Origin of the sequence: Streptomyces sp. NPDC058697, assembly GCF_042715345.1 — a bacterium.
Taxonomy (GTDB): domain Bacteria; phylum Actinomycetota; class Actinomycetes; order Streptomycetales; family Streptomycetaceae; genus Streptomyces; species Streptomyces liliifuscus.
Genome location: NZ_JBHXSU010000011.1, coordinates 57411 through 113265, shown reverse-complemented (window position 1 = coordinate 113265; position 55855 = coordinate 57411). Strand labels below are relative to the sequence as shown.

52 protein-coding genes and 1 pseudogene (2 of these 53 only partly in view) are annotated in these 55855 nt (G+C 70.8%); 22 read left to right on the top strand and 31 right to left on the bottom strand.

What is annotated here, in order from left to right; all coding sequences use genetic code 11:
- The 5 genes from ACFWXQ_RS25615 to ACFWXQ_RS25595 all read left to right on the top strand — a co-directional run.
- Positions 1-293, top strand: partial view of an ATP-binding cassette domain-containing protein gene (locus ACFWXQ_RS25615; protein ID WP_386269243.1) — the 3' end only. 3088 nt of this gene lie to the left of the window's left edge; only the last 293 of its 3381 coding nucleotides appear in the window; its start codon lies off the left edge, out of view; the stop codon is at positions 291-293.
- A complete protein-coding gene (locus tag ACFWXQ_RS25610) occupies positions 290-1201 on the top strand; it encodes an ABC transporter ATP-binding protein (protein ID WP_383948391.1) in 912 nt (303 codons plus the stop codon). The genes ACFWXQ_RS25615 and ACFWXQ_RS25610 overlap by 4 nt, the downstream gene beginning before the upstream one ends.
- A gap of 87 nt (positions 1202-1288) precedes the next feature.
- On the top strand, positions 1289-1600 hold the full coding sequence (locus ACFWXQ_RS25605) for a CU044_2847 family protein (protein ID WP_383948393.1): 312 nt from the start codon (positions 1289-1291) through the stop codon (positions 1598-1600).
- Positions 1590-2459 (top strand): trypsin-like peptidase domain-containing protein, encoded by an 870-nt coding sequence (locus ACFWXQ_RS25600; protein ID WP_383948396.1) that lies wholly within the window; start codon positions 1590-1592, stop codon positions 2457-2459. The genes ACFWXQ_RS25605 and ACFWXQ_RS25600 overlap by 11 nt, the downstream gene beginning before the upstream one ends.
- A 1061-nt stretch (positions 2460-3520) precedes the next feature.
- A complete protein-coding gene (locus ACFWXQ_RS25595) occupies positions 3521-6700 on the top strand; it encodes a BTAD domain-containing putative transcriptional regulator (RefSeq protein WP_383948404.1) in 3180 nt (1059 codons plus the stop codon).
- Here the strand turns inward: ACFWXQ_RS25595 and ACFWXQ_RS25590 are convergent.
- Positions 6685-7473 (bottom strand): Tat pathway signal sequence domain protein, encoded by a 789-nt coding sequence (locus tag ACFWXQ_RS25590; protein ID WP_383948398.1) that lies wholly within the window; start codon positions 7471-7473, stop codon positions 6685-6687. The two genes, ACFWXQ_RS25595 and ACFWXQ_RS25590, sit on opposite strands and share 16 nt — an antisense overlap.
- A gap of 292 nt (positions 7474-7765) precedes the next feature.
- Here ACFWXQ_RS25590 and ACFWXQ_RS25585 point away from each other — a divergent pair, with 292 nt between their 5' ends.
- Both ACFWXQ_RS25585 and ACFWXQ_RS25580 read left to right on the top strand, forming a co-directional pair.
- Positions 7766-8554, top strand: coding sequence for an aldo/keto reductase (locus ACFWXQ_RS25585; RefSeq protein ID WP_383948407.1), 789 nt, complete (start codon positions 7766-7768; stop codon positions 8552-8554).
- Positions 8555-8923: 369 nt separating this feature from the next.
- On the top strand, positions 8924-9610 hold the full coding sequence (locus ACFWXQ_RS25580; protein WP_383948401.1) for a glycoside hydrolase family 75 protein: 687 nt from the start codon (positions 8924-8926) through the stop codon (positions 9608-9610).
- Positions 9611-9768: 158 nt separating this feature from the next.
- On the opposite strand, the gene ACFWXQ_RS25575 is transcribed toward ACFWXQ_RS25580, so the two are convergent.
- The 3 genes from ACFWXQ_RS25575 to ACFWXQ_RS25565 form a co-directional block, all read right to left on the bottom strand.
- Positions 9769-10470: an SDR family oxidoreductase gene (locus tag ACFWXQ_RS25575; protein WP_383953132.1), complete on the bottom strand. Its 702-nt coding sequence runs from the start codon at positions 10468-10470 to the stop codon at positions 9769-9771.
- Between the two features lie 197 nt (positions 10471-10667).
- Positions 10668-11564 carry a class I SAM-dependent methyltransferase gene (locus ACFWXQ_RS25570; protein WP_383953130.1) on the bottom strand — a complete coding sequence of 299 codons (897 nt, stop codon included), beginning with the start codon at positions 11562-11564 and terminating at the stop codon, positions 10668-10670.
- Between the two features lie 212 nt (positions 11565-11776).
- The gene (locus tag ACFWXQ_RS25565) at positions 11777-13489 is read right to left on the bottom strand and encodes a glycoside hydrolase family 6 protein (protein ID WP_383953128.1); all 1713 of its coding nucleotides are present in this window, start codon (positions 13487-13489) and stop codon (positions 11777-11779) included.
- Between the two features lie 483 nt (positions 13490-13972).
- On the opposite strand from ACFWXQ_RS25565, the gene ACFWXQ_RS25560 reads away from it, so the two are divergent.
- On the top strand, positions 13973-16888 hold the full coding sequence (locus ACFWXQ_RS25560; protein WP_383953126.1) for a glycoside hydrolase family 48 protein: 2916 nt from the start codon (positions 13973-13975) through the stop codon (positions 16886-16888).
- A 138-nt stretch (positions 16889-17026) separates the two neighbouring features.
- Positions 17027-19705, top strand: a complete 2679-nt coding sequence (locus tag ACFWXQ_RS25555) for a cellulose binding domain-containing protein (RefSeq protein WP_383953124.1) — start codon at positions 17027-17029, stop codon at positions 19703-19705.
- Positions 19706-19775: 70 nt separating this feature from the next.
- On the opposite strand, the gene ACFWXQ_RS25550 is transcribed toward ACFWXQ_RS25555, so the two are convergent.
- Both ACFWXQ_RS25550 and ACFWXQ_RS25545 read right to left on the bottom strand, forming a co-directional pair.
- Positions 19776-21650: a rhamnogalacturonan lyase gene (locus ACFWXQ_RS25550; protein ID WP_383953122.1), complete on the bottom strand. Its 1875-nt coding sequence runs from the start codon at positions 21648-21650 to the stop codon at positions 19776-19778.
- 91 nt (positions 21651-21741) lie between these two features.
- Positions 21742-22713: a helix-turn-helix transcriptional regulator gene (locus ACFWXQ_RS25545; protein WP_383953120.1), complete on the bottom strand. Its 972-nt coding sequence runs from the start codon at positions 22711-22713 to the stop codon at positions 21742-21744.
- Positions 22714-22775: 62 nt separating this feature from the next.
- Here ACFWXQ_RS25545 and ACFWXQ_RS25540 point away from each other — a divergent pair, with 62 nt between their 5' ends.
- Together ACFWXQ_RS25540 and ACFWXQ_RS25535 are read left to right on the top strand one after the other, a co-directional pair.
- The gene (locus ACFWXQ_RS25540; RefSeq protein ID WP_383953118.1) at positions 22776-23309 is read left to right on the top strand and encodes a hypothetical protein; all 534 of its coding nucleotides are present in this window, start codon (positions 22776-22778) and stop codon (positions 23307-23309) included.
- Positions 23306-23806, top strand: coding sequence for a hypothetical protein (locus tag ACFWXQ_RS25535; RefSeq protein ID WP_383953116.1), 501 nt, complete (start codon positions 23306-23308; stop codon positions 23804-23806). The genes ACFWXQ_RS25540 and ACFWXQ_RS25535 overlap by 4 nt, the downstream gene beginning before the upstream one ends.
- Here ACFWXQ_RS25535 and ACFWXQ_RS25530 read toward each other — a convergent pair.
- Entirely contained in the window at positions 23760-24518 is a 759-nt protein-coding gene (locus ACFWXQ_RS25530) for a class I SAM-dependent methyltransferase (RefSeq protein ID WP_386269235.1), read from the bottom strand. The two genes, ACFWXQ_RS25535 and ACFWXQ_RS25530, sit on opposite strands and share 47 nt — an antisense overlap.
- 8 nt (positions 24519-24526) lie before the next feature.
- On the bottom strand, positions 24527-24832 hold the full coding sequence (locus ACFWXQ_RS25525; RefSeq protein ID WP_383951694.1) for a 4a-hydroxytetrahydrobiopterin dehydratase: 306 nt from the start codon (positions 24830-24832) through the stop codon (positions 24527-24529).
- Positions 24833-24988: 156 nt separating this feature from the next.
- Between ACFWXQ_RS25525 and ACFWXQ_RS25520 the strand changes: the two genes are divergently transcribed.
- The gene (locus ACFWXQ_RS25520) at positions 24989-25978 is read left to right on the top strand and encodes a helix-turn-helix domain-containing protein (protein ID WP_383951698.1); all 990 of its coding nucleotides are present in this window, start codon (positions 24989-24991) and stop codon (positions 25976-25978) included.
- On the opposite strand, the gene ACFWXQ_RS25515 is transcribed toward ACFWXQ_RS25520, so the two are convergent.
- Positions 25960-26394 carry a hypothetical protein gene (locus tag ACFWXQ_RS25515; protein ID WP_383951701.1) on the bottom strand — a complete coding sequence of 145 codons (435 nt, stop codon included), beginning with the start codon at positions 26392-26394 and terminating at the stop codon, positions 25960-25962. The genes ACFWXQ_RS25520 and ACFWXQ_RS25515 overlap by 19 nt on opposite strands.
- A gap of 213 nt (positions 26395-26607) precedes the next feature.
- Between ACFWXQ_RS25515 and ACFWXQ_RS25510 the strand changes: the two genes are divergently transcribed.
- A complete protein-coding gene (locus ACFWXQ_RS25510) occupies positions 26608-27471 on the top strand; it encodes a helix-turn-helix domain-containing protein (protein ID WP_383951703.1) in 864 nt (287 codons plus the stop codon).
- Between the two features lie 187 nt (positions 27472-27658).
- On the opposite strand, the gene dnaK is transcribed toward ACFWXQ_RS25510, so the two are convergent.
- From dnaK to ACFWXQ_RS25475, 7 genes are all read right to left on the bottom strand, one after another.
- The gene (gene dnaK / locus ACFWXQ_RS25505) at positions 27659-29563 is read right to left on the bottom strand and encodes a molecular chaperone DnaK (RefSeq protein WP_383951706.1); all 1905 of its coding nucleotides are present in this window, start codon (positions 29561-29563) and stop codon (positions 27659-27661) included.
- Positions 29564-29756: 193 nt separating this feature from the next.
- Positions 29757-30971: an esterase-like activity of phytase family protein gene (locus ACFWXQ_RS25500; protein WP_383951710.1), complete on the bottom strand. Its 1215-nt coding sequence runs from the start codon at positions 30969-30971 to the stop codon at positions 29757-29759.
- 191 nt (positions 30972-31162) lie between these two features.
- Positions 31163-31591 carry an OsmC family protein gene (locus ACFWXQ_RS25495; protein WP_359721382.1) on the bottom strand — a complete coding sequence of 143 codons (429 nt, stop codon included), beginning with the start codon at positions 31589-31591 and terminating at the stop codon, positions 31163-31165.
- Positions 31592-31655: 64 nt separating this feature from the next.
- Positions 31656-33461 (bottom strand): hypothetical protein, encoded by a 1806-nt coding sequence (locus tag ACFWXQ_RS25490; protein WP_383951714.1) that lies wholly within the window; start codon positions 33459-33461, stop codon positions 31656-31658.
- 211 nt (positions 33462-33672) lie between these two features.
- Positions 33673-34734 carry an ATP-binding protein gene (locus tag ACFWXQ_RS25485; protein WP_383951717.1) on the bottom strand — a complete coding sequence of 354 codons (1062 nt, stop codon included), beginning with the start codon at positions 34732-34734 and terminating at the stop codon, positions 33673-33675.
- 124 nt (positions 34735-34858) lie between these two features.
- Positions 34859-36940, bottom strand: coding sequence for a phage holin family protein (locus ACFWXQ_RS25480; protein WP_383951720.1), 2082 nt, complete (start codon positions 36938-36940; stop codon positions 34859-34861).
- A gap of 174 nt (positions 36941-37114) precedes the next feature.
- The gene (locus ACFWXQ_RS25475; RefSeq protein WP_383951723.1) at positions 37115-37540 is read right to left on the bottom strand and encodes a hypothetical protein; all 426 of its coding nucleotides are present in this window, start codon (positions 37538-37540) and stop codon (positions 37115-37117) included.
- Positions 37541-37625: 85 nt separating this feature from the next.
- Here ACFWXQ_RS25475 and ACFWXQ_RS25470 point away from each other — a divergent pair.
- Both ACFWXQ_RS25470 and ACFWXQ_RS25465 read left to right on the top strand, forming a co-directional pair.
- Positions 37626-38393, top strand: a pseudogene (locus ACFWXQ_RS25470) (MBL fold metallo-hydrolase); the annotation flags it as partial.
- A 68-nt stretch (positions 38394-38461) separates the two neighbouring features.
- Entirely contained in the window at positions 38462-39088 is a 627-nt protein-coding gene (locus ACFWXQ_RS25465; protein WP_383951726.1) for a DedA family protein, read from the top strand.
- 134 nt (positions 39089-39222) lie between these two features.
- On the opposite strand, the gene ACFWXQ_RS25460 is transcribed toward ACFWXQ_RS25465, so the two are convergent.
- The 4 genes from ACFWXQ_RS25460 to ACFWXQ_RS25445 all read right to left on the bottom strand — a co-directional run bounded on the left by ACFWXQ_RS25460 (position 39223) and on the right by ACFWXQ_RS25445 (position 43423).
- Positions 39223-40341 (bottom strand): MBL fold metallo-hydrolase, encoded by a 1119-nt coding sequence (locus ACFWXQ_RS25460; RefSeq protein ID WP_383951729.1) that lies wholly within the window; start codon positions 40339-40341, stop codon positions 39223-39225.
- Positions 40338-41579, bottom strand: a complete 1242-nt coding sequence (locus tag ACFWXQ_RS25455) for an aminotransferase class I/II-fold pyridoxal phosphate-dependent enzyme (protein WP_383951731.1) — start codon at positions 41577-41579, stop codon at positions 40338-40340. The genes ACFWXQ_RS25460 and ACFWXQ_RS25455 overlap by 4 nt, the downstream gene beginning before the upstream one ends.
- A gap of 174 nt (positions 41580-41753) precedes the next feature.
- A complete protein-coding gene (locus ACFWXQ_RS25450) occupies positions 41754-42488 on the bottom strand; it encodes a hypothetical protein (protein ID WP_384088271.1) in 735 nt (244 codons plus the stop codon).
- Between the two features lie 218 nt (positions 42489-42706).
- A complete protein-coding gene (locus tag ACFWXQ_RS25445) occupies positions 42707-43423 on the bottom strand; it encodes an ANTAR domain-containing response regulator (RefSeq protein ID WP_383951386.1) in 717 nt (238 codons plus the stop codon).
- Positions 43424-43534: 111 nt separating this feature from the next.
- On the opposite strand from ACFWXQ_RS25445, the gene ACFWXQ_RS25440 reads away from it, so the two are divergent.
- A complete protein-coding gene (locus ACFWXQ_RS25440; RefSeq protein WP_383951383.1) occupies positions 43535-44665 on the top strand; it encodes a GAF domain-containing protein in 1131 nt (376 codons plus the stop codon).
- A 125-nt stretch (positions 44666-44790) separates the two neighbouring features.
- On the opposite strand, the gene ACFWXQ_RS25435 is transcribed toward ACFWXQ_RS25440, so the two are convergent.
- The gene (locus ACFWXQ_RS25435) at positions 44791-45582 is read right to left on the bottom strand and encodes an RNA polymerase sigma factor SigF (protein WP_383951381.1); all 792 of its coding nucleotides are present in this window, start codon (positions 45580-45582) and stop codon (positions 44791-44793) included.
- 217 nt (positions 45583-45799) lie between these two features.
- Positions 45800-45961: a hypothetical protein gene (locus ACFWXQ_RS25430; protein WP_383951378.1), complete on the bottom strand. Its 162-nt coding sequence runs from the start codon at positions 45959-45961 to the stop codon at positions 45800-45802.
- A gap of 195 nt (positions 45962-46156) precedes the next feature.
- On the opposite strand from ACFWXQ_RS25430, the gene ACFWXQ_RS25425 reads away from it, so the two are divergent.
- From ACFWXQ_RS25425 to ACFWXQ_RS25415, 3 genes are all read left to right on the top strand, one after another.
- On the top strand, positions 46157-46576 hold the full coding sequence (locus ACFWXQ_RS25425) for a DUF2795 domain-containing protein (protein WP_383951376.1): 420 nt from the start codon (positions 46157-46159) through the stop codon (positions 46574-46576).
- Positions 46577-46661: 85 nt separating this feature from the next.
- A complete protein-coding gene (locus ACFWXQ_RS25420; RefSeq protein WP_384088265.1) occupies positions 46662-47102 on the top strand; it encodes a CBS domain-containing protein in 441 nt (146 codons plus the stop codon).
- A gap of 130 nt (positions 47103-47232) precedes the next feature.
- The gene (locus tag ACFWXQ_RS25415; RefSeq protein ID WP_383951370.1) at positions 47233-47772 is read left to right on the top strand and encodes a type 1 glutamine amidotransferase domain-containing protein; all 540 of its coding nucleotides are present in this window, start codon (positions 47233-47235) and stop codon (positions 47770-47772) included.
- 30 nt (positions 47773-47802) lie between these two features.
- Here ACFWXQ_RS25415 and ACFWXQ_RS25410 read toward each other — a convergent pair whose 3' ends face one another.
- Together ACFWXQ_RS25410 and ACFWXQ_RS25405 are read right to left on the bottom strand one after the other, a co-directional pair.
- Positions 47803-48039: a DUF6158 family protein gene (locus ACFWXQ_RS25410; RefSeq protein ID WP_200394963.1), complete on the bottom strand. Its 237-nt coding sequence runs from the start codon at positions 48037-48039 to the stop codon at positions 47803-47805.
- A 130-nt stretch (positions 48040-48169) separates the two neighbouring features.
- Positions 48170-49789 (bottom strand): ABC-F family ATP-binding cassette domain-containing protein, encoded by a 1620-nt coding sequence (locus tag ACFWXQ_RS25405; protein ID WP_383951367.1) that lies wholly within the window; start codon positions 49787-49789, stop codon positions 48170-48172.
- A 187-nt stretch (positions 49790-49976) separates the two neighbouring features.
- Here ACFWXQ_RS25405 and ACFWXQ_RS25400 point away from each other — a divergent pair, with 187 nt between their 5' ends.
- The 3 genes from ACFWXQ_RS25400 (at position 49977) to ACFWXQ_RS25390 (ending at position 52658) form a co-directional block, all read left to right on the top strand.
- Positions 49977-51470: a bifunctional phosphatase PAP2/diacylglycerol kinase family protein gene (locus ACFWXQ_RS25400; protein ID WP_383951364.1), complete on the top strand. Its 1494-nt coding sequence runs from the start codon at positions 49977-49979 to the stop codon at positions 51468-51470.
- Between the two features lie 158 nt (positions 51471-51628).
- Positions 51629-52444 (top strand): class I SAM-dependent methyltransferase, encoded by an 816-nt coding sequence (locus ACFWXQ_RS25395; RefSeq protein ID WP_383951361.1) that lies wholly within the window; start codon positions 51629-51631, stop codon positions 52442-52444.
- 43 nt (positions 52445-52487) lie between these two features.
- The gene (locus tag ACFWXQ_RS25390; protein WP_055615376.1) at positions 52488-52658 is read left to right on the top strand and encodes a hypothetical protein; all 171 of its coding nucleotides are present in this window, start codon (positions 52488-52490) and stop codon (positions 52656-52658) included.
- A gap of 174 nt (positions 52659-52832) precedes the next feature.
- Here the strand turns inward: ACFWXQ_RS25390 and ACFWXQ_RS25385 are convergent, their stop codons facing one another.
- The 7 genes from ACFWXQ_RS25385 to ACFWXQ_RS25355 form a co-directional block, all read right to left on the bottom strand.
- Complete coding sequence (locus ACFWXQ_RS25385; RefSeq protein WP_383951358.1) at positions 52833-53507, bottom strand: GvpL/GvpF family gas vesicle protein; 675 nt, start codon at positions 53505-53507, stop codon at positions 52833-52835.
- Between the two features lie 130 nt (positions 53508-53637).
- Positions 53638-53910: a gas vesicle protein K gene (locus ACFWXQ_RS25380; RefSeq protein ID WP_383951388.1), complete on the bottom strand. Its 273-nt coding sequence runs from the start codon at positions 53908-53910 to the stop codon at positions 53638-53640.
- An 86-nt stretch (positions 53911-53996) separates the two neighbouring features.
- On the bottom strand, positions 53997-54182 hold the full coding sequence (locus ACFWXQ_RS25375; RefSeq protein WP_383951356.1) for a gas vesicle protein: 186 nt from the start codon (positions 54180-54182) through the stop codon (positions 53997-53999).
- Positions 54179-55024, bottom strand: coding sequence for a GvpL/GvpF family gas vesicle protein (locus ACFWXQ_RS25370; RefSeq protein ID WP_383951354.1), 846 nt, complete (start codon positions 55022-55024; stop codon positions 54179-54181). The genes ACFWXQ_RS25375 and ACFWXQ_RS25370 overlap by 4 nt, the downstream gene beginning before the upstream one ends.
- Positions 55014-55379, bottom strand: coding sequence for a gas vesicle protein (locus ACFWXQ_RS25365; protein WP_383951351.1), 366 nt, complete (start codon positions 55377-55379; stop codon positions 55014-55016). Before ACFWXQ_RS25365 ends, ACFWXQ_RS25370 begins: the two co-directional genes overlap by 11 nt.
- The gene (locus tag ACFWXQ_RS25360; RefSeq protein WP_383951348.1) at positions 55376-55663 is read right to left on the bottom strand and encodes a gas vesicle protein GvpG; all 288 of its coding nucleotides are present in this window, start codon (positions 55661-55663) and stop codon (positions 55376-55378) included. Before ACFWXQ_RS25360 ends, ACFWXQ_RS25365 begins: the two co-directional genes overlap by 4 nt.
- 63 nt (positions 55664-55726) lie before the next feature.
- Positions 55727-55855, bottom strand: the end of a protein-coding gene (locus ACFWXQ_RS25355; protein ID WP_383951345.1) for a GvpL/GvpF family gas vesicle protein. 585 nt of this gene lie beyond the right edge of the window; 129 of the gene's 714 nt are visible here — the last part of the coding sequence; its start codon lies beyond the right edge, outside the window — the gene reads right to left on this strand; the stop codon is at positions 55727-55729.

Below are 55855 nucleotides of genomic sequence, written 5' to 3'. Positions count from 1 at the left end.
AGGAGGTGTTCCGCCTCCTCACCGAACTCCGCGACACCGGAACGGCGTTGCTCCTGGTCGAGGAGAAGGCGACCGAGGCGCTGGGCGTCGCGGACACGGTCGCGTACCTCGCGCAGGGGCGGGTGACGTGGTGCGGCCCCCGGGCATCCGTGGAGACGGCCCGGCTGACGGAGGCGTATCTGGGTTTGGGCGCGCGTGCGGCCGCCGCGGCCACGCCCGATTCCGATCCAGGCCTCGCGTCCCCCGTGAATCCGACCAGCCCGTCCCAGCCCCGGGGAGGGGTCCGGCCATGAGCATCACCCCCGAGCACCCCGAGCACCTCGAACACCCCGTGCCGCCCGCCCTCCAGGCCACCGGCATCGGCGTCCGCTTCGGTGGCATCCGGGCGCTCGACGACGTGAGCCTCACGCTCCGTCCCGGGGAGATCTGCGGGCTCATCGGCCCCAACGGTGCCGGAAAGACGACCCTCTTCGACGTGCTCTCCGGCATCCGGCGCCCGGACGAGGGCCGCGTCAGCCTCGACGGAACGGATGTCACCCGCCGCTCCCCCGTCTGGCGCGCCCGCCACGGTATGCGCCGCACCTTCCAGCGGCAGCAGCTGTTCGGCCAGCTCACCGTGGCCGACAACCTGGTCGTGGCCCAGGAATGGCGCGGCGGCGGAGGCGGCCTCGCGGCAGATCTGCTGGCGTCCCCGACACGGCGTACGTACGAGCGGGACCGTCGTGCCCGGGCGGCCGCCGTCCTGCGCACCTGCGGGCTCGACGACCTCGGTGGGACGTACGCCGGCGCACTGCCGGTGGGCCGGGCCCGCATGGTCGAGCTGGCGCGGGCGGTCGCGGACCCGCCCAGGGTGCTGCTGCTGGACGAGCCCGCGTCCGGGATGACGGCCGACGAACGCCGTCAACTGTCGTCCGTCATACGCCGGCTCTCCGACGAGGAAGGCTGTGCCGTCCTCCTCGTCGAGCACAACGTCGCCTTCGTCATGGAACTGTCGGCCCGGATCGTCGTACTGGACCTGGGCCACGTCCTCGCCGAGGGCACCCCCGCCGAGGTCCACGCCGACCGGCGGGTGAGGGACGCGTACCTGGGCACGACCTCGGCCCAGAACGAGCCGGGCACCGGACCTGTCGCCAGGACGGACATCAGCCCAGCACCAACCAACCACCATGTTCGCACGGTGACTTGTCACGAGAAGCGGTAACACGTGCGCGACCGCGCGGCTAGGCTTCCGCGGAGATCGGATGCCATCGTCGACGGCGGCGGGCAGGCGTACGGGGGAAGAGCAGCCATGGCGGACGTCAGGGTCGAGACGGTCGCGCTCGACGCGGCCGGCAACCGGCAGATCGCGAGCAGAACGCGGGCGACGTCGTCCCTGGGGGAGCGCGCCGCCGAGATCGAAGAGGCGATCGTCCAGGCCTCGGCCATCGCCCAGCAGTCCCTTGAACAGGTACCGCAGCGCGAGGGGTGGCAGGTCACCAGCCTGGACGTCACGTTCGGGCTGACGCTCGCAGCCGAGGCCGGTGTCATCCTCTCCAAGGCGTCGGCGGAGGCTTCGTTCGAGGTCACGCTCACTGTGGAGCGGACACCGGGTGCGCGGTGACCAACCCAGGGTCGTAGAAGGCGACGACGGGGACTCGATGACCGGCGCGGGCTACTGGGTCGAGCTCTATCAGGCTCGACAGCGGCTTGGCGGTGGGTTCCTGCTCACGCGCCGCTTCGTTCTCACTGCCCTGCACTGTCTGAGCGGGCTGCCTTCCGACTCGCAGGTGGGCATCGTTCTCGCCGACGGTCAGCGGATCGGGGGGCGGGTGTGCAGACAGGACAAGGACGCGGATCTGGCCCTGGTGGAGATCCACGCGGAGCACCAGGTGACGTTGCCGATCCCGGCGGCCGACGTCGCCCGCGGCGGGGACCGCTGGCGTGGCCCCTATCGGCCGGCCGCTCACGAGGTACACCTCAGCGGCAACGTCAGCAACGGCTCCGCCCTGCACCAGTGCGTCGGCGGCGCGACCATCGAGGCGCTGCAACTGACGGCGGACCAGGTCCTCGGTGACTACTCGGGCTATTCCGGGGGGCCGGTCGAAGGCGTCCTCGACGGAGGCAGTCGACAGCCCGCGGTCGTGGGCATCCTCATCGAACAGGCGCAGGACAGGGCCGACGGCACCCGCGCGGCCAACGTCCTGTTCGCGGCCACGATCGGTGAGGCGATGCGGCGCTTCGACCACCTCGACGTCGCCCATCTCATCGATGTGATCCGGCCGCCCCGGCAGGAGCCGGAGACTCCGGCCGACGACGAACCGCCGTCCCGGGCCCCGAGGTTCGCGGGGACGGAGGCACTCCTCCTACAACTCGACGAGTGGGGACAGCGCCAGATCATGGACTCGGCCCAGATCGCCGAGCTCAAGTTCATGGCCGTCAAGGCGCTCATCGAGAACGAGGCCACAGGCGGGAGCGTATGACGGACCTCTGGCAGTACGCCATCTCCAGTGCCGAGAAGGCGCTGCGCGGCGACGTCTCGGCGCGGGCACGGGCGGCGGAACGCGCCGCCGCACTCCGGGACGATCCACGCCCGCTTGACCGGCCGACGGTCGTCCAGGACATCGCCCGGCTCACCGCGCTGCTCGACGCACTCGATCTGCACGACGTCTCACGCGACCTGCTGGAACACGTGGTGTCCCGGATCATGTGGGACCCGCGAGGGCTCGCCCTCGACCTCTCCGTCCGCAACCGGCTCGCGGTTGTCCTGGCGGACCGGGGACACGTGGCCGCCGCGGCCAGTCTGCTGGCCACGGTGGGCCGGTTCGGCGAGCGGCGTGTCGACCGCACGGCCGCGGCGGGTGCGTACGCGAACCTCGCGGCGCTCCGGTTTCGGCTCGGGGATGTCCAGGGCGCCGTGACGGCGGCGCAACGGGCCGAGACCCGTCTGGAGCCACTCGGCAGCGCCGCGACGGACCCGGACGACCGGCGTCATGTCCTCCGCCGGTCCGGCGGCACGGAAGCGGACCTGGACGACCTGGACGACCGGGACGACCGGGATGCACAACGTCCGCGTGAGGGCCCGGAATCCCCGCACCCACGCCCCAGGCTCCCACCGCCCAGGTACATCCTGGACGGCGGCAACCCGGCGGTGACCCGTGCGGCCAGGCGCCCCACCGAAGCCGTCCCGCCCGGCCTCGGTGCCCAGGACTCGCGCGGGTCCACCCCGGCCGACAGCACCACGCCACCCGCGTCGGGCAACACCCTCGCGCACCTCGACATCCGCCTCCTCGCGGCCTCCGTCCTGACCGCGGCGGCCCGGCGCGAGAACCGGCACGCCGAGGCGGACCGGTGTCTGGACGACCTCGAAGTGATCGTCCGACGCCTCGTGGACCTGCTGGGCAGCGGCCATCCGAAGTCGCTGTCGGCACTGGTCACGCTGGCCTCCGCCGAGTTCGAGTCGGCCGGTGCGGCACGCGACGGGAGGCGGATGGATCGGGCCGCAGACGTGCTGGCGGTGGCGGCGCAGCGCGCCGCGGCGACCATGGGGGCCCATCACCCCCAGGCGATCGCCGCCCTGGTGAGCGTCGCCACCGCCGAGGGTGAAGCGGCCCGCCTCACCCGCGACAGCCGCCGTCTCGGTGGGGCCAGGTCCCTGCTCGCCGCCGCCGAGCAACGGGCCGCCGTTCACCAACGCAGCACCCCGCCGCCCCGTGAGCGGGACGCCGCGCAGACGCCCCCGGGCGTCCAGTTCCCGCCGCCCGCCGCGGGTACGCCACGCCGCCCCGAGCAGAGGGGGGCGCGCGAGGGTTCGGCGTGGCTGCGCCTCAGCGTGCTCGGCCCGGTCCGTGCCTGGCGCGGCAGCGAGCCGCTGCCCGCCGGCTCCCCCCAGCAACGTGCCCTCCTCGCCGCCCTGGTGCTGCGCGAGGGCCGCATCGCCACGGTCGCCGAGCTGATCGACTCGATGTGGGGGGAGGACCCGCCCTCCCAGGCACTCGCGGCTGTACGCACCTACGCGTCCCGGCTTCGCAAGATCCTCGGTTCCGACGTGCTGGTCAGCGGGTCCGGGGGGTACGCGTTGCAGACGGCTCCCGACGAGATCGATCTCTGCCTGGCGCGGGAACTCGCCGCGGACGCCGAGCGGTCGCGCGAGATGGGCGAGGACCGGCGGGCCAGCGAACTCCTGGACAGGGCACTGGCGTTGTGGGACGGCGAGCCGCTGGCCGGCGTGCCGGGCCCGTTCGCCGAAAGGCATCGCGCCCGGTTGGCGGAGTGGCGTCTCCACCTCCTCGAAATCCGCCTGGAGCTGGACCTGGACCTGGGCAGCCACGCGGAGGTCGTCTCCGAGCTCACTGCGCTCACCGCCGCCCACCCCCTGCGCGAGCGCCTCCGCGAACTCCTCATGCTCGCCCTGTACCGCAGCGGCCGTAAGTCGGAGGCCATCGCCGTCTACGACGACACGCAAAGGCTGCTCGCGGACGCGGTCGGCGTCGAACCGGGGCCGGGCCTGAGGCAGTTGCAGGAGCGCATCCTCCACACGGATCCCGCCCTGGCCGCTCCCCACGAGCGCCCTGTCACACCGCAGACCGATCTTCGCCCCTACCAACTCCCCTCGACCGTCTCCGACTTCACCGGCCGAGCCGCCTTCATGAGCGAACTCGACACGGTTCTGACCGACGAACCGGGCGCCGTCGCCGCCATCTCCGCGCTGGCCGGCATCGGCGGCGTCGGCAAGACGACCCTCGCCGTGCACGCCGCGCACCGGGCCCGCCGCTCCTTCCCCGACGGTCAGCTCTACGTCGATCTGCGCGGAGTCGGCCCGGACGCGGCCCTCCCGGAGGCCGTACTCGGTGCCTTCCTCAGGAGTCTGGGCACGCCCGAGTCCGCGATCCCCGACGCCCTGGACGACCGCGCCGCGCTGTACCGCTCCCTGCTCGACGGGCGGCGCGTCCTCGTCCTCCTGGACAACGCTCGTGACGCGGAGCAGGTGCGGCCTCTGCTGCCCGGTGCTCTGGGCTGCGCCACGCTCATCACCAGCCGGGTGCGGATGGTGGACCTGGCCGGAGCGCACCTCGTCGACCTCGACGTCATGAGCCCGGAGGAGGCACTTCAGTTCTTCACAAGAATCGTGGGGGAGGAACGGGTCACTCCCGAACGCGAAGCCGCTCTCGACGTGGTCACCGCCTGTGGCTTTCTGCCGCTCGCCATCCGTATCGCGGGCTCCCGGCTGGCCGCCCGTCGGACCTGGACGGTCTCGGTGCTGGCGGCCAAGCTCTCCGACGAGCGCAGTCGGCTCGACGAATTGCAGGCTGGCGACCTGGCGGTCAGGGCCACCTTCGCCATGGGCTACCGGCAGTTGGTGCCCGGGCAGGCGCGGGCGTTCCGACTCCTCGGCCTCGCCAACGGGCCGGACATCTCGCTCGCGGCTGCCGCGGCCATGCTCGACCAGCCGGTCCAGGACGCGGAGAAACTCCTGGAAACACTGGTCGACGCCGGCTTCCTGGAGTCGGCGGGACCCGGCCGCTACCGCTACCACGATCTCGTACGGCTCTATGCGCGGTCCTGCGCCACGGAGGACGAACAGGCCCCGGACGAACGGGAGTCGGCCCTCGCCAGACTGCTGGACTTCTATCTCGCCACGGCCGCAGAGGCGTACGCGGTAGAACACCCCGGTGACCGGAGTGTGGAGCACCTGGCGGCCACCCGGTATCACGACGCGGAGTTCTCGTATCTGGACGACGCCCGGCGGTGGCTGAACACGGAGGCGTCGTGCGTCCTGTCCTGCGTGCGTCAGCTCGCGCACGGCACGCTGCTGCGGCCGGCGATCGATCTGCTGTGGAGCGCCAAGGACCTTGCGGGGTCCGTCCACCACCGGCTGTACCAGGCCACCGCGGCCACGGCGAAGGAGGCCGCGCACGAGGCGCGCGACGCCCAGGCCATGGGGCGGGCGTGTGCCGCTCTGACCGCGGTCCATCTGACGGCGGGAAACCTGCGGGAAGCCGACGAGGAGGCCCAGCGGGCGCTGGCCCTGGCGATGGCCGTCGACGACCCGGTGACCATCGCCTGGGCACCGTACGACCGCGGTGTCATCGCCATCCAGGAGAGCCGCCACGCGGAGGCGGACCTTCGTCTCCGGGAGGCCCTGGCCCGGTTCCGGGCGGACGACAACCTGTTCGGAGTGGCCAGCGCGCTGTGCCAGCTGTCCCACGTCGAGACGAGCCTGGGCAATGCCCGTAGCGCGGTCGCCCTCGCCGAGGAGGCCATCGACCGCCTCGGCGACGAGACCGACACGCTGGCGCTGGCCGAGTGCCGATACGCACTCGGCCTCGCCCTGGTCGGCACGGGACAGATCCTCGGGGCCCTGGAGCAACTGGACCAAGCCCTGGTGATCTTCCAGGACGGGGGCCAGGCGCTCGGGGAGGGGACGGTGCACTTCCGGCGTGCCGAGATCCTGCTCGCCGCCCGCCGCCATGCCGAGGCCGCCGTGGAGGCCGAGCAGGCGCTGGCCGTGTTCCACAGGGTGGGCGGCGACCGGCGGCGGGCCGACGTCCTCGTCGTACTAGGTGACGTCCTGGACGGCGGAGGCGAGTCCGCCAGGGCCCGTTCCTGCTGGACGGAGGCGCTCGCCGTGGCCGAGCGCGTGCCGGGCCCGGAGGGAGCCGAACTGCGCGGTCGGCTGGAGACGCGGCTGCACGGCCGCGCCCCTTCTCACACCAACTGGTAACCCCGCATGTTCGAGAGCAGCAGATAGCAGTCCTGGAGGGAGCCGGAGGTGTCGCCGAGGGAGCGGTAGATACCCCACTTGGGGCGTACGCGGTCGGCCAGAAACGTGTCCACGCCCGTGCGTGACGCGTCGACGACCGTCGTGGAGCCGTTCTTCAGTATCCAACGGACGGAACCGGCCGAGCCGTTGCCGACCTTGATCTGGAAGTCGACGTCGATCCACTTGTTGTGCAGGGGTTCGAGATTCGTACGGCCGACGAGGATGTCCTCCTCGAACAGCTTCAGCTCGATGGTCTGCACGCCGTTCACCCGCCGGAGCGACTGCACGACGATCGGCGAACTGCCGGTGCCGGGCTGCTTCATCTGCATGATGTGGGTGAAGGTGGTGGTCGCCTTCAGGGAGCTGGGGATGTACATCGAGTACGTCACCCGCCAGGTCTGGCCCTCGGTCCACTTGAGGTAGTTGCTGCCGGAGCCGTTGCGCAGGCCCGTGACCTCGTGCCGCTGACGGTCCGTCGACGTGTCGCGGTCGACGGTGTGCATGTTGAACCGCCAGTTGTCGCCCGTGGCGAAGATGTGCGGGGAGGCCGCCGTGTGCGAGTCCGCGCGGTCGTCCTCCAGGGTCTCGAAGGCGCCGAGCCCGTTGGTGCGCGCCGACGGGGACCACTTCAGCTGCCAGGACGCGGCGGGGGCCGCGAGGGCGGGTGGACCGACGGCCGCTGCGGCCACGCCGCCCAGTGCCGCGCCGAGCAGGTTCCTTCGTGTGGGGGTCATGGGTCTCTCATTCTTCTCGTCGTCGAGTTTCTGAGTTCACATACGTGCACCCCGTTCACCAACATGAAGAAGAGTCCCCGTTCTGACAGGACGCGGTCAATGGTTCGGACCTGCGAACCCGGGTAGGTTTCCAGCCAATCTCCGATTCGCTCGGCGCTCGCACGGGGCCGGAAAGCGGGACAGGAATGCACGACGGCCCGTGATCGTTGACGATGGGAGTACCACCCGACGACTGAAGGATCGAGAGCTCGTGAGCAAGGTCCCCCCGATCATCCTGAACAACGGCGTCGAGATGCCTCAGCTGGGCTTCGGTGTCTGGCAGGTGCCGGACGACGAGGCGGAGCGGGCCGTCGCCACCGCGCTGGAGGCCGGGTACCGCAGCATCGACACTGCGGCGATCTACGGCAACGAAAAGGGCACCGGCAGGGGCCTCGCCGGCTCCGGCGTCGCCCGCAAGGACCTCTTCGTCACCACCAAGCTCTGGAACGCCGACCAGGGATACGACTCGACGCTGCGCGCCTTCGACGCGTCCCTGGAGAAGCTCGGCCTCGACTACGTCGACCTGTACCTCATCCACTGGCCGATGCCGGCCAAGGGGAAGTACATCGACTCGTACAAGGCCTTCGAGAAGCTCTACGCGGACGGCCGTGCCAAGTCGATCGGTGTCTCCAACTTCCTTCCGGAGCACCTGGAGAAGCTGATCGGCGCGACGTCCGTCATTCCGGCCGTCAATCAGATCGAGCTGCACCCGCACCTCCAGCAGCACGCGACCCGTGAGTACCACGCGGAGCAGGGCATCGCCACGGAGGCCTGGTCCCCCCTGGGTTCGGGCAAGGGCCTGCTTGAGGTCCCGGCGATCGTGGCCATCGCCCAGAAGCACAACCGCACGCCCGCCCAGATCGTCCTGCGCTGGCACATCCAGCTCGGGAACGTGGTGATCCCCAAGTCCGTGACCCCGTCCCGGATCAAGGAGAACATCAACGTCTTCGACTTCTCCCTCGACACCGAGGACATCGCCGCGATCAGCGCGCTCAACGAGGACCGCCGCGTCGGCTCCGACCCGGCGGACGTCAACGACTGACCGTACGGTCGCACCGCACGGCGTACGACACGCGGCACCGGAAGCCGTCGCCCGACTCGCTCGGGCGGCGGCTTCGTCCTGTGTTCGGGGCTTCCTGGCATCCAGGCTTCCCCGGCCCTCGGACCGCGGGCGGGCGAGGGCTCTGCCGACACGGTGTCGCGGATGCGGCGGGCGGGTGAGACAAGGCGCGGCATCCTCGCCGATGGGAGGGGGATCGGTCAGAGTCGCCCGAGTACCCGTTCAGCGAACACACATATGTCCCCGTCCATGTACCCCTTTTCCCCTTGTCCCCGTCGATGTCCCCCTACACGTCGGATGCACGTCGCCCCGCCGCGTGACGTCCCCAAGGCCCAGAAGGGTCCTCCCACAGTGCGCACTCGAACACTGACCCTCGCCGCCGCAGCCGCCGGCACCACGCTGCTCGCCGCCGCGGCCCTCCCGGCGGGCGCCGCCCCCGTACAGGCTCGGGAGAGCACGGTCACCGCCTCCGACCTGCTCGCCGAGATGACGTCCTGCGCGCAGATCTCGAACGGCAAGTACAGCCTCGACGTCGGGGCACCGGCCACCGTCCCCGTGTGCGGCATGAACGGCGCGGTCTTCTGGAAGGCCGACATGGACATCGACTGCGACGGCCAGGTCACCACCGAGTGCAACAAGCGCACCGATCCGTGGTTCCAGGACCAGACGGCCTTCCACCAGTCCGACGGCAGACCGCTGAACTCCGCGCATCTCCCCTACGTCGTGGTACCCGGCCCCAGCGGCATCTGGAACTACACGAGCTCCGGCATCAGGGGCGGCAGCGTGGCGGCGGTGATCCACGGCGACGAGGTCCAGTACGCGGTCGTCGGCGACACCGGCCCCACGAAGATCATCGGCGAGGCGTCGTACGCCGCCGCGCGGGCCCTCGGCATCAACCCCGACCCGGCGACGGGCGGCGCGGCCTCCGGTGTGACGTACATCGTCTTCACCGGCTCCCGGGTCTCCCCCATCGAGGACCAGGAAGCGACGACGTCCCTCGGCGAGGCACTTGCGGAGCAGCTCCTTGAGGACAACTGAGAAGCAGCACAACTGAGAAGCAGCGAACGAGCCGACGGACCGGCGAGCCGACGGAGACCGGAGACCGGTGAGCCGACAGAGGCCGGTCGGGCCGCGGATCTCACCGCGGCCCGACCGGCCTCTCATGTCCCCAACTCGGACCGGCTCGAAGTGGCTGCTCAGACCGGCTGGCCGATCGGCCGTATCACGACGGTGTTCACGTCCACGCCGCTCGGCTGCCGGATCGCCCAGACGACCGACTCCGCCAGTTGGTCCGAGGTGAGCAGGTGCCCGGGCGGCAGGCTGCCATAGCTGTCCCAGAACGGTGTCTCCACCCGGCCGGGCGAGATCAGGGTCACGCCCACGCCGTACTCGGTGACCTGCCGCCGGGTGTTCTCGGCGAGCCCGGTCACGGCCCACTTAGTCGCTCCATAGATGTTGCCGGGCCCGTGGATGTGGCCCGCGACGCTGCCGACGAGCACGATCCGCCCCCGCGTCTCCTTCAGCCGGTCGATCGACGCCCGGATGAGCAGCGCGGGGCCGAGCACATTGGTCAGCACCATGTCCCGCCACCCGGCCGGATCGCCCTCGGCGACGGTGTCGTGCGTGGCGTACCCGGCGTTGGCGACGACGGTGTCGAGCCGTCCGAACTCCTTCACCGTCGCCTTGACGGCCGCCTGGACGTGGTCGTAGTCGGCCGCGTCACCCCTGATCGTCAACAGCCCCTCGGGCTTGCCGAGTTCTTCGGCGAACCCGCGCAGCCGCTCCTCCCCGCGCCCCGTCACCGTCACCCGGTGCCCGGCGTCGAGCAGCTGCCGCGCCACCGCCGCACCGATCCCGCTGCCGCCGCCGGTGATCAGCGCCACTGGTGAGTCAGTCATACGTTCCCCCAAGCCGTGTCCGTGTCGTGTCCGTCACGAAGTGCCTGGAGTCCATCACTTGGAGAGCACTCGATGTCAACACGTCCCGGAGGGCGCCCCGTAGGGGGCGCGGGGAACTGCGCGACCGGCCGAACTCGGCCCGCAGACGAACAATCAGCCACCGTGCCGCCGCCGTCGGCCGGGCCCCGCGCGAAGCGCTAGGCCTTCACCCCGACGTACACGGTCATCGCGGTCAGCACGAACACATCCGACCGCTGGAACACGCTCGCCTTGTCGTCCGCGTCGAGGAGCCGGTCGAGCAGGGCGAGGTCATCGGCCTCAAGTCCCTCCGCGAGCCCGGTGCGGCGATGGCCGAGGCTGCTCGCGACGAAGGCGCGCCCCTCCTCCGACAGCGGAGCGGGCAGATCGAGCAGGAACGTACGGGTCGCCGCATGCCGCAGCCCGACGGCCGTCAGCAGGCCGGGCCAGTCCTCGGTCTCCTCGGCCGCTCCCGGCAGCTCGCGGCGCATCCGTGTGAACCACTCCTGCTCGACCGCGTCCAGCCGGGACTGCAGACCGGGCCGGCCGATGCCGATGTCGCGCGGAAGGTAGCGCGAGGGCAGGCCGCCCTCCAGCAGCGCGAGGACCCCGCCGGGCGCGAGCCGCTCGGCGAACCCCGCGAGGGCGGCCCGCTGGTCGCCGACGTGGTGCAGGGATCGGCTGGCCCAGAGGAGATCGGCCGGGTACTCCAAGTCGCCGAGCCCGTCGCCGAGTTCGGCCTCCAGTGTGCTGAAGCGGTCGGCGAACCCGAGGCGGGCGGCGCGGGCGAGGGCCGCCTCCAGGAGGGGCCCGGCGCCGTCCACGGCGACGACCCGCGCCTTGGGAAACGCGTCGGCGAGCAGACAGGAGATGACACCGGGACCGCTGCCCGCGTCCACGATCATCTCGGGCTCCGGCTGCCACTCCCGCAGCCAGCCCGCCGCCTCCGCGTAGAGCGGCGTGAACAGCTCTGCCTCCTGCTCCAGCACCGGAAGCATCTCGGCGAAGTCGATGTGACCGTGACTGTGACTGTGCCCCTGACCCTGTTCGTCGTGCTGCCCGTGGTCGTGTGCCATGGTTCCAAGCCTCTCGTCCGGGATACGGACAGCCTGCTACGACCTCCCCAAAACAGCCACTCGCCTTGCCAAAACAGCAAAGAGTCCCCCACGCCCCCGAAAGGGGCGCGGGGAACGGCGCATTCTTTTAGGGGCGCGAGGAACTGCGCGACCAGCCACACTCAACCGCCGGCCGAACCCGCAGCCAAAGTGACCCCGCGCTCAGCGGAAGGTCACAACGCCGGATACGCGTTCCTCATGAGCTCCTGGAACTGCGCCGAGAACCAGTGCCCCGACAACGGCGCGTTCGCCAGCGCACCCGACATGTTGTTGTTGTTCCGCGGATTCCCGGTGTACGTCGGGTCGCACATCCGGTCGAAGCCCTTGCCCTCGTCGTTGGGGATCGCGGTGCTCGACCCGTCCGACTCACCCGGCGGCTTCATCCACACATACGCGTCGATGCCGGTCGCCGGTGAGGCCTGCGGGCGTTCGCCAAGGCCCGCGCCCGACTGGTTGCACCAGTTGCCGAGATGGATGCGCCGGTCGTAACGGCCCCCGTTGACATAGGTGTCGACGTTGGTCGTCGCCCCGGGCCCGGTCGGCCTGGCCGTGCCGCCCCAGCCGTTGCGGGAGGTGTCGATCAGCATGCCGATCCCTGACGGGAAGCCGATCGAGACCAACTGCGTGCGCATGGCCTGTGCGTACGACTGCTCGTCGACGTACCGGTTCCAGTCGATCCACTTCGACGTACGGACCGACGCGCCGCCCACGGAGTCGTTGATCGTGAAGTGGTTCTCCTTGAGGGCGCTGTAGTTGGCGGTGTTCACGATGAAGCCGTGCACATCGGCGACGGTCGCGCCCTCGGCGGTGGCGGCCTCCTTGAACAGGGCGGCTGAGGGTGCGAAGTTGTCGTCCCAGCCGAGCCAGCCGTGGTGTCCGGCGTCCACGTAGTTGTAGACGTTGGGCGCGTCGCCGAGCTTGTTGAGCGCGTAGCCGACGCCCTTCACATAGTTGCCGTTCGCCTTCATCGTGTCGCAGTTGGCGGTGGCGGTGACGCGCGGCGAGACGTTCGTGACGAGGTTCGGCAGCGAGTCGATCTCGACGGTCGTGACGATCCGCAGACCCGCGTACTTGCTGTCGGCGAGGATCGCCGCGATCGGGTCGATGTACTGGGTCTTGTACCTGTCGATCTCCGTCGGGCCGAGTTCGCCGTTGGAGGCGAGGGCCGCGCAGTCACGGCCCGGCAGGTTGTAGATGACCAGCTGCACGACCAGTTCTCCGGAACCCTTCTGTACCAGCGCCGCGTCCAGGTGGGCGCGCAGGCCCATGCCGCCGTTCACGCCGTTGATGGCGGCGATCCGGTCGAGCCACACGCCGGTGGGCTGGTTGGCGATCCGGCTGCCCCCGGTTTCCGCGGTGGCCTTCGCCTTCCACTCCGGGTTCACGTACACCCTGGCGCCCGCGTACGGGTTGTCGACCTTGGTGCCCGGGCCCGGCGGGTCCGTGGGTCCGGGGCCGCCGCCACCGTCGTCGACGTTGCAGGTGACGCCGTCGAGCGTGAAGGCGGTGGGCAGCGCGTTGGTGCCGCTGTAGGTGCCGTTGAAGCCGAAGCTGACCGAACTCCCGGTCCCCAACGTGCCGTTGTAGCTCTCGTTGGCCGCGGTGACGGCGGTGCCGCTCTGGCTGAGCTTCGCGTTCCAGCCGCTGGTGACCTTCTGGTTTCCGGCGTACGACCACTTCACGGCCCAACTCGACTTGGCCGCGCTGTTGTTGGTGACGGTGACCGCGGCGGTGAAGCCGGAGTCCCACTGGTTCTGCACCTTGTAGTCGACGGTGCAGGGAATGGCGGCCACGCCGACGTCCGGGGGTATCGCCGCGACGGCGGCGCCCGCGGTGCCGGCGACCAGCGCCACCGCCGCGAGGATTGCTGTTCTGGTACGGCTCATGTGCGGGGTGTCCTATCCGTCTGGGGAGCGCGGACGATCGCGCAGCCCGATGCCGTACGACGGCGTGGGGGTGCCGTCGCCATGGGGGATGAGGGTGAGCTCGGAGCACTCCACCGGGCAGGCGGGCGCGACTCCCGAAGCCGTGGCACGGCCGACGCGCTCGCGGTGTCCATGACAAAGATCCGCGGCGCCGACCACTAAAAGAGGTAAACGCGGGGGGTGTCGCATGAAGCGACTCCTTGCAGCTCTGACACGCCGTGACGGACGTGTCGACTGATGGAACCGCTCCCACTGGTGCCGAAGAAGGTAGCGCCAAGTGTTGGTAAAGGACAGAGGAGTTGCACTCTTGATCTATCGAATCATTTCGACTCTTCAAGCACCTTGACCCCTTCCGCCCTCATCCCCACTATGGGAGCGCTCCCACTGGTTCAAGGCTTGTTGCCCCTCCCCCCATCTCCGAGCCGCATGGAGAGGAACCAGAACATGGCACCCAGACCCGGACGCCGCCTCGCGCGGCGGATGTGGACCGCCGTGGTGGCGGCCCTCGCCCTTCCGTTGACCACGCTGGCGACCGGCGTGACCCCCGCTCAGGCGGCGGCCGTCCAGTGCAGCGTCGACTACAAGACGAACGACTGGGGCTCCGGTTTCACCGCCGAGCTCACCCTCACCAACCGCGGCACGGAGGCGATCAGCGGCTGGGCCCTGACGTACGACTACGCGGGCAACCAGCAGCTCAGCAGCGGCTGGAGCGGTACGTGGTCGCAGTCCGGCAGGACGGTCACCGCGCGGAACGCGTCCTGGAACGGGACGATCGGGGTGGATGCCGCGGTGACGACCGGCGCCCAGTTCACGTACAGCGGCACCAACGCCGCGCCCACGTCCTTCGCGATCAACGGCACGGCCTGCACGGGCGCCCACCAGCCGCCGATCACCGTGCTGACCAGCCCCGCCGCGGGCGCGGTCTACTCCCAGGGCGCCGCCGTCCCGCTCGCCGCGACCGCCGCGGCCGCGGACAACGCGACGATCAGCAAGGTCGAGTTCTACGACAACACGACCCTGCTGGGCACCGACACCAGCTCGCCGTACTCGTTCTCGGCCTCCGGCCTGACCGTTGGCAGCCATTCGCTGCTCGCGAAGGCGTACGACAGCCTGGGCGCGTCGGCGGAGTCCACACCGGTCGGCATCACGGTCGCCTCGGGTCCCGCCGTGGTGGTCTCGCCGACCCAACTCGGCGTCCAGCAGGGCAAGTCGGGCACGTACGACGTGAAGCTCTCGACCCAGCCGTCGGCGAACGTGACCGTGGCGACCGCTCGGGCGAGCGGCAACACGGGTCTGTCCGTCACCGGCGGGGCGTCGCTCACCTTCACGCCCTCGAACTGGAACACCGCCCAGAAGGTGACCGTCACGGCCGCCTCCACGGGCACCGGTTCGGCGACCTTCGAGTCGACGGCCACCGGGCACGCGAAGGGCGCGGTCACCGTCACGCAGCTCGCCGCTTCGAAGGAGTACGACGCCCGCTTCCTTGAGCTCTACGGGAAGATCACCAACCCGGCGAACGGCTACTTCTCGCCCGAGGGCATCCCGTACCACTCGGTGGAGACGCTGATCGTCGAGGCGCCCGACCACGGCCATGAGACGACGTCGGAGGCGTACAGCTATCTGCTGTGGCTCCAGGCCATGTACGGCAAGGTGACGGGCGACTGGTCCAGGTTCAACGCCGCCTGGGAGATCATGGAGAAGTTCATGATCCCCACGAAGGCCGACCAGCCGACCAACTCGTTCTACAACGCCTCGAAGCCGGCGACCTACGCGCCCGAGCACGACACCCCGAACGAGTATCCGGCGCAGCTCGACACCGGTGTGTCGGTCGGCTCCGACCCGATCGCCGCCGAGCTGAAGAGCGCGTACGGCACGGACGACATCTACGGCATGCACTGGCTGCAGGACGTCGACAACGTCTACGGGTACGGCAATTCGCCGGGCAAGTGCGAGGCGGGTCCGACGGACACCGGCCCTTCGTACATCAACACCTTCCAGCGCGGACCGCAGGAGTCGGTGTGGGAGACCGTGCCGCAGCCGACCTGTGACGCCTTCAAGTACGGCGGTACGAACGGGTACTTGGACCTGTTCACCAAGGACGCCTCGTACGCGAAGCAGTGGAAGTTCACCAACGCTCCGGACGCGGACGCGCGGGCCGTGCAGGCCGCGTACTGGGCCGACATCTGGGCCAAGCAGCAGGGCAACGGCTCCGCCGTCACGGCGACCGTCGGCAAGGCCGCGAAGATGGGTGACTACCTCCGCTACTCGATGTACGACAAGTACTTCAAGAAAATCGGCAACTGCGTGGGACCGTCGACCTGCCCGGCCGGCACCGGCAAGGACGCCTCGCACTACCTGCTGAACTGGTACTACGCGTGGGGCGGCGCCACCGACACCTCGGCGGGCTGGGCCTGGCGCATCGGCTCCAGCCACACCCACGGCGGCTACCAGAACCCCCTGGCGGCGTACGCGCTCAGCTCGTACGCCGATCTGAAGCCCAAGTCGGCGACAGGGCAGGCGGACTGGGCGAAGTCCCTCGACCGGCAGCTGGAGTTCTACCGCTGGCTGCAGTCCAGTGAGGGGGCCATCGCGGGCGGCGCGACCAACAGCTGGCAGGGGCGTTACGCGACTCCGCCTTCCGGCACGCCGACCTTCTACGGCATGTTCTACGACGAGAAGCCCGTCTACCACGACCCGCCGTCCAACCAGTGGTTCGGCTTCCAGGCGTGGTCGATGGAACGGGTCGCCGAGTACTACCAGCAGACGGGTGACGCGGACGCCAAAGTCGTCCTCGACAAGTGGGTCGACTGGGCGCTGGCCAACACCACGGTCAACCCCGACGGTTCCTTCCGTATCCCCAACACGCTCCGGTGGTCGGGCAGGCCCGACACCTGGAACGCGTCAAGTCCCGGCGCCAATACGGGACTTCATGTCACCGTCGCCGACTACACGGACGACGTCGGCGTGGCGGCCGCGTACGCCAAGACCCTGACGTACTACGCCGACCGCTCCGGTGACACGCAGGCCGCAACCACGGCCAAGGCGCTGCTCGACGGCATGTGGAAGAACAACCAGGACGCGCTGGGCATCGCGGTCCCGGAGACCCGCGCCGACTACAACCGCTTCGACGACGGCGTGTACGTCCCGAGCGGGTGGTCCGGCAGGATGCCGAACGGGGACGCCATCAACTCGTCGTCGACCTTCGACTCGATTCGTTCTTTCTACGAGGACGATCCGGCCTGGTCGAAGATCGAGGCGTATCTGGCCGGCGGGGCCGCGCCCTCGTTCACGTATCACCGGTTCTGGGCCCAGGCGGATATTGCTCTCGCGATGGGCTCGTACGCGGAGCTTCTCGAATAGCCCCCGCCGAACGCTCCGCGGGTTGGGCGGTACGAAGGCTGCGGGCCGGATGTGGCTGGTCGCGCAGTTCCCCGCGCCCCTAAGGGGCGCGGGGCGCCCAGAGCCGTCTTCGTCCCCCCACGCAAGGAGAGGGTCACCGTGCGAAGAACCTCCGTCCTGACCGCCGTGCTCGGGCTCGCCGCCGGGCTGCTTGCGGGTGTGCCGCCCGCGCTGGCCGCGCAGCCCGTCGGGAAGGCCGCGCCTTCGGCGTCCGTCGCCGCCGACACGTACACCTGGAAGAACGCGCGCATCGACGGCGGCGGGTTCGTTCCCGGCATCGTCTTCAACCGGTCCGAGAAGAACCTCGCGTACGCGCGGACCGACATCGGTGGTGCCTACCGCTGGCAGGAGTCGTCGAAGAGCTGGACCCCGCTGCTCGACTCGGTGGGCTGGGACCGCTGGGGCCACACCGGTGTCGTGAGCCTGGCCTCCGACTCGGTGGCGCCGAGCAAGGTGTACGCGGCCGTCGGGACGTACACGAACAGCTGGGACCCCGGGAACGGGGCCGTGCTCAGGTCCTCCGACCGGGGTGCGACCTGGCAGAAGGCCGATCTGCCGTTCAAGTTGGGCGGCAACATGCCCGGGCGCGGCATGGGCGAACGGCTCGCTGTCGATCCCCACAGGAACAGCGTGCTGTATCTGGGCGCCCCGAGCGGCAAGGGACTGTGGCGGTCCACGGACTCGGGTGCCTCCTGGTCGCAGGTGACGAACTTCCCCAACGTCGGCAACTACGTGCAGGATCCGACCGACACGAGCGGGTACGCCTCCGACAACCAGGGCATCGCCTGGGTGACCTTCGACGAGTCGACCGGCACGGGCACCAATGCCACCGGGACCATCTATGTCGGTGTCGCCGACAAGGACAACGCCGTCTACCGGTCCACCGACGCGGGCGCGACCTGGTCCCGTCTCGCCGGACAGCCCACGGGATACCTGGCCCACAAGGGGGTCCTGGACGCGACGAACGGCTACCTGTACCTGGCCTACAGCGACAAGGGCGGTCCGTACGACGGCGGAAAGGGCCGACTGTGGCGGTACGCGACGGCGACCGGGACCTGGACGGACATCAGCCCGGTCGCGGAGGCCGACACCTACTACGGCTTCAGCGGGCTGACGGTCGACCGGCAGAAGCCGGGCACGGTCATGGCGACGGCATACAGCTCCTGGTGGCCGGACACACAGATCTTCCGCTCCACGAACAGTGGCGGCGCCTGGACCAAGGCATGGGACTACACGTCGTACCCCAACCGCTCGAACCGCTACACGATGGACGTCTCGTCCTCGCCGTGGCTGAGCTGGGGCGCCAATCCGTCGCCGCCCGAGCAGAGCCCCAAACTGGGCTGGATGACCGAGGCGTTGGAGATCGATCCGTTCAACTCGGCCCGGATGATGTACGGGACGGGCGCGACGGTCTACGGCACCGAGAACCTGGGCCAGTGGGACAGCGGCGGCCAGTTCACCATCAAGCCGATGGTGCAGGGTCTGGAGGAGACGGCCGTGAACGACCTGGCCGCTCCCCCGTCCGGCGGTGCCCAACTCCTCAGCGCGCTGGGTGACATCGGCGGCTTCCGGCACACGGACCTCACCAAGGTCCCCTCGATGATGTTCACTTCGCCGAACTTCACCACGACGACGAGCCTCGACTTCGCGGAGTCCAGCCCGGGCACGGTGGTGCGGGCCGGCAATCTCGACTCGGGTCCGCATGTGGCGTTCTCCACGGACAACGGCGCCAACTGGTTCGCGGGGACCGACCCTTCGGGCGTGAGCGGCGGCGGCACGGTCGCGGCGGCGTCCGACGGCAGCCGTTTCGTATGGAGCCCGGAGGGCGCGGGCGTGCACCACGCGACCGGCTTCGGCACCTCGTGGTCGGCCTCGACCGGCATTCCGGCCGGTGCGATCGTCGAGTCGGACCGGGTCGACCCGAAGACCTTCTACGGCTTCAAGTCGGGCAGGTTCTACGTCAGTTCGGACGGCGGAGTCTCCTTCACGGCCTCGTCCGCGACCGGGCTGCCGAGCGGCGACAGCGTACGGTTCAAGGCTCTGCCGGGTACGAAGGGTGACGTGTGGCTGGCGGGCGGTGCGAGCGACGGGGCGTACGGGCTGTGGCACTCCACGGACGGCGGCGCGACCTTCACCAAGCTGTCGGGCGTCGAGCAGGCCGACACGATCGGCTTCGGCAAGGCCGCGGCCGGCGCCTCCTACCAGACCCTCTACACGAGCGCGAAGATCGGCGGCGTACGCGGCATCTTCCGCTCCACGGACAAGGGCGCGACCTGGACCCGGGTCAACGACGACGCACACCAGTGGGGTTGGACGGGCGCGGCCATCACCGGTGATCCGCGCGTCTACGGGCGTGTGTACGTGTCGACGAACGGCCGTGGCGTCATCTACGGCGACTCGTCGGACGCGGACGGCGGAGGCGGGGGCGGGGGCGGGGGCACGGACCCGACGCCGACCGGCGCCTGCGCGGTGACGTGCAAGATCACGAACCAGTGGTCGGGCGGCTTCCAGGCGGACGTACAACTCAACAACACCGGCTCAACCACCTGGAACGGCTGGGCACTTGGCTGGTCCTTCCCCAACGGCCAGACCGTCACCCAGGCGTGGAACACCGAGCACACCCAGTCCGGAGCGACGGTCACAATGAAGAACCTGGGCTGGAACGCGAACGTGGCGCCCGGTTCATCGGTGAGCTTCGGATTCACGGGGAGCTGGTCGGGATCAAACGGAAAACCCACGGCATTCAAGCTCGGCGACCAGTCCTGCACGGTGACCTGACAACCGGGCCGGACAACGGGAACCGGAGGTGGTGGGTGCGCGGCTCTCAGAGGCACGCACCCACCGTCGTTCACGGGGTGTAGACCGTCGGCCTCGGGGCCGTCGGCATGCCGTTGCCGATGAAGAAGCTCGGGTGTGGGGGCTGGTTGTAGGCGGTGTTCTGCCAGGCGATGCCTGTGCGGTACATCGTGTCGTGGAGGAGGGTGGTGATCTTCGTGGTGGTCTCGTTCGGGGTGGAGTAGACGCGCAGGGCCGTGTTGTCGCTCGTGGCCCAGACGACCTCCTCGCGCCAGTCGCCGAAGAGGTCGCCGGACAGCGCCGGGGTCGCCTTGGTGCCGTTGTTGGAGTGGACCGAGGCGCCGGTCAGCAGGCGGGTCTCGGCGGACGTGCCGTACTTGTCGATGCGGGTGCCGTCGAGGAGTTCGCGCGTGGTGTCCCCGTCCCACCAGGACAGGAAGTTGACGGAGGACGGCTCTCGGCCCTTGGTGGCGCCGGACTTGTCACGGATGGAAGTGTCGGAGGCGGACCACATCTCGGGACCGGCGTTGCCGGCGTAGATGTCTCCGGCCACTCCCCTGCCGTTGTCGCAGCAGGCGGCGAGCTGCCAGCGGACCGCGCCGCTCGCGGGGTTGATGTACAACTCGGCGGGCTGGGACGTGGATTCGGAGACCTTGAAGTACTCCAGGCCGGCCGTTCCCGGGTCGAGGTCGCCCAGGTGCTGGGCGTCGCCGTGCCCGGTCCTCGTGGTCCACAGTCCGTTGCCGTTGTCGTCCACGGCCATCGCCCCGTAGACGATCTCGTCCTTGCCGTCGTTGTCGACGTCCCCGACGGAGAGGCTGTGCGAGCCTTGGCCGTCGAAGCCCTTGCCGGTGTTCGTCGAGGAGTTGGTGTCGAACGTCCAGCGCCGAGTGAACGCCCCGTTGCGCCAGTCCCAGGCCGCGATCACCGAACGCGTGTAGTAGCCGCGGGCCATGATGAGCGAGGGCCGGGCACCGTCCAGATAGGCGGTACCGGCGAGGAACCGGTCCACGCGATTGCCGTACGAGTCGCCCCACGACGAGACCGTGCCACGCGCCGGGACGTAGTCGACGCTCTGCATCGCCCTGCCCGTCTGGCCGTTGAACATGGTCAGGTACTCGGGCCCCGCGAGGACGTATCCGCTGGAGTTGCGGTGGTCGGCGGAGGAGCTGCCGATGACCGCGCCCGTTCCGTCGACCGTGGCGTCGGCGGTCTTCGCGGCCACCTCTGCCTTGCCGTCGCCGTCGTAGTCGTACACCTGGAACTGCGTGTAGTGCGCGCCCGAGCGGATGTTCCGCCCCAGGTCGATGCGCCACAGCCGGGTGCCGTCCAGCTTCACGCCGTCGAGGATCGTGTTGCCGGTGTAGCCGGACTGGGAGTTGTCCTTGGCGTTCGTCGGCTGCCACTTCAGGACGAAGTCGAGCGCTCCGTCGCCGTCGAGATCGCCGACCGAGGCGTCGTTGGCCTCGTAGGTGTACGCGACGCCGTCCGGGGTCGTACCTCCGGCGGGCGGGGTGATGGGCACGTCCTTGTATCCGGTACGGAACTGGATCGCGTGCACCGAGTCGCCCTGCTCGACGCCGCCCACGACCGCGCGGACCGTGTAGTCGGCCTGGGAGGGCGCGCCCGCGTGGAAGTAGTTCGTCGAGCCGGTGACCGGGGTCGGGTTGACCTTCGTACCCGCCCGGTAGACGTTGAAGGACACGTCGTTCGGGTCGGTGCCGAGCCAGCGCCAGCTGACGAGGTTGCCGGCGTCGGTGTGGACGCTGACCACACCCCGGTCCAGCCTCTCGACCTGGCGCGCGGTCGCGGCATGCGCCGGGGTCGCGGTGAGCGAGGTGAGACCTGCGGCGGCGAGGGCGCCGGCGACGACTGTGGTGAGGAGGAGCCTGGTTCTGCTGCTGCGTCTGCGTTGCGGGTGCTGCACGGTGACGTACCTCCCTGGGAGGGGCAGACGGGTTCTGCTACCTCAGTCGCCGCTGGGAGCAAGGGAGTTGCCGCGATTCGGCAAGCGCTCTCTATGTGTTGTCCGTCCGGGATACGTCGTACGTGCGGGACAGGGCGGCGATCGTCCCGGCGATTCGGTCCCGCAACTCGGCCGGTTCCAGCACCTCCACGCCCGCGCCGAGACGGAGGAACTCGCCGTGTGCGTGGTCCACGGACTCGATGGGGACCGCGGCCAGAGTCCAACCATCCGCGTCCATACGGCCGTTGGCCCGTACCGCGTCGCCCGCCGGGCCGGTGAGACGGACGCCCGGGGCGAGCCGCACCACCGCCTCGCCCCGGTGCAGCCGGTCGTGGAAGTCCCGCTGGTACGACGTCCAGTACGCGGCGAGGTCGAAGTCGTCGGGACGGGTGAACTCCTCGCCGGACGCGGCCAGTTCGAGGATCTGGTCGACGCGGAACGTACGCGGCCCCGGGCCCGCGACGACGTACCAGCGGCCCGCCTTGAGGACCAGGCCGTACGGTTCGAGGCGTCGTTCCACGTCGGTGGGCTCGCGCCAGCGGCGGTACAGGATGTTCAGGACGCGGCCGTTCCAGACGGCGTCGGCGACGGCGGGGAGGTACGGGGCTCCCCCGCTGTCGGTGTCGGCATACCAGCCGGGCGCGTCGAGGTGGAAGCGGCCGCTGATGCGGTCGGCGTGCTCGCGCAGCTCGCGTGGGAGGGCGGCACGCACCTTGAGCTGGGCGGCGGCGAGGACCGGGCCGAGGCCCAGCTCGGCGGCGGGTCCGGGCGCGCCCGCGAGGAACAGTGCCTCGGCCTCGCCGGCGGTGAGGCCTGTGAGGCGGGTGCGGTAGCCGTCGAGAAGCCGGTAGCCGCCTTCGTGTCCCGCGTCGCCGTAGAGCGGGATGCCCGCGGCGCTCAGTGCCTCGACGTCCCGGTAGACCGTGCGCACCGAGACCTCCAGCTCCTCGGCGAGGTCGGCGGCGGTCATCCTGCCCCGGGTCTGGAGGAGCAGGAGGATCGAGACGAGGCGGGCTGATTTCACCTCTCCAGAATGTCAGGCTTCACTGACAGAAGGTGTCAGTGAAGCGGGCCTAGCGTCCTCTCATGACCTCCAAGACCCCCGGTACCTCCAAGACCTCCGCGGCCTCCGGCACCCCCCGGAGCTTCACGGAGAAGCTGCTGACCGTGCCGCCGCCCATCGAGGTGGCGGGGCGGCGGATCAAGCGCTACCACGTGACCGCCGACCCGGCGGGGATCGCGCCCGAAGTCCAGGAGGCGGCGTACGCGATGCTGCCGAAGCTGCTGCCGGAGGCGGACAGCACACCGCCCGCGACGTTCGTCGTGCTGCACCGGGGCGCCGACGACGGTGCCTATCTGAACGCGTACAGCTGGGTGTGGGACAACGTCCTGCACTTCAAGGGTGCCTCGGCGGGACAGCCGGTGCTCGGCTGTCCGGACCGCGACCCGACGCACTTCATCACGCCAGACCTGCCGTGGATCGGCTGTGTCTGGGAGCTGCCACCGATCCTGCACGAACGCGACGCCTGGGTGCGGCACATGCTCGCGCCCGACTCACCCGACCTCGACGCCTATATGGCCGACTGCCTGTCAGAGGGCACGACTGGAGACCGTTCATGAGCACGAGCACGCCGCCGCATGACTTCGACTTCTTCGTCGGCGAGTGGGACGTAGCCCACCGCCGCCGCACCGACTTCCTGGACGCCGGGAGCGACTGGGAGGAGTTCCCGGCCACCAACCGCTGCTGGAGCCTGTTCGACGGGGCCGGCAACATCGACGAGATGGACGTGCCCAACCAGGGGTGGAAGGGGCTGACCCTGCGGCTGCGCGACCGGGAGACCGGGCAGTGGTCGCTGAACTGGTCCAGCAGTCGCAGCGGCCGGCTGTTCCCGCCCGTCATCGGCCAATTCACGGACGGGCGGGGCGAGTTCTACGGGGACGATGCGCACGACGGCAAGGACGTACGCGTGCGGTTCGTGTGGTCGGGGATCTCGGCGACCACGGCCCGCTGGGAGCAGGCGTTCTCCGTGGACGGCGAGAAGACGTGGGTGACCAACTGGGTCATGGACTTCACGCGCCGGGACCGGGCGGGCTCGGGGCCGGACCCGGCTTCCTGAACGCCCGCAGCTTGAACTTCGGGTCGGGGCGCGGGACATGCTGGTCCGGGAGCTGCTCCAGGCGTAACGCGAGTTTCTCGGTGAGGGGCGCGCCCGGGGGCAGCAGCGTGTACCAGCCGCGCCGTACGTCGGCGGCGGCCCGTGCCGGAGCCCGGCCCTGGCCGTGGCCGCGGAAGCACGCCCGGCCCGCCGGGATCAGGGCGTGCCGGTCGGCGAAGGACCCCACGAGGTCGTCGCGGTCACGGGCCGCGCGGCGCGGGCGCGGAGCCATCACGGCGTCGATGTCGCTGCGGACGTCGTGCGAGGCGGCCTTGTCGACGGTCGTGACGAAGATGCCGCCGGGCCTGAGCACCCGGGCCGCCTCGGCGACGACACGCTCCGCGTCGTCCAGCAGATGCAGCAGCCAGACGGCCGTGACCGCCCCGAACGAGGCGTCGGGAAAAGGGAGTTGGCGGGTGTCCGCGAGGACCACGCGCCCGGGTACGCGCTCGGCGGCCCGCCGCAGCATGCCGTACGCCGCGTCGACGCCCGCCACGTCGAGACCGGTCGCCGCGAGCCGACGCGTCACGATGCCCGTGCCGCACGCGATGTCGAGGAGGTTGCCCGTGTCCTCGGGGATCAGTCCGAGAACGGCGCTCGCGGCTGCGGCGGCACGGGGTTCGCCGCCGCGGGACACGTCGTACCGCTCGGCTTCCTCGTCGTAGTCGAACACCAGCGGGCTCAATGCGCGCCGTGCCCGGCGGAGAGCTCCTCGACCCGGCGGGCCAGGTCGAAGTCCAGCTCGGTGACGGCTCCGCCCACGCTGTGTGTGTTCACGGTGAGGGACACGGTGTGGTAACCGAGCGTGAGGTCGGAGTGGTGGTCCAGCTCGTCCTGCACCTGGGCGATGTGCACGACCAGCACGGCTGCCGCGAAGTGCGAGCCGAGCCGGTAGGAGCGGGCGATCCGGTCTCCGTCCAGGGACCAGCCTGGCAGCTCCGCGAGCCGGTCCTCGATCTCCTTCTGCGACAGCGGTGCAGGGGGCATGATCGCGCTCCTTCCGTGACGTCCGGATCTCTTCAGCGTGCCACAGTCCGGCCGTCCCGTCCCTGGTCAGGCGCGTCCGGCGCAATGGGCGGGGTAGGCATTCGGCCGCCGGGCCGCTCATCGACTGCCGGGCGGCGGATCGACTACGGTCGGTGCATGACCGCCGCCGCGTCCGCCTCCCCGTCCGCTGCCACGTCCACCGGCGCCTCCGCTGTCACATCCAGCAGCGCGTCCACCACCGCGTCGGCTGCCACGTCCACCGGCACGTCCCCTGGCGCGTCCACTGCCCGCTCCGCCTCGGCGGCCGTCGGTGCCTCCGCGGTCGACCAGGGTGTGGGTCCGCTGCTGCGCGGCTGGCGGGAGCAGCGCCGGGTGAGCCAGCTGGAGCTGGCCCTGCGGGCCGGGTCGTCGGCGCGGCACATCAGCTTCGTCGAGACGGGTCGCTCCCGGCCGAGCGAGGAGATGGTGCTGCGGCTGGCCGAGCACCTGGACGTACCCGTGCGGGACCGCAACGCCCTTCTGCTGGCGGCCGGTTACGCGCCCCGCTACCCCGAGACCCCGCTCGACGATCCGGCGCTGGACGCGTTGCGCGAGGGCGTGGAACGGCTGATCCAGGGCTACGAGCCCTATCCGGCGTTCGTGGTGGACGCGACGTACAACGTGGTCGCCGCCAACCGGGGCATCGCGATGCTGCTCGACACCGTTCCCGAGCACCTCCTCGCCCCTCCGCTGAACGCGATGCGGCTGACGCTGCATCCGGAGGGTCTGGCGCCGAGGATCCGCAATCTGCGGGAGTGGCGCGGCCATCTGCTGGCCCAGATGGAGCGAGACATCGCCCTGCGCCGTTCCGAGTCGCTGCGCGCGCTGTACGAGGAGGTGGCGGCGTATCCGTATCCGTCGGAGGGCTCCTCGGATGGCTCTCCCGGGAGCGGGGGCGAGAACGGGAGCGGCGAGGGGCTCGGGGAGACCGTCCCCTATTTCGCCCTGCCGATGCAGATCGAGCACGACGGTCGGGTGCTGTCCTTCATCTCGTCCATCTCGACGTTCAACACGCCCATGGACGTGACCGTCGCCGAGCTGGCCATCGAGACACTGCTCCCGGCCGACCCCGCGACGGTCAAGTACCTTCAGTCGCTGATGTCCTGAGGTACGGTCAGCGCTCGCAGCGCCACGTACTGCGCCAGCGCGAAGCCCGCAACGACCAGTGCCTGCAAGGGAATCCACACCGCTCCCGCGGTGCTCGGCGACAGCCACACGGCGAGCGCGACGAAACTCAGCACCGCCCAGGCGAGGTTGATCTCGATCACGGCCCGTACCGGGAGGACCGGCGGCTGCCGGCGCGAGGCCAGCCAGGAGACGCCCGCCGCGTACACCGTGAGAACCAGGCCGAGTGCGAGCAGCAGGCCCGGGCGGACATCGAGCAGCCGGCCCAGCGGTCCGGACGCGGCGAGGTAGGCGACGCCGTTCACGCCGGTCACCGCCGCGTCGAGCGCCAGAAAGCGGCGCAGCATGGTCTGCGGCTCGGTGGTGCGGGCCAGGGCGGCGAAGTGGGTTGCGGACATGGCGGATCACCCTCCGTCGAGGTCGTGGCGGAACAGTGGGACCCGGCTTCCGGACCGGAGTGCGCCGCCCCGGAAACCGGTACGCCCACCATGGCGTGCGCCCCGGGTGGCGGTCGATTACCGCTGAGGTAATGACAAGGCTCCGGATCAGGTGAGGGTTGAGCGGGAACATGGCACACTTCTCGCCATGCTCGGCGCTTGGGGAGGCGTGGCGTGAGTGAAAGGCGTCCTGCGCCGACCGTGGGGCAGGTGGTGCTGGGTAGACGGCTGCAGGAGTTGCGCGAGGCGTCCGGTCTGAGACGCGACGAGGCCGCGCGGATCCTGCGGGTCACGGGCGCGACCATCCGCCGCATGGAGATGGCCGAGGTCTCGCTGAAGATCCCGTACGTCCAGGTGCTCCTGTCGACGTACGGCGTGCCCGACGAGGAGATCGCGGCGTTCGTCCGGCTGACCGAGGAGGCGAACCAGCCGGGCTGGTGGCAGCGCTTCCACGACGTCCTGCCGGACTGGTTCAGCATGCATGTCAGCCTGGAGGGCGCGGCCTCGATCATCCGGTCGTACGAGCCGCACTTCGTGCCCGGGCTGTTGCAGACCGAGGACTACGCCCGTGCGGTCCTGGAGGCCGGCACGGTCGGGCAGACCGGGCCCGAGGAGATCGAGCGCCATGTGTCCCTGCGGATGGCCCGGCAGAAGCTGCTGACCGGGGAGAATCCGCCGCACCTCTGGGTGATCATGGAGGAAACGGTCCTGCGGCGGCCGGTCAGTATTCGCTCCGAGGTGATGGCCGAGCAGCTCGACCATCTGCTGGAGGCCGTCGAGAACGACCACATCACGGTGCAGATCGCCGAGTTCGCGTCCGGGCCGCATCCGGGGACGTACGCGCCGTTCGTGCTGTTCCGCTTCGCGGAGCCGGAGCTTCCGGACATGGTGTACACCGAGTATCTGACCGGGGCGCTGTATCTCGACTCCCGCAACGAGGTGGCTGCGCATCTGGAGGTGCTGGACCATATGACGACCGGGGCGGCGGGGGCGCGGCGGACCGCGGAATTGATTCGGGCGCGGCGGGCTGATTTCTAGGGTGTGGCTCGATGTTGTTTGTTGGGTGACGGCCGTCGGTGGTTGAGCGCGCAGTTCCCCGCGCCCCTGGGTGGGTGGGGGTCGCTGTTGATTGTTGGGTGACGGCCGTCGGTGGCTGGGCGCGCAGTTCCCCGCGCCCCTGAGGGGGCTTCGCCCCTCAGAGGCGCCCCTCAGAGGGCCGGTGTCATCAAGTCGGGGTGTCCTTTGTGGTGTTGCCGGGCTTGCCCTCTGTTGGGGGCTTCTCGTCGTCGACGATTTCTGCGTCGACCACGCCCTCCTCGTCGTTCGGTGGGGGCTGTTCGGTGGGGGGCTGGTCCTGCGGGGGTGGCTGCTGGGCGGCCTGGGCGTACATGGCCTGGCCCATCTTCTGGCTGACGGTGGCGAGTTTCTCGACGCCGGTGCGCAGGGTGTTCGTGTCGGTGGCGTCGCCTCGCTCCAGGAGGGCCTTCAGTTCGGTGATCGCGGACTCGACCTCGGTCTTCGTGTCGGCCGGGACGCGTTCCTCGTTCTCCCGGATGAACTTCTCGGTCTGGAACACGAGTTGCTCGGCCTGGTTGCGGGTCTCCGCGGCCTCCCGGCGCCCCCGGTCCTCGTCGGCGTACTGCTCGGCCTCGCGCATCATGCGGTCGATGTCGTCCTTGGGGAGCGCCGAGCCGCCCGTGACGGTCATCTTCTGTTCGCGGCCGGTGGCGAGGTCCTTCGCGGAGACGTGCATGATGCCGTTGGCGTCGATGTCGAAGGCGACCTCGATCTGCGGGACCCCGCGGGGCGAGGGCGGCAGCCCGGTGAGGTCGAAGACGCCCAGCTTCTTGTTGTAGGCGGCGATTTCGCGCTCGCCCTGGAAGACCTGGATGCCGACGGACGGCTGGTTGTCCGTGGCGGTGGTGAAGATCTCCGAACGCCTCGTGGGAATGGTCGTGTTGCGCTCGATGAGCTTCGTCATGATGCCGCCCTTGGTCTCGATGCCCAGGGACAGCGGGGTGACGTCGAGGAGCAGTACGTCCTTCACGTCGCCGCGGATGACGCCAGCCTGGAGGGCCGCGCCGAGGGCCACGACCTCGTCCGGGTTGACGCCCTTGTGCGGGTCCTTGCCGGTGAGTTCCTTCACCAGCTCGGTCACCGCGGGCATCCGGGTGGAGCCGCCGACGAGGATGACGTGGTCGACCGCCGAGAGCTTCACCCCCGCGTCCTTGACCGCCTGGTGGAAGGGGTTCTTGCAGCGGTCGAGCAAGTCGGCGGTGAGCTCCTGGAACTGAGCGCGCGTCAGCTTCTCGTCGAGGTGCAGCGGCCCCTCGGCGGAGGCGGTGATGTAGGGCAGGTTGATGGTCGTCTCGGTGGACGAGGACAGCTCGATCTTGGCCCTCTCCGCGCCCTCGCGCAGCCGCTGGAGCGCCATCTTGTCCTGGCCGAGGTCGATGCCGTACGAGCCCTTGAAGCGTTTGACGAGGTGCTCCACGATCCGGTGGTCCCAGTCGTCGCCGCCCAGCTGGGTGTCGCCGTTGGTGGCCTTGACCTCGATGACGCCGTCGCCGATCTCCAGGAGCGAGACGTCGAAGGTGCCGCCGCCCAGGTCGAAGACGAGGACCGTCTGCTCCTCACCTCGGTCGAGTCCGTACGCGAGGGCCGCCGCCGTCGGTTCGTTGATGATCCGCAGGACCTTGAGGCCCGCGATCTCTCCGGCCTCCTTGGTGGCCTGGCGCTGGGTGTCGTCGAAGTAGGCGGGCACGGTGATCACCGCGTCGGTGACGTCCTCGCCGAGATACGCCTCGGCGTCCCGCTTCAGTTTCTGCAGCACGCGCGCGGACAGTTCCTGCGCACGGTAGCGGGTGCCGTCGACCGTGCCGCTGTCGGGGAACCGCCAACTCGGGTCGCCCATATGGCGTTTGACGGAGCGCGCGGTGCGCTCGACGTTCGTCACGGCCTGCCGTTTGGCGACCTCACCCACCAGGACCTCGTTGTTCTTGGCGAAGGCCACCACCGAGGGGGTGGTGCGCGCGCCCTCGGCGTTGGCGACGACCGTGGGCTCACCCCCTTCCAGAACAGCAACCACCGAGTTGGTGGTACCGAGATCGATCCCGACCGCACGTGCCATGTCCGTCCCCTTCCGCCCGGGCCCTAACGCCTACCATCACAAAACTTGAGTGCCTCCCTGTCAATGGGGCGGGTACCCCGGACAGAACCGGACGATCCCTGCCGACGGCCCTGGACGACGACTCCGGACGACGCTCCGCGGACATACCGATGCCGCGGCCCGAAGCAGTTCGGACCGCGGCATCGGCGCACCCCTAGCGGAGGGCGCGCTTGTCCGCCTTCAGGCTCTGCGTGAGCCGGATGGTGATGAACTCGTTGTTGTCCGCCTTGCCCGGCGTACGGCCGGAGGAGAACGGGAAGTTGTTGTCGTTCAGGACGGCCAGCGTCCGGTTGTCGAGGAGGACCAGGTCCTCGATCGTGGTGAACGGGAAGGTGAAGGTCTCGCCGAAACCGCCGAGGCCCTTCGGGTTCGCGATGTTCATCAGGTCGGCCACGAGGGTCTTGTCCATGACCCCGTCGCCGTTGCGGTCACGCGTGTCCGCGAGGTAGATCCGCTTGAACTTGGCGTCGGCGCCCTGGCCGCCGTCGCGCTCGATGACCAGGAAGCGGGTCCTGTCGACGGCGATGGCGTCACCGATGGCGTTGGCGGGCGACTCCAGGCGGTAGGTGAAGCGCTTCCCGGTGTAGTCCCGCTTCTTCAGGTCGAACTCGCTGAAGCGCAGGTCGCCGGGGGTGTCACCGTTGACCGTGCCTTCGAGGAGCGGGTAGAGGTGCCGGCCGTCCACCGAGCGGACCATGCCCTCGAAGCCCTTGCTGCCACCGATGGTGGGCTGGGCACCGTTCAGGTACGGGTTCTCCGGCGCCTGGACTCCGTCGAGCGAGATCGGGGCTTCGAGAAGCTTGCCGGTCGGCGAGAAGTGCAGCAGGAACGGGCCGAACTCGTCGCCCAGCCAGTACGAGCCGTCGTACGCCCGCACGATGGACTCGACGTCGAAGTCGGCGCCGGTCAGCACCCGGTCGGCCCGGGTGAGCGGGAACGGCACCTTGCGGTACGGGTCGCTGAGGTTGAAGCCGCCCAGAACCTTGACCTTGCCGGTCTTCGTGTCCGGCTTGACGCGGTGCACGCGCAGCAGGAAGTCGGCGCTGTTGGCCTTGCCGCCGTAGCCGTTGTCGGACAGCACGTCGTAGCTGCCGTCGTGGCGGTTGACGGCGCCGCTGAAGCCCTGGACGGGCTGGTCGGCGAACGGGCCGGTGATGCCGTTGAACGGGCCCGCTCCGATGGCCGAGCCGGACGGCTCGCTGTTCGGGACGAACGTCTCGGCGGGAAGCGAGGCGAAACCGGTCAGCTTGGCCTGGCCGAAGGCCGTGGTGGCCTGACCGTGGTCCTTGGAGTCGCGGTCGGCCATGGCGGGCGACGCGAGTCCGACGGTCAGCGCGACAACGCCGGCCGTGATCGAAAGTCTCTTCATGGCCCGCACATTAGGGAGCCCGGGTGAAGGGCGGTCGAACACAGGACGACGCGCACCACGGAGATCCAGTGCGGCATCGCCCTTCGGCTGCCGGGCAAGCTCCTGTCAAGTGAAGCAGCTTGCCCGGCGGCCGATCCGAGTCGCCTCGAACGACCGGTCGCCTCAGCTGACCGGCCAGGCAGAATCGCAGGTCAGGCGAGCTTCGCCGACAGCGTGATCGTCGTGCCGGTCAGCGCCTGGCTGACGGGGCAGTTCTTCTTGGCGTCCTCGGCGGCCGCGACGAAGGCGTCCTCCTCGATGCCCGGCACCGTGCCCTCCACCGTGAGGTGGATGCCCGTGATGCCCTCGCCCGGCTGGAAGGTGACGTCGGCGGAGGTGGTGAGCTTGGTGGCCGGCGTGCCGGCGCCGGCCAGGGCGTGCGAGAACGCCATGGAGAAGCAGCTGGAGTGCGCGGCGGCGATCAGCTCTTCGGGGCTGGTCTTGCCGTTCGCGTCCTGGGAACGCGACGCCCAAGTCACGGGCTGCTCGGGGATGGCGCCGGAGGAGTCGAAGCTGACAACTCCGTTGCCCTCAAGCAGGTTGCCTTCCCAGACGGTGTGTGCGGAGCGCGTGGTTGCCACGATGAATCCCTTTCGATCAGGTCCCGGTTTTGGGGTCCGTAGCACTATCCGATCACACTCGGGCTCACCGCACGCGAAAGACGGGCCCACGTGCGGTGAACGGTAGGGACGAACCCTGCGGGATCAGGTAGGCGTGCTCGCGCCGGACGCGCAGGACGTCGCACCAGCCGTCCGTGATGACCAGGATCGGGGCGCCCGGCGGGAAGTCCTCGGCGCGGTGCAGCAGGTCGATGCCGGGCTGGAGGATGGTGCCGCCCCGACCGTGGACGCGCACCCGGCCCGCGATCTCCGTGACGGGGAGGAAGCCCGCGTCGTACGGGGCCGCGTCGCAGAAGACGACCCGGGCGGCCGGTACGTCACGGGCCTCGGCGTACGAGGCGATGGCGCCCAGTGCCTTGCCGAGCAGGGTGCGGTCCATGGAGCCGGAGGTGTCGAGGACGACGCCGAAGGTGCAGCGGGCGATCTCCTCGGGCGGGAAGTAGCGTCCGGCGCGCGGGATGTCGGGGGTGGCCGCCTGGCGGCGGGCGGGGCGCGCGTAGGTCCGTACGGGCTCGGGGCGGGGCACGAACTCGTCGAACCAGCGGGCGAGTTGGGCGTCCCAGGGCAGCGGCGGGTGGCTGAGCGCGCGGATCTCCTCCACCAGTCCGCCGGGCAGGAAGCCGCGGGCCTGCTGCTGGTGCAGGTCGAGGCCGTTGGCGAGGCCGCGGCGGTAGAACTCGTCGAGGTCCACATAGTCGCGCGGTGAGCCGAGCGGGCCGCCGAGGATGTCGCCGACGCCCTTGCCGCGCAGGGTGGCGAGCCGTCGCATGCGGCGCAGGTCGGTGGCGAGCCGGTCGTAGACCTCCTCGGCGGAGAGGTCCTTCAACTCCTGGTCGTACAGCAGTCCTTCGGGCATCGTGCCGACCTGCATCTCGACCAGCCAGGCGTTGATGACGTAGTCGCAGGCGACGTTGAAGAGGTACGGGTCGCGGCCACCGCAGCGGTCGCCGTGGCGCAGCGCGGCGTGCAGCATCTCGTGCGCGAGGACGAACCGCCATTCCTCGTCGTCGAGTTGGCGCAGTGGGTTGATGTAGATCTCGGCCGCCCCCGTGTCGACCGCGGCGACGGAGATGCCGTGCGCGCGGGCGAGTTCGGCGTCCGCGACGATCGTGATGCCCGCCGCGATGCCGCCGAGGAGGGGGTAGGAGGAGACGAACCAGCTCAGCGCCCGCTCCCAGGGCTGCAGCGGGGTGAGACCGCCGCGCATCGAGTCGCGGCGGCCGCCCGCCATGTCCATCGCGGTGGCCACCGTGCGGGTCAGCGCGTGGGCGAAGGCGAGCTGCCAGTCCGGCGGACGGCCGCCGAGCCAGCTGTCCCAGGGCACCAGGAGCTGGTCGGGCTCGTTGCCCGCCGTGCCGCAGCGCTCGTACATGGGCGGGATGCCGTCGCGGCGCCAGCGCGCGGCGAGCTGCTCCTCGTCGCCGTCGGGGTACGACATCGGCAGGTCCGCCGGAGTCCGGCCGATCGGGAAGCCGAGCAGGAAGCGGTTGACGACGACGCAGCGGGCGGCGACGTCGAACCGGTCCGGCTGCGCGCGCATGCCGGTCGCCGCCGTGACATGGCCGAAGCCGAGATGCAGGGCGCTGTGCGCTACCGCCCAGGCCCACTCGACTGGCTCGGCCCGGCGCTTGGGGTGGACGTGCAGCACGCCGTCGGAGTCGACCCGCACGAGTCCGTCGTCCGGCGCCTCCTCGCAGTCCTCCTGGCGGCAGGTGCTGAACCCGATGGCGGCCAGCGCGCGATTGGCCCGCACGAGCCGCATCCCCTCGGCGAACGCCTCGGCGGCCAGATCCTTCTTCTTGGGCGGCTCCTGATTGCGCGTACGGCTCATCGCGGGGACCCCTTTCGCCCGGCGGACCGACCGGACGCCGGCGTGCGGCGAGACGGCACGGGCCCGGGCTGACGGGACGGACAGGGCGGCCGGGACAGGCGAGACGGGCGGGACGGACTCGCTGCCGCCACCGCGCCGGGCCCGGCGGCCGCCTTCTCGCACGGGGCGCTCCCGCCGCCTCGCGAAGTACCCGCCGTCTCCTTTGCGGCGCTCACCGGCGCGCCTCCACCAGCCGGGGCATGTCGCGGGCCGCCTCCACCAGGAACCAGGCGGGGAGTACGGGGTTGCCGTCCTCGTCCGCGGCGATGACGCTCTGGGCGACCTCGACGGAGATCTCGGCGAGCTGCACGAGCAGGGACTTGGCGCGGTAGGCGGTCTGGCGGCCGCTCGCCGAGGCGTGTTCCTTGCTGGCGGGGAGTTCCTTGACGAGGCGGCCCCGGAAGGACTCCGCGAGGTAGTACAGGAGGTCGCGGTCCTCCAGCCGGTTCGGCCAGCGGGCCTCGCCCTTCATGATGGCCTCGATGCCGAACCGGCTGCGCACGATCTTCACGTAGCCGCAGAAGGCGACCGCGTGCGCGGGCGTCAGTGTGCCGTGCGCGATCACCTTCAGCGTGGGCTCGTCGAGCGCCGGGCCGAAGGAGTGCAGCGCGTCGGAGAGCATGTGCCAGGAGCGGGGCGTCGAGAAGGGCTCCTCGGTCTTCGGCGGCTTGGACCACAGGTGGTCGGGGCGGTCGATGAGGTGGTCGAGCACCCACGGGTGGATGCCGTTCGCCCCCGCCCACACCAGCCAGTCCTTCGGGGACGCCTCAAGGTGTACGTGCGCGAGCCGGTTGACCAGCGCGGACGCGATCGGGCGCGCGAGTGCGTTGTCCGTCGCGCGGTTGCCCGCGCCGATCACGATCGAGCCCGCAGGCAGCTCGTAGTTGCCGATGCGCCGCTCCAGGATCAGCGAGTAGAACGCCTTCTGGACGTCCGGCGTCGCCGCGTTCAGCTCGTCCAGGAACAGGCAGTACGGCTCGTCGCGGGCGATGGCCTCGGGCGGGCAGAAGACCGAGCGGCCGTCGCGGATCTGCGGTACGCCGATCAGGTCCTCCGGCGCCAGCTGCGTACCCAGCAGGCTCACGCACTCCAGTCCCAGCGATTCGGCGAACTCCCTCACCAGGGAGGACTTTCCGATGCCGGGGGCGCCCCAGATGAAGACCGGCCGCACGGTCGCGAGGCCGAGCAGCAGTTCCGGTATACGGGAGGGAGTGACGGTGACGGCTGCCTGCACGCAGTGGCTCCAGGTGGGTGTTCGAGCGGGGCGCGCGTGGTGCGCGATGTCCGATGCGAACAGTGTGTGCGGTTCCTCCCCCGCACCGCAGCCCATTTTCGGGGCCCTTGAGAGGCTCAGAGACCTACGCGACCCGCTGCTCGGGGCCGGTCTCGACGGGGACCTGCGGGCCGTCGCACTCGCGCAGCCAGCGCCGCAGTACGTGGTGCACCTGCTCGGCGCCGACCAGTTCCGCCCCGTCCTCGACGGGCGCGGAGAACGTGAGCGGTGACATCAGGAAGGGCCGTCCCTGCGCTCCCCCGAGGCCGCCGTGCGAGCCGATCTGCTCCTCGAACGCGAGGACTTCGCCCTCCTGGGGGTCGTACCAGGAGTTGATCATGATGTCAGCGGTGTGCGGGAACGCGTGCGTGCGGCGTACGGCGTCGGCGGCGCCCGGGCCGAAGTCGGCGAGCGGGCCCGGGTTGTCGTCCAGTTCGTCCAGGGGGATCTCGGCGCCGTTCGCACCCAGCACGAGGCCGCCGTGCTCCTCGCTGCGCACGAGGAGGAAGCCGACGCCGGGGTGGTTGGCGAGTGTGGTCAGCAGGGCCGGGTGGCGGGCGTCGATCTCCTCGCGGCTCATCCGGTGCGGTACGTCCGGGAAGGACACGAGGCCGAGGTTGCCGGAGGCCAGCACGAGCGGCTCCGAGTGGCGGCTGGAGGGGCGGTACTGCTCGTGGCCCTCCTCGACCGGCCTGCGCAGCGCAGCCCGTACGGCGGACCTGGCCTCGGCGCCGCTGTGGGTGCGGCGGGCCTTGCGGGGCACGGGCAGTCCGCAGCCGGCCCTGACCAGCTCGCCGAGGCCGAGTCCGTAGCGGGTGCGGAAGGTCTCGCCGGGGCTCTGGCCGTGGTCGGACAGCAGGACGATGCGGTACGCGCGCGGGGCGTGCTCGGCGACCTGCGCGATCAGGGCCAGCGAGCGGTCCAGGCGTTGCAGGACCTTCTCCGTGTCGCGGCCGCGCGGGCCCGAGTGGTGCGCCACCTCGTCGTACGCGACCAGGTCCGCGTAGACCGAGGAGCGTCCGGCGAGCATGTCCCCGATCACCGCGGCGACGACGACGTCCCGCTCGATGACGGTCGCGAAGGCCCGGATGAACGGGTAGAGGCCGCCGCGGCCGACCCGCGGGCGCCGCTTCTTGAGGCGTGCCCAGGTGGACTCGCCGATCTCGCGGCCGACCTCGGCGAAGAAGGACATGGCGGTACGGACGGCGTTGGCGGGGTCGGAGAAGTACGCGAAGTAGCCGGCCCGCGAGCGGTTCTCCCGGCCCCTTCTGGCGGCCACGGAGAGCACGAGGGCGAGCTGGTCGGCGCCGCCGCTGAAGAGGTTGCCCCGGCTGGCGCCGTCCATGGTGAGCAGGCCGCCGTCGCCGGTGTGCGCGATGGCGCGGCGCTGGAGTTCGGCGGCGCTGGTGGGGCGGTTGCAGACCATGACCTCCCGGGTGTCCTTCTCGTACCAGCGGAAGGCGGGGATGTCGTGGTTGGAGCCGTGCAGGATGCCCAGCTGGCTGGCGCCGGTCTGGCTCGACCAGTCGGTGCGCCAGGGGGTGAGCCGGTGGGTGGTGCGGGCCCCGTCGCCGTCACCCAGCAGGGCGGCGACGGTGGGCATCAGACCGCGTCCGACCGCCTCCAGGAGTACGTCGTGACCGACGCCGTCGAGCTGGAGGAAGACCACTCCGGGGGTGGACGGGCCCGCGCCCGGCTCCAGCTCGGACCGCCGTCGGTCGGAGAGCCGGTAGAGCCTGCGCCGGTACGCGTCGTCGTCCCGGACGGCGAGGGCACCGCCGGTGGCGGAGGCGACGGCCGACATCACCGCGGCGACCACCACGGCGGTCTCCGGGGCGGCCTCGCTCTCTCCGGACGGGATGATCCGCAGGGCGAGCCACAGGAGCGAGCCGTTGAGGAAGAAGACGAGCAGGCCGAGGACGAGCGCGGGGACGAGGAGCAGGGCCCGGACCAGGAGCGGCCACACGACGGAGGAGAGCACACCGAAGGCCCCGGCGCCGAGTGCGGCCGTGATGGCGATCTGGGTCGCACTGTCGCCGTCGGGGGACTGGATTGTGAAGTCCGGCAGGATCCCGGCCAGCGCCAGCATGGTGACCGTGGACACGGCCCATACGGCAATGCTCCGCCAGAGCGCGCTCACCAGCCTGCGCCACCTCGCGCCGCTCACGCCACGCCCACCTCCACCCCGCTGTCAGACCTGCCCCAACCCTGTCACAAGCACGCAAGCCGTTTCGGCGGCGCACAAGGGCACGACGGTTGCTCACCACGCGCACGCAGGGTGACCGCGGGCCACCGCACGGGGTTGCCTCTGCCCGGCCCGTGCTCGGCAGCGCAGGAGGGGTCAGCGGCCGTCGTAGCCCGCCGTCGGCATCGACAGCCGGCGGTGGACATGGGCCTTCATCTGGGCGTCGTACGCGGGTTCCGCGTGGCCGACCGTCTCGACCCGTACTCCGCGCCGGGCGCACTCGGCGGTGAACTCGTCCACGGAGGCGAGCGCCCGCTCCAGGACTCGGCGGCTCGGCGCCACGAACAGGTCGACGAGGCCCGCCTCGGCGTCCTCCCAGAGCGCGCAGTGGTCGGGCCGCAGCCCCCGTACGAGCAGTTCGCGGGTGACGACATAGCCGCGCTCGGCGGCCCAGCGCGCGCACATGGCGTGCTGGCTGCGCGAGTCCACCAGGAAGGGGTCCGCCTCCAGCTCCTCCAACGGCGTCAGACTCGCGATCGTCGTCACGCGAAGCATGCCGGAGGCACGGCGTGTGTCTCCCATGGCGTCCCCCCTCACCTCCGGGTTTCGTCGCCGACCCTACTCCTGCCCGTACGCTCGGGGGGAGTCGCGCGAAGGAGGCAAAGGAGTGCCGGTGGAGATCACTTGGTGGGGGCACGCCACCTGCACCGTCGAGGACTCGGGCGCGCGCGTGCTCACGGACCCGCTCTTCGCGCGCCGGCTCGCGCATCTGCGCAGGCGCCGGGGCGCGCCGCCCCCGCCCGAGGCGGCCGTGGCAGACGTGGCGCTGGTGTCCCATCTGCACGCCGATCATCTGCACGTCCCGTCGCTGGCGCGGCTCGCCCCGGGCACCCGGCTGCTGGTGCCGAAGGGAGCCCCGCGGGCCGTCCCCGGGCTGCGCGGGCTCGGTCATCTGCAGATCACCGAGATGGCGAGCGGCGACCGTACGCGGGTCGGTGACCTGGTCGTACAGGCCGTTCCGGCGCGGCACGACGGGCGGCGGCTGCCGGTCGGGCCACATCGCGCGCCCGCCCTCGGCTATGTGATCGAGGGCGAGGCACGGACGTACTTCGCCGGGGACACGGGCCTCTTCGAGTCGATGGCCAAGGAGGTCGGACCGGTCGACGTGGCGCTGCTGCCGGTCGGCGGCTGGGGTCCGTATCTGGGCGAGGGACACCTGGACGCCGGGCGGGCGGCCGAGGCGCTGGCCCGTCTGCAGCCGGGGAGCGCGGTGCCGGTGCACTACGGCACGTACTGGCCGATCGGGATGGATGCCGTGCGCCCCCATGAATTCCACGCGCCCGGCGAGGAGTTCGTGCGCCTGGCCGCCGAGCGTGCGCCCGAGGTGGCGGTGCACCTTCTGGACCACGGACAGCGTGTGCGGCCGCGGGTCGCGGGGTACCGGTCATCCCCGAGGGACGCGCCGGCCGGCCGGGGCGACGACGAGCGGGAGGGCGAAGCCCGGTGAGGGATGTGCTCGCCGCCGCGGTCACGACCGTGCCGACCGAGTCCACCCAGCAGGCGCTCGGTTATCCGTCGCTGTTCCTGCTGGTGCTGATCGGGGCGCTGGTGCCCGTCGTGCCGACGGGTGCGCTGGTGAGTTCGGCGGCGGTGGTGGCGTTTCACCAGACCGCGCCGTTCTCGATGGTGCTGGTCTTCGTGGTGGCGGCGTTCGCGGCGTTCCTCGGGGATGTCGCGCTGTACTGGCTCGGGCGTCGTGGCATGAAGTCGAAGAACGGGTCGCGTTGGCTGGCCGCGATACGGGATCGTGCGCCGGAGGACCGGCTGGCGCAGGCGCAGGAGAAGCTCGCCGAGCATGGTGTGGCTGTGCTGGTGTTGTCGCGGCTGGTGCCGGCGGGGCGGATTCCTGTGATGCTGGCCTGCCTGATGGCCAAGTGGCCGTTGCGGAGGTTCGCTCGCGGGGATGTGCCGGCTTGTCTGGCCTGGGCCGCGACGTATCAGCTCATCGGGGTGGCGGGGGGTTCCTTGTTCAAGGAGCCCTGGGAGGGTGTGGTGGCGGTTGTCGTGCTGACCGTTGTGATCAGCGTGGCGCCCGGTCTTTGGCGCCGTATGCGCAGCGCCGCGCAGTAGGTGGGTGCGGGCAGGTCGGTCCGGGGGCTTCTGTCGTGTGTCGGCTGCGGGTTGTGGGTGGCTGGTCGCGCGGTTCCCCGCGCCCCTGAAAGCACCGGTTGCCCGTGCCCTTGGAAGAACCCGGCAAAGGCGCCTCAGTCGAGCACCCTCGAAGCGCCCACCGGCAGGTCCCACAGGTTTTCTCTCGTCAGGCCTGCCTTCTCCCATGCCGTGCGCACCCGGGTCAGGGGTTCAAGGACTGGTTCTGCCGAGAGGACGAAGGTGGCCCAGTGCATGGGGGCCATGCGGTGGGCGCCGAGGTCCTGGGTGGCTCGGACCGCGTCCTCGGGGTCGCAGTGGACGTCGCTCAGCCACCAGCGGGGGTTGTAGGCGCCGATGGGGAGGAGGGCCAGGTCGATACCGGGGTAGCGGGCGCCGATGTGGGAGAACCAGTGGCCGTATCCCGTGTCGCCCGCGAAGTACACGCGCCGGCCGTCGGACGCGGTCAGGACCCAGCCGCCCCACAGGGTGCGGCAGGTGTCGTGGAGGCTGCGCTTGGACCAGTGGTGGGCCGGTACGAAGTCGAAGCGGACTCCGCCCAGTTCGGCCGCCTCCCACCAGTCCAGCTCTGTGACGTGCGAGAAGCGGCGGCGCCTGAACCAGCCTCCTAGCCCGGCCGGGACGAACACCGGGGTGTCGCGCGGGAGTCGGCGCAGCGTCGGGGCGTCCAGGTGGTCGTAGTGGTTGTGGCTGATGACGACCGCGTCGATGCGCGGCAGTGCGCTCCAGGCCACGCCGACGGGCGTGATCCGGGCGGGAGTTCCGAGGATCTTGCGGGACCACACCGGGTCGGTGAGCACGGTGAGCCCGCCGATCCGGACCACCCAACTGGCGTGCCCCGCCCAGGAGACGGCAACGGTGCGCGCGTCCACCCGGGGCAACGGGCCGGGCTCGTACGGAAGTCGGGGAATGTCGGAGAGCCCCTCGGGACCTGGCCGCAGCGCACCCTCGCGGGCGAACCGGGCGAAGCCCCTCAGGCCCGGCAGCGGGGCGGTCAGCCGGTCCGCGAACGAGCGGGGCCAGACGCGGCGTTCGCCGAGCGGACGGGGTTCGGCGAGAGGCAGGGGGTCGGCGGGCGGCCGGCGATCTGCGGGCGGGGTTCCGACGGCGGGTACGGACGCGGGTGAGGTCACGGAGGACAGGGGCGAGAGCGACGCCGAGTCGTCGGCGTCCGTGGTCGTGGTGGTCGTGGTCGACTCGGACTGCTGCGTCATCGAGGGGACTCCCGTCGCCGAGCGTCATCGTCATCGCGGAGCTCGGCGAGTGCCGAGCCCAGCAGACTCAACGCGCGTTCCACATGCGGCAATTCCAGAGGTTCCGGTGACGTGAGAGACGCCATCCGCTCCTCGTGGGTTGTGCCGAGGAACGGGCCGGTGGCCAGGCGTACGCGCAGTGCGCCGAGTTCGTCGCCGAAGCGGTGTCCGCCGGGCACGGGCATGCCGAGTCGGTCGGTGAGGAAGTCCTCCAGTTCCTGGGCGTCGCCGACACCGCGCGCGGTGAGCGCGGAGCGCAGCGGGCCGAGGTCCGCGTACAGATGGCGGCCGGCGCGCGGGGGCCGGGCGAGGGCGCCGACGGCCACGAGGGTGCGGTGCGCGGCGGTGGCCACGCGCGCGTGCAGGCGTACCGACGCGGCGAGGCGCTGCGTGATGTCGTCGGGCTCGCCGAGCGCGTACGCGGCGGCCGAGGCGACCGGGGCCGCGATCCGGGCGTCGAGCGCGGTCAGTACGTCGAGGACGCGGTCGTGCAGCCGGGTGCCGGTGTCGTTGGCGGGGAAGCGGGCGATCGCGGCGGGCCAGCCGGGCGGCAGGAAGGGTCCCGCGAGGTCGGCCAGGACCGTGACGTGCTCCGGCAGCATCTCGGCGGGGCTCAGGAACACGGTGTCGTGCGGTTCGTGCAGGGTGTCGCGCCAGGTCTCGTCGCTGACCACGTGCAGCCCCTCGCCCACGGCCGCCTCGATGGCCTCGTGGACCACCTCGGGCGGCGCGACGGTGGCGGTGGGGTCGTCGGCGACGGACAGGACGAGCAGCCTCGGGTCACCGCCCTCGGCTCGGACGCGGCGCACGGTTTCCAGGAGGGCGTACGGGTCCGGGACGCCTCCGCACTCGGCGGGTGTCCCCACATGGAAGACGGATCTGCCCAACAGGCGTGCCTGCGGCGCCCACCAGGCCGCGCAGGGGCGCGGCACGAGAACGTCGCCGCCGAGCGCGGCGGTCAGCGCGAGGAGCAGTGCGGGGGCGCCGGGCGCCGCGGCCGTTCGGTCGCGGTCGGCGGACAGTCCGCGCCGGGCCCAGTAGGCGAGGGCGGCGTCCAGGAGTGCGGGTCCCCCGCCGGTCGGTTCGGTGTGCGCGCCCGTCGCGGCTGCGGCGAGTCCTGGCGGCACCGGCAGGTCCTGGCCGGGGAGAGGTGGGCCGTAGCGGACGGGGCCGTGGCCTGCCGGATCGGTCCGCCGCATACGTGCCTCCGCGCAGTGATCCGTGGACCGGCCGTCGTTCCGTGGACCGCGCCTGAGTGGATCGCGGATCCGTGGACGCCGGTCCGTGGTCCGTCGTGGTTCCCACGGTGCCTGTCGTGCCCCTGTGCTTCGAGTATCCAAGGCTCTGCGTACCCAGTGGATCGGGTCGCCAACTCAGCCGTTCGAGGAGGACTCCCGGCGGAGCAGTCTGTGGACGGCGGCGCCGGCCGCTCCCGCGATGAGGACACCGCCCGTGACCAGGGCGAGGGTGGAGTCGGTGAAGGTGCCGCCCTCGCCCGCCTGCACCCCGTGCCGGACCGGGCCTCCGCCGTCACGGGAGTCTTCGAGACGGGTTTCGTCGTGGGAGTCCTCTCGGGAGGCGTCACGGGAACCGTCGCGGGAGGCATCGCCCGAGCCCTCGCGGGACTCGTCGCGGGAGCCGTCGCGGGACGCCGTGAAGGACGCGCTCCACTGCTTTCCCTGGCCACCGGGTGCGGCCGGGCAGGTGCCGTCGACGCTCCAGTCGGAGCCCTTGCCGGCCGCGTCGCCCTTGCCGGCCGCACCGTCCTTGTCGACCGGGTCGGGCCCGCCCCCCTCCAAGTTCGCGGCGGGCACGATACGGGCGGTGCCGCTGTAGGCAGGGCCGCCCGCGGCGTCCTCCTCGCCCGCGGCCTTGTGCAGCTGGACGGTGCCGTGCTCGAAGGCCTTCGAGGTGGCGTCGATGGTCTCGGGCGCCGGCCCGCCCGTCGGTTCGCAGGACACGGAGACGGTGACCGTCCCGCCGGGGGCGACGGTGCGGGGGCTGACCTCCGCCCCCGGGTTCTCGGCGGCCGCCGCGGTGGTGGTGCCCAGGGCGACGGCGGTGAGGGCGGTGGCGGACAGGGCGCGGACGGTACGGCGCATGCGCATGGGCTCGGGCTCCTTCGGCCGGCGGCTGGGGACCCCCACGCCCGTGGACGGCGGCGGAGGCGGGGCACGACCGACATGCCCCGCAGCCCATCAGAGCCCGGCCGCCGCCCGGGCGCGCGCGGCCGGACACCATTCGTGCCACGCGGACGCCCGAGCGGGTGACACGTCACGGTCGCCGCACGGGCGCCGCACGGACGCCGTACCGGTTCGGCTCGACGTCAGTTCGACAGGGAGACCAGCTCCTGTTCCAGGCCGCGGCCCCGTGAGTCCACGAGGGCCGAGGCGACCTCGGACAGTTTGCGGTTGGTGCCCTGCGAGATGCGGCGCAGGACCTTGAAGGCCGCGTCCGCGTCGCAGGCCAGCACATGCATGACGATGCCGCACGCCTGGTCGACGACGGGGCGGGTGCGCATCGCGGCGCCGAGCTGGTCGAGCTCGGTGAGCGCGGCGCGGTAGGAGCGGTCACGGACGAGAGCGGTCGCGGCGAGATCACCGAGGGCCCGGGCGGGTCCGTGCGGGGCATCCTCCAGGCCGCCCGCACGGAAGCTGTAGAGGCTGAGGGTGACCGTCAGGCCCGCCCGGCGAAAGGGAAGGGTGACGCTGGAGCGCACGCCCGAGTCGAGCGCCATCGCCCGGTACTGCGGCCAGCGCTCCTCACGCAGCAGGTCGCCCGACTCGACGGGCTCACCGCGCTCCAGCGCGGCGGGGATCGGGCCCTCGCCTGAACGGAGCTGCATCGCGACGAGCGCGGCAAGGTCCGGGTGCGTCACCGCGGCCGGCCTCTCCGTGCCGCCGTCGGAGACCGTGGTGCCCGCGCCGCAGCAGTCGGTGGTGCAGCGGACGGCCTGCTCGGCGAGTTCCGACAGCCGACGGCCCGGAAGTGCAGATTCCGGGGATGCCGTCCCGCGGTGGCCGAGATGTTCCGTATCCGGCATGTTTCGCACCTCCTCTTTCCCCCGCCTTCCCGCTCACCTGCGGAGAAAACGATGTCGGGGCGTTCCACCCCGGCCTCCCCGGGCGCGCTCGTGACGAGCTACGTTCATGGCATGGCGCAGACGGAAGAATTCGGTGAGGAACTTGCGGATTTCGTGCGCCGTGTCGCGGAGTTGAAGGCGGCACGGTCCGTGCCCCGTGACGACCTGCCCACCGTGCTGGACACGGCGATCTTCGAACTCGACCATGTGGCCGACCAGTTGTGGCCTTGGTACGAGCGCCTGACGGCAACCGGCACGGCGACCATGTCCTCCGCCGACCGTCAGGAACAGCAGTTGCTGAAGGGGATCTTCCAACGGCTGCCGCTGCCCGTCGCGCTGATCGACCGCGAGACGGTGGTCCGCAGGCTGAACTTCGCGGGAACCAACTTCACGGGTGTCAGGGCGGGTTACGCGACGGGCCGCCCGCTCTCCGGCTTCCTCGCGCACCCGGACCGGGCCGCGTTCCGCTCGCAGACCGCGGCGGTGGCACGCGGTGACGGCGACCGCAGTCTCACGGTCCATCTCCAGCAGCGCCCCGCCGTTCCCGTGCACGCGACACTCACCGCGCTGCGGCCGAGCGGCGAGCCGCGTACCGCCGTACTCGTGGTGCTCCAGTCCGCCGGAGCAAGGACACCGTCGGCCGAGAGCGGCCCCGGCCCCGTGCCGGACCTCGGCGAGACGACACGGCACGCGACGCTGATGGACCTGCTGGACGCGATGACCACGGCCCTGCTGAGCGAGCCCGCCAGGACCCGGGCCGCGGTGCTGGAGCGGGCGGCCCGGGTCCTGCACGGACGGTTCGCGGACTGGGTGGTGGCAGACGAGGGGGCCGCACGGCTGTGCCGTACGACCGTCCTCGGACCGGCGGACCAGCAGGACGTACGGGCCGAGGACCTGGAAGCACAGAACCCTGCCGCGTGCCCCCTCGTCGTCGAGGCGGCGCGCGGCGGTTCCACGGCCCTCCAGGTACGCCCTGAGGACCCGGACGCCTTCGGCCGCGACGCCTCCGGCGCCCCCGTCCTGGTCCGCGCGAACGTCACATCCCTCCTCTGCGTCCCCCTCACCCTCGACGGCGCGGTCCAGGGCGTCCTCACCCTCTTCCGCACCGGCCCCCGCCGAGCCTTCTCCATGGCAGAGGCCCAGGCAATGGACATGATGTCCCGTCACATAGCCCTGGCACTCAGCAACTTGGACCGAAGGTAACGAGGCCCACAAGGGCGCCCCGACAGGGGCGCGGGGAACTGCGCGACCAGCCACAACGAACCCGCAGCCGACAACAACCCCACAGCCACCCAGGACCCGCAGTACTCCGCCAAACCGCCGGAGGCCTACGCAACGTCTTGCAGAACCTGCTCCCGCAACCGACTGCAACTCCGGCTGATCAGCCGGGAAACATGCATCTGCGAGATCCCGAGCTGCTCGGCGATCCGGCTCTGCGTCATGTCCGCGAAGAACCGCATGTACAGGATGGCCCGTTCACGCTCGGGCAACGCCTGAAGCCGCGGCTTGACCGCCTCACGGTCGATGACGATGTCCAGCGCCGGATCGGCTGAGCCGAGCGCGTCGCTCAGCGAGTATCCGTCCGCGCTGCCCGGGAGTTCGGCGTCGAGCGAGAGCGCCGTGAAGCTCTCCAGGGCCTCCAGACCGGCGCGTACGTCCTCTTCGCTCATCTGCGCGTGCTCGGCGATCTCGGCGAGCGTGGGCTGCCGGCCCTGGATGGTCTGGGAGAGGTCCTGACGGGCGAAGCGGACGCGGTTGCGCAGGTCCTGGACCCGGCGAGGCACGTGCAGGGTCCACATGTGGTCACGGAAGTGGCGCTTGACCTCACCCGTGATGGTCGGAACGGCGTAGCTCTCGAAGGCGTTGCCGAGTTCGGGGTCGTAGCGGTCGACGGCCTTGACGAGGCCCATGGCCGCGACCTGCCGCAGGTCGTCGGAGTTCTCGCCACGGTTCCGGAACCGGCCTGCCAGGCGGTTCGCCATGGGCAGCCAGGCCTCGATGATCTGCTCCCGGAGAGTGTCGTGCAGCCGGCCCGGAGGCAACGAAGCGAGCCTGCGGAAGTCCTCCGCGGTGTCCGGGGCGTCGTCATGGGGGTGCTTGGCGCTCGCGTGAGTTCGCATGGTGCGTGCAACTCCCTTGAGGGGTGCCTTGGGTGGACGGTCACCGTGGGAGCGCACCCCGAGCCGGACGGGCACACCCGTGGTGGGGGAAACTCCGCTCCCACGGACGTGCCTCCTGTCCGAAGCACTGTGCTTCGCCTGCCCCTCGCCCTGCCCTGCAAACGCGACTTGCCCGGCTCAATGGCTCAGTGGGCCGGTCGCTCTGCGGGCCGGTCGCTCAGTGGCTCAGCGTGGCGCCGTCGGTCGTGCCCGGCTGCTGGGCGGGCCGGGCCGGCGGAAGCAGCCAGTCCTCGTTCGGGAGCAGCCATTCCTCGTAGCGGCCGAGTGCCAGGACGACGCCGAGCATCAGGACCGGAATGATCACAGCGAGCACCGCCATGGTCCTGTCCTTCCCCAAAGGGATCACACTGGAGGGTGGAGACCGAGTCTCCTGCTCGCCGACGGACAAACCTCCTGCGCACAGGCCGATGCGATCCCGGTGCCCGTGCCACTGCAAACCCCCGGTGCAAACCGTCCGTGTCGATGTTCGTGAGACGGGTACGCGAGGGTCCACCCCGAACATCTGGAGGGACACATGGAGCGAGGCAGCAACCGCCTCAGCGTCCACCGGGACGAGGAGATGAAGCACGAACTGCAGGGCCTGCTGAGGTCCGGCCGTCCGACGCGGGTGGAGGAGTGGCACGATCCGGAGCCGATCGCCGACGACGATCCGCCGGTCGCCGGCGGGCCGGTGACACCGGGCTCGGACCGGGGCTCCGTGGCCTCCGTCCGCCTGGATCTGGCGCGCCACCTGGGGCGTACGTCGTTCCCCGCGGGTCCCCGTGAGCTGAGCGGCGTCCTGCGTGACCAGTACGCGCCGGACACGCTCGTCGAAGCGCTGGAACCGCTGCCCGGCGGCGCGCGCTACGCGAACGTGCAGGAACTGGCCGAGGCCGTCGTGCGCCCCACGGAGACGGGAGCCGAGGCGCCCGAAGAGCGCGCGCCGGACGCATAGCCGGCCGTCTCAGGGGTACTGCGGGCGACATCAGGCCGACGTAGCCGTACCCCTGAGACGGGGGACGCAGGAAAGGCCCAGAGGCATGGCTGTTTTCGTGAGGGAAGTCATGACGCCAGGCGTCGTCTCGGTCCGCCCGGACGCCTCGCTCGTCGAAGCCGCCCAGCTCATGCGGGCCCAGGACATCGGCGATGTCCTGGTGGCGGGCGATCACGCTCTCATCGGCGTCCTGACCGACCGAGACATCGCGCTGCGCGCGGTCGCGAACGGTGTCGACCCGCTGACGGTGAGCGCCCAGTCGGTGTGCACGCCCGATCCGGTCGTGGTGGGCCCCGACGACGGGGTGGCGGCGGCGGTCGCGCTGATGCGCGACCACGCCGTGCGCCGGCTCCCGGTCGTCGTGGAGGGCCGGGCGGTCGGCATGGTCAGCCTGGGCGACCTGGCCATCTCCGAGAACCCGGATTCGGCCCTCGCGGAGATCAGCCGCGCCACCCCGGACGGCCGCGGGGGCGTGGCCCGCGCGTAACGCGAACAGACACGCGGCCGGAGACGAAAGCAGGAGACAACAACAGCAGACAACAGCAGTGGACGAGAGCAAAACACGAGAGCACGGGCCGCGCGACAGACAGCGTGGCCGGAAGGGATGTGGAAGACCCATGCGCATCGCGTTCCTGATGGCGCCGGAGGGCGTCGAGCAGATCGAACTCACCGACCCCTGGCACGCCGTCCACGACGCGGGCGGCGAACCCGTGCTGCTGTCGACGAAGCCGGGGCAGATCCAGGCGTTCAACCATCTCGACAAGGCGGACGTGTTCCCGGTGCAGCAGGTCGTGGGCGATGCCTCGGCCGACTCCTTCGCCGGTCTGGTCCTGCCGGGCGGCGTGGCCAATCCGGACGCGCTGCGCATGGACGAACAGGCCGTGTCGTTCGTCCGGGACTTCTTCGAGCAGGGCCGTCCGGTCGCCGCGATCTGTCACGCCCCGTGGACGCTCATCGAGGCGGACGTGCTCCGCGGCCGCACACTCACCTCGTGGCCGAGCCTGCGTACGGACATCCGCAACGCGGGCGGCACGTGGGTCGACGAACAGGCGGTCGTCTGCGAGGCCGGCCCCGCGACCCTCGTCACCAGCCGCAACCCGGACGACCTCAAGGCATTCAGCGAGGCGTTCCTGCCGGAGTTCCTGAAGCACCGCTGACCACGGCCGTTCGGCAGGCCCGGCCAGGCCTCACCGGCTCGCGTCCGGATGCCTGTCCCGCGCCCCCGCCCGCGTCCGGCCCAGGGCGACCGGGCGGCGCGGGTTCCGGCGCAGATACTCGCCCTCCAGTTCCGCCATCCGGACGTTGTGCGTGCGCAGCGCGTCGTTCGAGCCGTGCAGCAACGTGTCATGGCGGGTCCGATGAATGGTCTCCAGCTCTTTCATCAGCTGCTGATCATCCAGGAGGCCCGGGTCGACTCCGGTCATGGCACTACCCCGATCGTCGTGTCTCCCTCCACACTACGAACACCCGGGGCACAACGCGCCCCAAAGGGGCGCGGGGAACTGCGCGACCAGCCCCATCGGCCCCGCAGACAACGAACGACCCCCCAGTTGCCTACCGAACCCGCTCAACCCGCCGCTCATCCCAGACCGGCTCCGCCGACTCCCGCACACGCCCGTCGCTCCCGAACACCAGATACCGATCGAACGACCGAGCGAACCAGCGGTCATGCGTGACCGCGAGAACCGTGCCCTGAAAGGCCTCCAGCCCCTCCTGAAGCGCCTCGGCCGACTCCAGGTCGAGGTTGTCCGTGGGCTCGTCCAGAAGCAGCGCCGTACAGCCCTCCAGCTCCAGGAGAAGGATCTGGAAGCGGGCCTGCTGCCCGCCGGAGAGCCGGTCGAAGCGCTGCTCGGCCTGGGCGGTCAGCTCGTAGCGCCGCAGCCGTGACGAGGCGGCACCGCGGTCCTGGGAGTGCTCGGACCACAGGATGTCGAGCAGGGTGCGCCCCTCCAGCTCGGGATGGGCGTGGGTCTGCGCGAAGTGGCCGGCCACGACACGCGCACCGAGCTTCCACTCCCCCGCGTGCGTGACGTCGCCGCCCGCGAGGAGTCGCAGGAAGTGCGACTTGCCTGAGCCGTTCGAGCCGAGCACGGCGACCCGCTCGCCGTAGAAGACCTCCAGGTCGAAGGGTTTCATCAGCCCGGTGAGTTCGAGCCCCTTGCAGGTCACGGCCCGAATGCCGGTGCGGCCGCCGTGCAGGCGCATGGTGATGTCCTGCTCGCGCGGCGGCTCCGGCGGCGGTCCCGCCTCCTCGAACTTGCGGAGCCTGGTCTGCGCGGCCTGGTAGCGGGAGGCCAGCTCATGGCTGATGGAGGCCGCCTGCCGCAGGTTGAGCACCAGCTTCTTCAGCTGCGCGTGCTTCTCGTCCCAGCGCCGCCGCAGCTCCTCGAAGCGCGCGAAGCGCTCCCGGCGTGCCTCGTGGTACGTGTCGAAGCCGCCGCCGTGCACCCAGGCGTCGGCGCCCGCGGGCCCGGGCTCGACGCTCACGATCTTCTCGGCGGAGCGGGCGAGCAGCTCCCGGTCGTGGGAGACGAACAGGACCGTCTTGCGGGTCTCCCGCAGCCGCTCCTCCAGCCAGCGCTTGCCGGGGACGTCGAGGTAGTTGTCCGGCTCGTCGAGCAGCAGCACCTCGTCGGTGCCGCGCAGCAGGGCCTCCAGGACGAGCCGCTTCTGCTCACCGCCGGAGAGCGTGCGCACCTCGCGGAACTGCGCCTTGTCGTACGGGATGCCGAGCGCGGCCGTGGTGCACATGTCCCAGAGGGTCTCGGCCTCGTACCCCTGGACCTCCGCCCAGTCGGAGAGCGCCTGCGCGTAACTCATCTGGGCGGCCTCGTCGTCGACGGTCATGATGAGGTGCTCGGCGCGGTCGACGGCCTGGGCGGCCTCCCGGATCCGCGGCTGGGCGACCGACACGAGCAGGTCCCGTACGGTCGACTCGTCCCGTACGGATCCCACGAACTGGCGCATCACGCCGAGCCCGCCGCTCACCGTGACGGTGCCGGCGTGCGGCTTCAGCTCGCCGGAGATCAGCCGCAGCAGTGTCGTCTTCCCGGCTCCGTTGGGCCCGACCAGCGCGACCGCGGCCCCTTCGCCCACCCGGAAGGACACATCGCCGAGCAGCGCCCTCCCGTCGGGAAGGTAGTACTCCAGGTGCGCGGCTTCCAGATGTCCCATGGTTGGGCATTGTCCGGGGTGCGCGGGGCGCGCGGCAAACGGGTTACCCGGCCGGCGGCCGCCTCCGCGCGCGGGCTCGGACCGGAGCGGCGGACCGGAGCGCCGGACGGAGGTCAGACAGGTCACACAACCAGTTCTCGTCGGACAGACATGCGCGGCAGAGCCCTGTCTGGGTACACGATGGTGCATGACCGCAGATCTGGACCTCACCGTCACCGGACCCGGCCACGCCCTGCGCGACCGGCTGCTGGCCCTCGACTGCCGCCTCTTCGAGGCCGTGGCGGCCCGGCACTGGCCGGGCGCCGACCCGCTGCTGCCGAAGCTGAGCCGCAGCGCGAACCACGGCCTGCTGTGGTTCGGCACGGCGGCGGCGCTCGCGGCGACGCGTTCGCCGCGGGCCCGTCGCGCGGCCGTCCGCGGTGTCGCCTCGCTGGCCCTGGCCTCGGCCACCATCAACACCCTCGGCAAACGCTCGGTGCGCCGCCCGCGCCCCCTGCTGGACGCGGTACCGATGGTCCGGCAGCTGAAGCGCCAGCCGATCACGACCTCGTTCCCGTCGGGGCACTCCGCGTCGGCGGCGGCCTTCGCGACGGGGGTCGCGCTGGAGTCCCGCCCCCTGGGCGCGGTGGTGGCCCCGGTGGCCGCCGCGGTGGCCCTGTCCCGTATCTACACGGGCGCGCACTTCCCGAGCGACGTGCTCGTCGGGGCGGCGTTCGGCGCGGGCGCCGCCTTCGCCGTACGCGGCCTGGTGCCGACCCGCGACCAGCTGCCCCCTCCCGGCCGACCGCGCGCGGACGCGCCCGCGCTGCCGGACGGGGACGGCCTGGTGATGGTGGTCAACAAGGCGGCCGGCAGCTCGGACCGTGTCCGCGCCCTCGGTGACGCCCTGCCGCGCGCCGAGCTCGTGGAGTGCGAACCGGCCGACCTGCAGGCCGAGTTGGAGAAGGCGGCGGCCCGCGCCGAGGTGCTGGGTGTCTGCGGCGGCGACGGCACGGTGAACGCGGCCGCCACGGTGGCCCTGCGCCACCGCCTCCCGCTGGCCGTGCTCCCCGGCGGCACGCTCAACCACTTCGCGCAGGACCTGGGCGTGGAGGACGTACGCGATCTGAGCCAGGCCCTGCGGGAAGGCGATGCCGTACGGGTCGACGTGGGCCTCTTCTCCGCCGACGGCACGGAGGGCTACTTCCTCAACACGTGCAGCCTCGGCGTCTATCCGGAGCTGGTGCGCGAGCGGGACCGCTGGTCGAAGCGGATCGGCGGCTGGCCTGCCGGAGTGGTCGCGACCCTGCGCGTGCTGCGCGCCGACCGGCACCCCCTCAAGGCCGAACTCGGCGGCAAGGAGCACCCGTTGTGGCTCCTGTTCGCCGGAAACGGCACGTACCACCGGATGGGTCCGGTGCCCGCCCGCCGCTACGACCTCGCGGACGGCCGCCTGGACGTACGGGTCGTGCACGGGGGCCGCTTCCCTGCCGTACGCCTCCTCGCCGCGGCCGTCGCCGGGCCGCTCACCCGCTCACCCGCGCACGCGGCGGTCCGCGTCGGCGCGCTCCGCGTGGAGGGCGTCGAGCCCGGCACCCTGCTGGCCTACGACGGCGAGGTCACCACGGTGGAGGGCGAGGTGACACTGCGGAAGCTGCCCGAGGCACTGACGGTGTACCGCCCGCTCCAGCAGCGACGCTGACCACACACGACCGAGTCCGCAGGGCCAGGTCCGCAGGGCCAAGTCCGCATGGCAAGACGCGGGTCTCATCATTCGACATGGCGGCGTACGGTGACGCGTATCGCTCGCGGAGCAGCTCCGCAGGCCCGGTCCGAGGGTTACGAGGGAATGGGGACGCCATGTCGAAGGAGACCGCCGTCTACACGCACGGCCACCACGAGTCCGTGCTGCGCTCGCACACCTGGCGCACGGCCCTCAACTCGGCGGCCTACCTCCTCCCCTCGCTGAAGCCGCACATGAGGATCCTGGACATCGGCTGCGGGCCCGGGACCATCACCGCCGACCTGGCGGAACTGGTCCCGGACGGGCACGTCACCGCCGTCGACCACGCGCCCGGCATTCTGGACCAGGCCCGGGCCACGGCGGCCGAACGGGGCCTGGAGAACGTGGAGTTCGCGGTCGCGGACGTCCACGCGCTGGAGTATCCGGACGACACCTTCTGCGCCGTCCACGCACACCAGGTGCTGCAGCACGTGGGCGACCCGGTGCAGGCGCTGCGCGAGATGTACCGGGTCACGAAGCCGGGCGGTTTCGTGGCCGTGCGCGACTCGGACTACGCGGCGATGACCTGGTACCCGCTGTCGCGGGGCATGGACGACTGGCTGGATCTCTACCGGCGTGTGGCCCGCGCGAACGGCGGTGAACCGGACGCCGGGCGGCGCCTGAAATCCTGGGCACTGACGGCCGGCTTCACCGACATCACGAGTTCGTCGAGCACTTGGTGCTACGCCACCGCCGAGGAGCGTGCCTGGTGGAGCGGCCTGTGGGCGGACCGTACGGTCGCCTCCGCGTACGCGGACCGCGCCACGGAGGGCGGTCACGCGACGGCGGAGCAGCTGGACGCGGTCTCGGAGGCGTGGCGGGAGTGGGGCCGGCAGGAGGACGCCTGGTTCTCCGTACTGCACGGGGAAATTCTCTGCCGGAAACCGGCCTGAATTCCTTGATCCGGGAAACCCGGCCAGTAGGAGGTAATAAACTATGGTTCCCATCCTGCTGGTACTGCTTCTGGCGCTCATCCTTTTCGGCGCCGGATTCGCGTTGAAGATTCTCTGGTGGATCGCACTGATAGTAATCGTGGTGTGGCTACTGGGATTCCTGGTGCGCGGCACGAGCGCGAGCGGTTCCAGGGGCCGCTGGTATCGCTGGTAGTTCTGCCGGGATTTCCGTATCCACCGGTGGTTCTACTCCCGGTTCCACTCCCTGGGAAGTAGCGGTCCGAGCGGCCCGAGGACCGGATTCAGGTCCTCGGGCCGCAACCCGTAGCGGTCGAGCTGGTCGAGCTGAGCTGGTCGACGAGAGCGGTCTCGCGGCGTTCCACGACGGTCACGAGTCCTCCCCGCTGAACGAGTAGGCCGCCCAGGGCCCGGTGAGTTCGACATGGAGTCCGGGAGAGTCGTCCTTCCTGCGGTCCACCAGTTCCACGAACGCCTCGGATTCCGAACGCGGCACCAGATAGGCGGCGTTCAGTACGTTCCGGCCGGACGCACGGGAGAGCGCCGCGTTCTGCGGCTCATGGATCCGGGAGTCCTCCGCGTACCCGGAAAGGAACTCGTGCAGCCGGCGCGCGAACTGCCCGGCCTGCTCCCGTTTCTCCTCTTCCGGGGATTCCACGTACACCTTCACTCCCCACTCGACCCGCCCGTCGAGCCGGTCGAGTGTCCGCAGGAAGGTCTCCTCGCGCTGTTCCATCATCGTGCGGACACCGCTGTCGTCCCGGAACACGGTCGCGAGCCGGAGCGGCAGCGGCGAGGTGACGACGGTGAGCGCGTCGATCACGTTCTGGTGCGCCCGCGTTGTCGCGCCGAGCCAGTCCGGGTCCTCCAGATGGGCCCGCAACGGCCCCTCCGCGAAGTCCTCCTCCGGCACATGGCCCACCACGGCGACGAGGCCGTGGTGGGTCAATTGCTTGGGCGGAACACCCGCGACACCCGTCAGCTGGGCCGACAGCGGTGTGCCGAAGGGGCGACAGACGGCGTAGACGTAGCGCAGACCACTCATCCCTGAGCTTCCTCCTCCGTGGGTTCGCGCTCGCGCGCGGGTGCGACCTCATGCACTTGTCCACGAGCGAGGTCCCCATGCACAACCAGGCCAACGACCGAGTCGGCCAACAGCCACGGCGAGCACCGGTTCAGTACTGGTGCCCCTCATGCCGCGGCAGGAGGGGACCGAGTGGGCCGAGGTCTAGGTTGAGGTCTTCGGGGCCCAGGCCGTAGCGCTCGCGGAGTTCGGTCATGCGGTCGTCGAGGATCATGAGCGTCATGCCGATGCGTTCTTCCTGTTCCTCGGTCAGGTTGTTCCTCTCGACTCGGCGGATGGCCTGCCGTTCCATGAGCTGTCGCAGCAACTCCACGACGGTGAGCACCAGTCGGACGAGGTCGCGTTCGACCGTGTCCTTGTCCAGGTCGAGGCGTCGGGCCGGGGACTGTCCGGAGTCAGGTGCGGGCGTTGCCTCAGGGAGCCGGCCGGGTGTCTGTTCACCGTGTGGTGTCACGGCAGGAATCCTTCCGTGGCTTCCTCGACCGAGGTGAGCAGGGCGCGCAGCGAGACCCGGACCAGTTCCACGTCGGCGATGCAGAGGCTGAGGTCTCCCGTGATGACGACGCCTCCGGCCAGGAGCCGGTCGAGGAGGTCGACGAGAGCGACCTCCGCGTGGGGCGGGACCGCGGCCGTCACGGCGTCGTCCGCGGGATCGCGAGGTCCGTCCGTTCGGCCTGTTCCGGCGGGGGCGAGGCGAAGGAGTACGGGGCCCAGGGTCCGGTGATCTCGAGTCGGACGCCGACCGTCCCGGCGGCGAGTGCCTCCACGTGGTCCTGGAAGCTCCGCGTGTGCTGTCGCGGGACAAGGTAGGCCGCGTTGACGACGTTCTCCCCCGGTTTCGCGGACAGGGCGGCCGGCTGGGGACGATGATGCCGAACGCCGGTGGCCAGGTTCGCTTCCGCGAGCGTACGGTCCACTCGTGCGCCGAGGTCCGCGGCGGCCCGGTGAGCCAGTTCGTGGCCGTCCCGGCTCGTGCGGCGGGCGCGCAGGTAGTCGCGCCCGGAGCGTGGCCGGTCCCCGGGGGGCGGGGTCGTGGCAGGCGGGTGGGCGTAGATCTTGACGCCCCATTCGTCGTGGCCCTCCAGCTGGTTCAAGGTGGTGCGGAAGTGGCCGGCGTCGGCGTGCAGGCGTCGTAGCAGGCTGTCGTCGTCGAGGTACACCGTGGCCAGCCGAAGCGGCAGCAGTGCCGTATGGGAGGCCAGTGCGGCGATCACCTGGTGATGGTCGCGGGCCAGGCGTTCCAGGTCGGTGATGTCGTCGAGCCGCTGTGCGACGGCCTCCTCGGTGAAGGCGTCGGCGGGTACGTCGCTGACGACCGCGGCCGTGTCGGTGCCGCGCAGGATCCGTACCGGCAGACCGTCGACGCCGCACAGTTCTCGGGCGGCCCGCTCGACCGCCTCGTTCCGCAGCAGTACTGCGTACGCGTAGACCGCGTCGGTGTGGTCTGCCGGGGGCGGGGTTTCGGGCTCACTGATCATCGGGTTCCTTCAACCGGGCGTTGAGCGACTGGAGTTCGGCGCGAAGGCGTGCGTTCTCGGCGGCGAGTTCCGCCGGGCGGGCGGGGTCGGGTGGCGGGGCGGGACGGACCGCCCGCGAGGACAGCGTCGGGTCGTGCTCCCACCAGTCGATGCCCATCTCGCGCGCGGTGTCGACGGAGACGATGAGCAACCGCAGCTTGATGGTGAGGAGTTCGATGTCGAGCAGGTTGATCTTGATGTCTCCTGCGATCACGACCCCTTTGTCGAGGACGCGTTCCAGGATGTCGGCCAGATTGCCCGCGCCGCCCGGCTGGGGCGACAGGGCATTTGGGCGCCGCGCGAGGGCGTCGGTCACTGGGAGCCTTCCTGTAGTACGGGACCGTCGGGGCCTGCCGGATCCTCGCCGCTGCCGGCCGTGATCTCTTCCAGACGATCCAGGAGTTCGTCCTCCCGAAGGCCGAACTCCTCCTCGGTGATACGGCCGGCCAGCAGATCGGCCTCCAGTTCGGCCAGTTCACGGTGGATGGGGGCCGGGTCGGCGTACTGCCGTTCCGCCTCCTGCACCACCTGTTCCAGCACCCAGCCGACCCCGCGCAGCGGGGCCAGCGGCAGGCCGAGCAAGCCACTCAGCAGACCCATACGGCGCCCTCCTTCCGGTCGGGAGGTGGTGGTGGGGCACGGTGCGGTGCCATGGTCACGCGGTCAGACGAAGCTGTAGGGCGGAAGAGGGCCGGTCACCCGGAGTTCCAGACCGTGTCCGAGGCTCTCGGCGACCTGGCCCACGGACGCGGCGAACGCGTCGGCCTGCCCGCGTTCGATCAGCAGGCTCAG

Excerpts from the sequence above, each read along its gene's own strand:
- ACFWXQ_RS25435 (WP_383951381.1), bottom strand. The coding sequence starts at position 45,582 with ATGCGAACTCACGCGAGCGCCAAGCACCCCCATGACGACGCCCCGGAC.
- ACFWXQ_RS25515 (WP_383951701.1), bottom strand. The coding sequence starts at position 26,394 with ATGTCCGCAACCCACTTCGCCGCCCTGGCCCGCACCACCGAGCCGCAG.
- ACFWXQ_RS25370 (WP_383951354.1), bottom strand. The coding sequence starts at position 55,024 with ATGATCAGTGAGCCCGAAACCCCGCCCCCGGCAGACCACACCGACGCG.
- ACFWXQ_RS25540 (WP_383953118.1), top strand. The coding sequence starts at position 22,776 with ATGACCTCCAAGACCCCCGGTACCTCCAAGACCTCCGCGGCCTCCGGC.
- ACFWXQ_RS25405 (WP_383951367.1), bottom strand. The coding sequence starts at position 49,789 with ATGGGACATCTGGAAGCCGCGCACCTGGAGTACTACCTTCCCGACGGG.
- ACFWXQ_RS25500 (WP_383951710.1), bottom strand. The coding sequence starts at position 30,971 with ATGAAGAGACTTTCGATCACGGCCGGCGTTGTCGCGCTGACCGTCGGA.
- ACFWXQ_RS25490 (WP_383951714.1), bottom strand. The coding sequence starts at position 33,461 with ATGAGCCGTACGCGCAATCAGGAGCCGCCCAAGAAGAAGGATCTGGCC.
- ACFWXQ_RS25610 (WP_383948391.1), top strand. The coding sequence starts at position 290 with ATGAGCATCACCCCCGAGCACCCCGAGCACCTCGAACACCCCGTGCCG.
- ACFWXQ_RS25535 (WP_383953116.1), top strand. The coding sequence starts at position 23,306 with ATGAGCACGAGCACGCCGCCGCATGACTTCGACTTCTTCGTCGGCGAG.
- ACFWXQ_RS25575 (WP_383953132.1), bottom strand. The coding sequence starts at position 10,470 with ATGACTGACTCACCAGTGGCGCTGATCACCGGCGGCGGCAGCGGGATC.
- ACFWXQ_RS25415 (WP_383951370.1), top strand. The coding sequence starts at position 47,233 with ATGCGCATCGCGTTCCTGATGGCGCCGGAGGGCGTCGAGCAGATCGAA.
- ACFWXQ_RS25455 (WP_383951731.1), bottom strand. The coding sequence starts at position 41,579 with ATGCGGCGGACCGATCCGGCAGGCCACGGCCCCGTCCGCTACGGCCCA.
- ACFWXQ_RS25590 (WP_383948398.1), bottom strand. The coding sequence starts at position 7,473 with ATGACCCCCACACGAAGGAACCTGCTCGGCGCGGCACTGGGCGGCGTG.
- ACFWXQ_RS25395 (WP_383951361.1), top strand. The coding sequence starts at position 51,629 with ATGTCGAAGGAGACCGCCGTCTACACGCACGGCCACCACGAGTCCGTG.
- ACFWXQ_RS25460 (WP_383951729.1), bottom strand. The coding sequence starts at position 40,341 with ATGACGCAGCAGTCCGAGTCGACCACGACCACCACGACCACGGACGCC.
- ACFWXQ_RS25430 (WP_383951378.1), bottom strand. The coding sequence starts at position 45,961 with ATGGCGGTGCTCGCTGTGATCATTCCGGTCCTGATGCTCGGCGTCGTC.
- ACFWXQ_RS25440 (WP_383951383.1), top strand. The coding sequence starts at position 43,535 with ATGGCGCAGACGGAAGAATTCGGTGAGGAACTTGCGGATTTCGTGCGC.
- ACFWXQ_RS25410 (WP_200394963.1), bottom strand. The coding sequence starts at position 48,039 with ATGACCGGAGTCGACCCGGGCCTCCTGGATGATCAGCAGCTGATGAAA.
- ACFWXQ_RS25475 (WP_383951723.1), bottom strand. The coding sequence starts at position 37,540 with ATGGGAGACACACGCCGTGCCTCCGGCATGCTTCGCGTGACGACGATC.
- ACFWXQ_RS25390 (WP_055615376.1), top strand. The coding sequence starts at position 52,488 with ATGGTTCCCATCCTGCTGGTACTGCTTCTGGCGCTCATCCTTTTCGGC.
- ACFWXQ_RS25425 (WP_383951376.1), top strand. The coding sequence starts at position 46,157 with ATGGAGCGAGGCAGCAACCGCCTCAGCGTCCACCGGGACGAGGAGATG.
- ACFWXQ_RS25570 (WP_383953130.1), bottom strand. The coding sequence starts at position 11,564 with ATGGCACACGACCACGGGCAGCACGACGAACAGGGTCAGGGGCACAGT.
- ACFWXQ_RS25565 (WP_383953128.1), bottom strand. The coding sequence starts at position 13,489 with ATGAGCCGTACCAGAACAGCAATCCTCGCGGCGGTGGCGCTGGTCGCC.
- ACFWXQ_RS25560 (WP_383953126.1), top strand. The coding sequence starts at position 13,973 with ATGGCACCCAGACCCGGACGCCGCCTCGCGCGGCGGATGTGGACCGCC.
- ACFWXQ_RS25400 (WP_383951364.1), top strand. The coding sequence starts at position 49,977 with ATGACCGCAGATCTGGACCTCACCGTCACCGGACCCGGCCACGCCCTG.
- dnaK (WP_383951706.1), bottom strand. The coding sequence starts at position 29,563 with ATGGCACGTGCGGTCGGGATCGATCTCGGTACCACCAACTCGGTGGTT.
- ACFWXQ_RS25360 (WP_383951348.1), bottom strand. The coding sequence starts at position 55,663 with ATGGGTCTGCTGAGTGGCTTGCTCGGCCTGCCGCTGGCCCCGCTGCGC.
- ACFWXQ_RS25520 (WP_383951698.1), top strand. The coding sequence starts at position 24,989 with ATGACCGCCGCCGCGTCCGCCTCCCCGTCCGCTGCCACGTCCACCGGC.
- ACFWXQ_RS25525 (WP_383951694.1), bottom strand. The coding sequence starts at position 24,832 with ATGCCCCCTGCACCGCTGTCGCAGAAGGAGATCGAGGACCGGCTCGCG.
- ACFWXQ_RS25445 (WP_383951386.1), bottom strand. The coding sequence starts at position 43,423 with ATGCCGGATACGGAACATCTCGGCCACCGCGGGACGGCATCCCCGGAA.
- ACFWXQ_RS25420 (WP_384088265.1), top strand. The coding sequence starts at position 46,662 with ATGGCTGTTTTCGTGAGGGAAGTCATGACGCCAGGCGTCGTCTCGGTC.
- ACFWXQ_RS25585 (WP_383948407.1), top strand. The coding sequence starts at position 7,766 with ATGCCTCAGCTGGGCTTCGGTGTCTGGCAGGTGCCGGACGACGAGGCG.
- ACFWXQ_RS25595 (WP_383948404.1), top strand. The coding sequence starts at position 3,521 with ATGGGGGCCCATCACCCCCAGGCGATCGCCGCCCTGGTGAGCGTCGCC.
- ACFWXQ_RS25450 (WP_384088271.1), bottom strand. The coding sequence starts at position 42,488 with ATGCGCATGCGCCGTACCGTCCGCGCCCTGTCCGCCACCGCCCTCACC.
- ACFWXQ_RS25385 (WP_383951358.1), bottom strand. The coding sequence starts at position 53,507 with ATGAGTGGTCTGCGCTACGTCTACGCCGTCTGTCGCCCCTTCGGCACA.
- ACFWXQ_RS25605 (WP_383948393.1), top strand. The coding sequence starts at position 1,289 with ATGGCGGACGTCAGGGTCGAGACGGTCGCGCTCGACGCGGCCGGCAAC.